Below are 52,802 nucleotides of genomic sequence, written 5' to 3'. Positions count from 1 at the left end.
TTCCGGGCGGCGTGCTCCGCGTTCACGTCCTTCACGAGCTTCCCGAGCTGTGCGTAATACGATCCGGGGCACGCGGTGCTCTTCCAGTCCTTGTGGCCGTAGTACTTCATGGAACCATGCTCTTCCTCAATGTCAGCGCAGAGCTGCACGAGAGTAGCCCAGTCCCCATCCGACATTTCCGGACGGCACTCAACGCCGATAGTCGAACCGTTGCCCGCCGTGGAACCGGCGTGCCACGCGGCGCGAGAATCGCCCACAAGCTGATTCACCCGGCCAGCCTCAACAACGTAGTGAGCAGACGAACCCCGGTTAGAGGTGCCACCCTTCGGTCCTCTCAGCCATGCCACCACGTTTTCGAACTTCTGACCCGTCGAACCCCAGTGATGAATGGTGATTCCGGTCGGCTTCGAGCCGTGACCGTAATGCGAGCGTGTGGAACTGTTGGAAGATTCCTTGAACGCGAAATCGTAGTTTCGTGCCATGATCTACCCCTTTCGGGCATCAAAAAAGGCACCCCCGAAGGGATGCCGTGAATTGGAAAGACCCGCCGTGAAGCGGGTCAGGTTTTACCGTTGTCCGCCTCATTGGGCGGGGGCGGCGGCGCGAAGGGGAACGCCTCTTTGTCAGGCGGGGGCAAGCGCGAATAAGCGAGCCAGAGCAGCGCATAATGCGTTTCGAACCACGCGAGCCGCGCCTTCAATTTGTGAATCTCGTCCAGTCTTGACCGGGCGATACCCTGCCACTGAGTGACAGCGGATTCTTCCTTCATCACCCGGCCATGAATCCAGTCATAGACAAGCTTTCCGACGCCGCCAGACAGCGCGATTCCGCCGAGACCGATAATGAGCTTCATGATGTCTGAATCCATGCTCACCCCTCGTCTACGACAGCGTTAATCGCTTGCTCGTCAGCCCCTAGCCTGTACCAGCGTTCGAACGAGAACAGAGTGAAAGCAACATAGACCAGCAGCCCACCGCCGCGTGTCCACGTGATCGGAACGTCGAACATGACGAACGCCTGCCCCACGGACAGGCACGCCCCGGCCACGACGATTGAGAAGATTCCGAACCGTTCAACGTGGACGTATCGCGTGAGTACGCCGAGCAGCGACACGGCCCCGCCGAACACAAACACTGACCCCCACGCCATAGCAGGGAATGGGGTGTCAAAGAATGACGTGGTTGTGCGTGGGGGTGCGAGAACGTAGAAAAGGCCAGCCGTCAGGAAAACGACCGACCCGAGCGCACGCAAGAATCTTGACACCCTGGTCACTCCTTCATCGAGACGCGGATGCCGTCAAGGCTGATCCATGACGCCTCAGACAGAAGCGGCAATGCGCGAACTTCCCCGTCACGGTAGACCGTGACCACGGCCAAAGACTGACCAGACAGTCCTGAAGTGGCTGTGATGAACCGCTGTTCTTGCTCAGGCCCCTCAGAGAGAGTCCAGAACAGGTAGCCGCGAGAACTGCCGCCACCGGGGATGAAATTCGTCCCATCTACCTTGCGAATCCGCCCACGGAACTCCATGGTGTTCCCGACCCGCCGCCGCGCACGGTGATATCCATGTCCCACCCACTCGTAAGTGGCCGTGTCCCCCGGTTCGTACCATTCAGGATCAGTCACCCTCACCCAGACCGTAGGCGTGCCGGTCTCGTCACCGCCGCCAGCGCGAACGATTTCAGGCGGCTGCTGAGAACCGCCGATCAGCACGATAGTTCCCCAAAGCACCGTGTCGAGCGGCGGTAACTGGTCTTCGCTATCGACTGCGAGCGTGGGGGCGATCTTCGGCCTTCGCTGTGTAACCACAGCATCCGACATGAGCTGATTCGGCTTTCTTACAACAGTCCACAAGATCAAATGTTGACGTCCGGACTCTGTATTCAGCTCGTTCGGATACACCTTGACCGAAATTGGCCCTGCGGGGCTTTTCGCTTTGAGCGGGTTAAGCTCCAAAACCACGTAGTAGGTTGTCGTTTGTGTCGGCATGGGGAAACTAAGAGTCATGTCCCGCAATAAGCGGTGGTAGAAGCCCCTCAGGACAGCCTGAGCGTTGCCCGTAGTCGGCGACACTTTCAGCTTCATGGTGTTGTTCGCATTGTCAGGCTCTTCCAGCCAATATGGATGACCTGGAAGGGCGAGAACACCGTTCCCGAGCGCGAGCGTGATGTACTGCCACATTTCGTCATCCACTGCCTGACCGACAGCGGGATAAGAGAACTCCGGCCCCTCGGGCATTTCGTATGTGTCTGCAGAAACGAGCGTCTGAAGCTCTTCAATGAGAGCCAGGTTGCTCTCAGGTGTTGGCCCAGCCATTAGCACCCCTTCATCGTGTTTGTAGCGCACGCACGGCACGCCAAAGCTTGTTGATTTCCTTCACGGGGCGAGGCTGGTTTTCGTCATCAGCCGTAGGCCCAACCTGAAGGGCCACCTTCCGCCCGTTCTCGTCCCACGTCAGCTCAGCCATCTGAACCGTGTCCGTGATGACAACGCCCGTGGACAGTTGCACCGTCACCGTGTCCCCGAGCCAGAAGTCACGCCCGAACCGAATGCGCGGGGTGTCGTTGACTTGCAGGTTCACGGTCGCCTTCTCTTGGCCCTCCGTGATCGTGTCGGTACCAGCAGCGTCCAATTCGGCTTCATCGTCTGTGTCTCGCCGGTCTTGGAACTGCAACGACCGGAACCCCCACGAATTCTCGTTCCCGTGAGTGAGCTTCAGAGTCCTCTCCGCGCCTTCGCCCTGACCGGCCACAAGCACTGACGTGACCGTGGGGGCTTCAAGAGTGAATTCGTGGGACTCGATGCCGCCGTTCTCGTGAGTCAGGCGGATACGGCGCGCGAAGTCCCGGCCCTCAGTGACCGTCAGGACGGACTTCTTCAACACGTCATCCTGCACAATGTCCACCGTGAGGCCGGCAGTTTCCGCCAACGTCTCAACCTCGTCCAAAACGGGTTTGAAACGGCTGTTGATCGACCCGTCAGGGCCAGTCACAACGTCACCGATGACAAGGGGGCGGCGATACTCGGACCGTGCCGAGGGGCCAACATTCACGTCCACAAGGTCACGGATCAGGGCACCCGCAGAACCCTTCCTATTCCAGTACGCATCCGCGCCCTGCTTATCGGCAGCGCGGGAAGGCGTCGGCAGGGTGATCATGTCCTTCAGCCAAGTCATGTCAGACTCACCCGTCAGTTCGGACTCAACGACCCCGCCTGACGCCTTCTCAACGATCTTGAGGGGCGCGCCCGAGAGCAGGCGTCGCCCTTCGTCATAGATGACCACGCGCCAGTCTTTATCGAACCGCTGCCATAGGGCCGAACCACCGTCCACGTTCAAAGTGAACGTGTGGACCCCGTTACGGCGAAGCTTGCATGATCCCCCGATAGTTGGGAGGGTGCCCCGCTTAACGAACTCAGGCGTGTACATGTAGGCAAGAATTTTGAATCACCACCCCGCCCAGAAGTTCTCTCGATAAAGGCACTGAACGCGGCTGTTCGGCTTCGCGCCGACCATTGACACCTTCAGCTTGTTCATTCCCGGCTCAAGGGCGAAGAACTTGGACGTTGTGGGCACGTACTCCCACAGCTCCCCATCAGGCATAGACGGGGAAGTAATGTCCTCACGTTGACTTCCGGTGGTGATCGTCACCTGTTCCTCAAACTCGGTAAGGACTTTCAACGAGTCGCCCTTATCGTTTTCAATGATCAGATCCGATCCCGGCCCGTCGATAATCCACGTCGGGTAGACGGGCGCGTCACCGCCGATATTCACGTCAATCTCGCCTTGAACAGTGGAGGACGCAAGCAATACAGGGAAGAACGGGGACTGATACTTAGAGCTTTCGTCGCCTTCCTTGGGCACTGCGCGCTCGGACAGGAACCGTTTTCGAATCCCTGACAGGCGGAATTCCGGGTCTTGCTGTTCGCCCTTCCACATGCCCTCAGGGCAAGTGAACTCAAGCACCAATTTCTGACCGTTCGGGGAATCCTCACCCGCCCCGTATTCGCCTTCCAGTCCAGCCTTATAGAAACCGAATCGGGAACGATACACACCGTTCGGGCGGGTCACGCGAATCTCCACCTCGTCACGCACAAGCCGTTCCAGCTTGCGCCGCAGATCCCAACGCTGCCGTTCAGAGCCGCCCAGAAGGACGGGAATCTGAACGTCCGCCTCAAGCCCTTTGCGGTGCTGAACCAACGAACCCCCGGAAGGGAGGGCCACGGTAGTTATCTCCCGTGGCCGCATCCCCAACCCAGAAGCCCCCTGCATGAGGGTGAAGTCAGCGTGAGAACCGTTCGACAGTTCCACAACCTCACCCGAACCATGTAGGGAAATCTTCGGCCTAAACCGCATTACCTCACCTCCAAAAGCTCACGACGGCGGCGAGTGGACTCATAGGACCGCATAGCCGCGTCAGGGTCAGGACCGTGGAAATGGAAGTGCTCTTCGCCGCGACCGCCAACGAGACCCCCGCCCATGAGCGCGTCAGTGACACGCGAAGGCAGAATGTACTCAGGGCGACCCGTCTTATTCGCCACAAGCGACGTACCAGGCTGAAGGACACCGCCCTTGTCATAAAGGGTCGGACGCACCAAACCACCCGTGTCGTAATAGTGGTGAGACTTCCAGTAGTCCCGCGCTTGCAGGACACCGCCGAAACGCTCAGTCACGTACTTCATGAACGCGTCAAGCTGTTTCCAAACCGACTGTTGGCGGATCGGATACACCCCGTAATGACGCTGATTCGCTGCAATGAACTGAGGCAGACCCGCAGCCGTCGAACTCGGATTCTGAGCCTTCGGGTTCCACGACGATTCACGGGAAATGATGTAGTCAACAGCCTTCCACTGCTCACCGGCAATCCCGTTCTTCAACGCCCACGCGCGGCCCTGAGCCTTAGCCGTCCCGTTGACAACCATTTCTTTCGCGCCGTCCCATGCGTCAGACACGAAACCGGCGACCTTCGAAATGTTGTCCTTCATCCACTGAAGAGGACGCTCAATCCCCCACGACGCGGCAGACTTCACGACTTGCCCAGCCGGACCCCACTTCTCGAACTGAGAACCGAGTTTGTCTTTCAGCTTGTTGAACGGACCAGCGAAGAAATCCCACGACAGGCCACTACCGCCGCCGTTGTCGGCACCGGACGCGCCAGCGGTGGGACCGCCGAACTTCGTGCGGTTCGCCCAGTGAACGTGGTTGTAGTGCTGCCGAGCCACAGCCCCGCTGTACTTGTAGTGACTGCCGTTCTTGATCTGACGGCCACCAGCGGGGGTATGGATCAGTTCGGACGATTGCCCATAGTTGTCATGGATGAAGTTGAATATCTTCATCATGTCGGGCATGTTCATCGAGCCACGCCCAGCAAGGTCCACGGCCTTGCCCTGAGAGTGGTAAGACGCATTGCCTGAGACGGTCCGCGAGCCACCACGATAGGCCGATGTGAGACGCGCCCAGGGGAACTTCTCTTTGATGATTCCCCAGAGGTTGTTCCACACCATGCCGCCCCCGGCGTAACCGGGGATCGTGCCGAAGCGGTTCATGTGGTCGAGCGTTCCGCGCCCATAGTTGCGGCTGAGCTTGCGCTGAGCCTCTTTCCTGAGCACGTACTCGTCAGCGTGGACGATTCCGGCAGGCTTATATTTCCGACCCGGCCCGGTGTAACCGCCCGTGTCGAATCCCTTCGGCAAAGACACATGCTTAGGCAGGTCTTTGTCCTTCATATTGAAGAACTTGCCCACGTCGCGGAACTTGTCGATGATGCCCTTGTTGATTACCGTTTCGATGACGAACTTGATCGGCTTCTTGGCGACAGCTTTAACCTTGTCCCACGCGTTACCGATTGCGTCTTTGCCCTTTTCAAAGGCTCCGGGCACGTCGGACTTGATGAAATTCATCATCGGACTGAAAATCTTGTCCTTAATGAAGTTCCACCCGTCGCGCAGCAGGTTGCGCACCTTCGCCCAAATGCTATTAATGCTGTTGCGCATTTTGTTGAAGGAATTGACAACCCGCGCCTGCACCCAATCCATGATTGGGCTAAACACATTGGTTTTCAGCCATGCCCAACCGGCGAATAGTAGTGCCTTCAGCAGGTTCCAGGTGGCATTAACCCGGACGCGCATTGTGTTGAACGGGGTGATGATCTTCGCGTAGATCCAGTTGAAGATCGGCTGGAAAACGTTAGCCTTCAGCCAGTTCCAGACGGCCCCAATTGCCGCCTTGATGCCGGTCCACACCAGCGAGACAACGGACTTCAGCAGGTTGAAACGAGCGACTAGCCGGTTGACGATGAATTGCACGATTGCGGTGAAAATCGGCTTAATCACCGAATTCCATGCCGTGGAAATTATCGTGCCGACAAGCTTGAAAACGAACGATGCTATATCCCAGATTTTTTGGAATGCCGGGACAAGCATGTTCATGATAATTGCCTGCACGGAACCGAAATAGGTCTTAACGCCGGTCCACCAAAGACCGATCACAAATCCGATTCCGTCGAACACAGGCTTGATGATGTTCTGATAAAGCCAGGTGAACACGGACCCGATGCCGCTTGTTGTCGCCTGAACGCCAGGCGCGACGGACGTACTGAACCAACCGACCACAACGTCAATTGCGGCCTTGATTCCGTCCCAGGCGGGCTTGATCGCGTTCTGATACAGCCAGGTGAAGCCCGAGCCGATGCCGTCAACAGTGGCCTTGATACCCGGCCACAGGGTGTCCATGAACCAATCGCCCACAGCCTGAGCTGCAACTTTGATTCCAGCCCACACGGCATCCACGAAGTCCCGGAACCAACCGAGCTTCTTGTAGGCCATGATCAGACCACCGACCAGCAGCACGAGACCGGCCACGATAAGGCCGATTGGGTTAGCGGACATGACCGCGTTCAAAGCCGCCTGCGCCGCCGCCATGCCATTCGTGAGAGCGATACGCGTTGCCCCGAGAATGAGGGACCGCTGTTCGATCAGATACCGCGCCCACGACAGAGCGTTGGTGATCCCGAGAACCGCGTTATAGGCGGCGAACGCGCCCACAATGCTGAAGATCAGCGGAGACCAGTCTTTAAGGACGTTCCACACCTTGCCGCCAGCGTCAGCAATGGTCTGGAAAATGGCCGGAATATCAGCGATCCCAGCGACCAGCGCGTCAGCCATAGGCTTAATGGCCGGGGCGATCTTCTTCAGCAGCGGCAACAGCACGTCACCAATGGCGTTAGAAATTTGATCCTTCGCCATAGTCCACTGATTGCCGAACGAATCAGACGCCGATTCACCGGCCTTAATCATGTCCTGGAAGGTCTGCCCGGTGCCCTTCTGAAGAACGCTCATAACGTCCTCAATGCTGATCTTCCCCTGAGAGGCCATTTTCTTAACCTCGTCAGTGGTCACACCGAACTTCTCGCCCAGGCCGGACAGAATAGGCACGCCCGATTCGGAAATCATGCTGAGCGAATCCATCATGGCGATACCGCCGTTATTGACGGCCTTCATGACGCCGCCCATAGCCTGATCGAGCTTCGTAGAGTCGCCGCCAGCAGCCACGATTGCCTTGCCGACGTTCTCAAGCACGCCTGTAGCGTCCTTGCCCTTGATCCCCGCGTAAGCGAGAGATTCAGCGGCCTTCGTGTAGGCCACATAGTCAATTGGGGAATCCCCGGCCACCTTGCGAAGGTCTTTCAAGGTCTGTGTTGCGAGCTTCGCGTTACCGTAGAGACCTTCCATGACGCGTTCAGAATTGTCGCGCGCTACAGCGGTTTTGAACCCGCTGACCACGGCGGCACCGACTGCCGCGCCAGCCGCGATACCCGCACCGACAGCGGTACGTTTCGCAGCCTTCCCAAGTCCGGCCATGAGCCGGGAACCGGCCCGTTGGCCGGTCGATTCGGCTTGTTTCTCAACCCCGCCGAATTGCTTAACAATGTCTTTGCCGAGTCCCTTAGAGGACACCGCCAACGACACGTAAGCATTTGCCAACTCGACAGCCGCCACGGGCCACCACTCCCCTTTCAAATCGAACTGTCAGAAAAGTGGTGGTTACCCCGTTTTCACGCGGCCCTTCAGCCATTCATCAATCTCGTCAACCGTGGAAGTCTCCGAAACCGTGTAGCTCTTCGTGTGCGTCTCAGTGACACCCGGACGCGGGATAGGCTTCGGCTTCGGCCCCCGCTTGCCCCCGTCAACCCAACGCCACAACACCTGAGCGTCGAGCATTTCCGCGAGCAGAAGATTCGTGAGGCTCCAAGACCAGTCAGGGTTGAGAATGCGATAAATCGCCATGCCCTCATGCGCGTGCTCAACGAAATCAAGCATGTCCCCGACCGTTAGGCCGGACTCGAAATCGTCAAGGTCACGGACCCGATAACCAATCGTCATCAGGTCCGCATTCAGCGCATGAGGGTGATCTTTGACAAGGGCGATCAGTTGGTAGATTTCCCCGTATCATCCCCGGACGCCTCACTCCAAGCCTTCATGAAGTCGCCCAGCTCGTCGCTGTCCATGTCCATGAACGCCTCAGATGTTCCCGGCGCGTACTCGTCAAGGAACTTGCGGAACTTCGCCATTTCGCCTTCGTCCAGCGCGGACAGAATGCCGATAGGCACTCCGCCGAGCTTCGGCATAGTGAACTCGCCTTCGAACCCTTCGAACTCGAACGTGACAAGGCTGTACTGCTTCTTGCCCTTGCGCTTCGGGGCCATGCTCTTCTTTGCGGTGGTCATGTGTGGTGTTTCCTTTCAAACAAAAATGGTGGTGGCCGGGGGCGAAATCACCCCCGGCCAGAAAAGAGAGAGTCAGCCTGCGACTGCACCCTCAAGAGCTTCAATGCGCGAAACAAGATCGTTGTACTGCTCTTCAGTACCGAAACCATCCGCGCCGGGGTCGCCCTTATCCCCCTTGGCTCCCTTCGCGCCGTCCTTGCCGTCAGCGCCAGGGTCGCCTTTGTCGCCCTTGTCGCCCTTAGCGGCTTTCGCCGCCCCAGCCGACTCGATGCGGTTCAGCTCAGCGGCGGTGATCGGTGTCCCGCCGTCCTCGCCGTCTATCCACTTGTCAGGCTCGAATGCCATTACTTATCCCCTTCTGGAAATAGGTTGTCGCCGGGAAACGTGGTGTCACCCGGCGTCAGGCTTCCCCCGAATCGTCGCCTTCGCTGCCGTCGTTGCCGCCCTGGAAATCAGGGTCAGTGACGTACTCGATCAGGGTGTCGCCGTTATCGTCCGGGTCGCAGGACATGGTGACCTCATAGGAAATGGCTTCACCGTCCACATAGGAAATGTCGCCAACCTCAGTGATCTGACCGTTGCCCACGTCGAGACGGCGTGCTCCACGGTCGCCGTCCTTCATGTCCACGACCCACTGAGCGGACTCAAGCGGCGTCTCATTGCGCCGAACCTTGATAAAGCCCTTCGGGTCAATGGTCACGTTGCTCTCACCGAACACGGACTTGAGCACCAGCGCACGGCGGGACTCAATGAATGTGAACGTGAGGGTAGTCCCGTATTCGGTCTGCACGGTGCGCACCTTGATGCCGCCCCATGCGCGAATATCCTCAGTGGACCGTTCCGACGCTTCGGTAACGCCGTCCTCGCCGACGTACCCCGCAGACTCGTAAGCCGAATCAAGGGCACCGTCAGGATCAGTCGGACGCTCCGAGCCTAGAGGGGCGCGAAGAATACCGCCCGAGACGCGCAGATTCGGCTTGCCAACCGAAACGTTTGCGCTTGCTGTAACACCAGCCATTTTGAAAACTCCTTACCGCCCGGTTTCGGGCAAGAAAAAAGCCCCACTGAGGGGGCTTGATTTGAGGCGAAATGAGACCGTCGCCGTATATCGGGGTTGACCCGATTCATCGGGTAGCTCGACAGGTGGACCCCAGTCGCGGGGGCGGTAGACCGTCACGCCGTCCAAAGCGTCCACGGACTCGAAATAGGCGAGGACAGCCGCCCCGATGCCATAGGCACGAGTGGTTGCCTTCGCCCAGAATTCGAGCGTGAACGACAGTTCTCGGATATGACGGTCCACGCGCTGCATTCCCGCGTCCTGAACCTTTATGAACTCGTCAGGACGCGTTCTGGGAACCGCAGAGGCGACAGTGAGGCCCGTTAGCTGTTTCAGCCACGCGATCAGCAGGGCTTTGCCGTCCGGGAACACGAGCGTTTCCATGTCACCTCCCGGCAGATAGGGCACGCTGGAGAACGTTGTCCTTCGACTGTTTCCGGCGCGCCTTCGCTGTACGCGTTCCGACTGTTGCGCGAGCGCGGTTAGAGCTAGGCGATTCGCGAGCTTCGAACCCATCCCCCGCAGCTTCAGCCACGCGCTGAGCGCGCTTCAGAAGGTCACGCTTCACGCCGGGAGACGTGCGCAGGGCACGGAAACCTTTGTTGTTGAGTTTGATTCGCTTGCTCACCCGTCCACCCGCTTCAAAGTGATGACAGACCCCTTCGCCTGACCCGTGAACGGGTTACGCCAGCGCGCAATCTCGCCGTCCACCTTGCAACGAATGCCGCGCACGGTCATTTCGTCACGGTCAGTCACCGGGGAATCGAACGTGTCATAGACGGTGAACCCGTACACGACCGCCGAGCGGCCTAGCTCGTTGTCCACCTCTTGCACACGCGGTTCAATCGCGCACCATTCGCGCTCAACCCCCGGCCCCCATTCCTCAACAGGGTTGCCGTGCGCGTCCTCAGCACCTTCAACGAGCGGGTGAAGAATAACCGTCTCGCCGCCACGGTGCCTCACGCTTCCCATAGCGGCCCCTCCAAAGTCAGGTCCGCCCCGCAAGAGCAGTAAGCCGCGCCGAACGCGAGCGAGCACCATGGACGATGATCGACACAGCCGGCATCAGCAATCTTCACGCCGAACGCCTTCTGCTGCCCTTCGCCCAGCGACCGACGTTCCGACTTCTTCAGGAAGAAATCACCGTCAGGATTCGCCGGGGTTACGGACTCCGCGAACGGCCCCGTAGTCGTTGACGCCGAGGCAAGCCCAGCAAGGTCCGACTGTTCGGCATCCATGCGCCGCTTCACGACCGCGCACAGTACCCTTCGCCGTGTCGCTTCAGACGCGTTCGCCGCCGAGGGGCACACGTCCAAAATGAACTGTGACCCGTCCTCTAGCAGCGTCTCCGCGTACTTTTCAGCTCCGACCGGGAAGTCCGGCCAGCGCGCTTTCAGCTCGTCCAGCGTGGCGAACGGGAAAGGCTGTACTTCAGCCATCAGAACCCCCTTCCTGTGACCGGCCCCGACCAGAAGGCCGGGGCACTCGATCAGTCAGCAGAAGGGAAAGTGCGTTCGCCGGGGAACGTACTATCCCCCGGCGTCAGGCTTCCCCCGACGCGTCACCCTCGCCTGCGTCGTTTCCGTCGCCAGCCGTGGTGACCAGCGCGAAGCGGTCAGTGAAGGCGTACCAGCCGTAAACGATTTCCAGGCGAAGCGCGATCTGGTTCTTGCGCTTCAGGTCGCCCTGTCCGTCCGGGTCACCGAAACGAATCAGTTCAACCGGCAGTTCGCGCTGAACGCCCCAGCGAAGTCCGTTACGGAAGTCGCCGAGGATTCCTCGGACTCCGGTGTCTTCGGCGGCTTCGGGCCGACCGGAAACGGTGTCGCCCTGTGCGGCGTTCAGGCCGAGGAAGTTCTGCACCTGTGCGCCCAGCCCGAGCTGTGGGTAACGCTGAATGCCCGAAGGGTCACCGTTTGCGAGCTTCGTCTGAAGCTCACCGAGTGCCCACGCGAGCTGAGGGTCAATCGCGAGACCGTTGACGGCCTTCGGGTTGCCGTTCGCGGGGTTGAGCAGAAGGCCAGCGGCCTTACGGATCGTCTGATCCGCGTCAACGTCGGCACTGAGGGCCACACGGTTCTTCGTGGCGGCAACATAGTTGTCCCAGTTGGAAATCGTGTTGCCGGTCAGGGGGTTGATTCGGTGGTACAGGCCGAGGTCAAGGGCACGCGCAAGCGCGACCTTTCCAGCCCCAGCGAGGTCCGACAGGATCGAAAGCTGGTGATCCTCAGAGGCCCACTGGACTTCCTGATTGAAGCGCATGGTGACCTGAGCCTTACGGGGCTTGGAAGTCACCGAATCGTAACCGCCAGTGGTCGAACCCTTGTCTGCGCCTTCCTCCACGAATTCCGCACGCGGGAAGTCGTTGAAGATGATGTAGTCGGTTTCACCAAACCGCTGAGGCTCACGGCCCGAAAGGGCTGCAACAGTCGATTCGGTGCGGGATTCAGTGATCATCCCGTCTGCAATGGTGCGAGGCATGAGCACCTTTGCCTCATTTGTGCCGAACACGGCCATAATTACTCCTTAGTCGTTGCCAAAAAGACCCCGGACGGCTTCACGTTCGGGGTCTGAGGGCTGTTCGCCCGGTGTGTTTGCCTGACCTTCGATGACAGGCGCGGACGGCTGGAAAACGGTCTTGAGCGTTTCCGCGTGAGATTCGAGCTCTTCCTTCGTCGCTCCGCGCAATGCGGACGCATCGACGCCCGATGCTTCAGCAACTTCCTTGACCAGTGCGGCGTGCGCCTTCTCCTGGTCGATCAGGTCGAGCTTCGAACTCAGTTCGCCATTCGTGCTCTCAAGCTCAGTGATTCGGGTTGTCGCATCCTTGACGGCCTGATCCCGTTCGGTGAGGGCTTCCTGAGCCTTCTGCAATTCGTCATAATTGCTCTTGCTCCGGTCTTCCCACTTCCGGGCTTCACCCTTGAGCGCGTCGAATTCCGTCTTGAGCTTGTTGTATTCCGCTTCATAGTCCATAACCAATCCGCCTTTCTGCCGTGCGGCATTAAAAAAGCCCCGTGCGGGGCTTGGAAATCTGTGGGGTTTTACGCGCCGAGTTTGTGGCGCATGTATTTGACGATCTCGTTCGTTTTGTCCTTGGCTGGACGGGATTCGCCTGAGGCGTCGATCCACTCATATTCGTTCTTGAGAGAGCCTCCGGCGCGGGACTGAATGACGTTCAGCTCAAGGCCGGAATTCACCTTGTCCCGAGCTTCCTCATACAGTTCGAAATGCCGGTCAGCTTCTTTCGAGAGCTGAACCGAGTTGTTCGCTGTCACCGTGACCACACGGCACCGACAATTGTCGTGATAGTCCTCGCCCATCCTTCGAGCACCACGGGGGCGAATGCCCTTCGCCTGCTTGTGCGAGCCAATCGGACGGCCACGGCCAACAACACCGCCAGCCGAACCGGGGGTGTAGACGGCCCCGCGAGACGCCAGCATGGAACAGAACGCGCAGCACCCGATTCGGGGCACTCGTTGGGCGGAAAGACCGCCCTGCAATTCGGCGTTGCCGATCATCGTGTCCGCTGACATTTCCGATAACCGCCGTGTGAGTCCCCCGGCGATCTTCGCCCAGTCTGCGAAACCGTCAGAAGTGCCCCAGCCGACAAGCGAATGCCAGTATGACGGGGGCATTTCCACGAACGATTCCGGGCTGATGGGCCGTTTGACCTCTTGAATCTGATTCAGTTCGTCAAAGAACTCTGCCGACACCTCGGAGGACGCAGCACCGTACTTGTTGCCAAGCTCCGGCATCAGGTCCATGAAGGCTTCGACCTTTTCGCGGTCTGAGAAGTCCGAGACGGCCCCGAATAGGCGATCAAGTTCAGCTAGGGCGTGCTTGCTTAGCTGATCCAGAAGAGTCGCGTAGCCGAGCGTTATCGTGTAGTCAATCATTCTTCGACCTGCCGAGCCGCACCAGCAGCGGCGGCTTCCTCAACGCGGGACGAATTCTCCGACCGTTCCTGAATCTGGCGCATGAACTCAGATACCGTGGAACGCCGCTGATCGGCGCGAATCCGCTCCACCTCGTCATCACTGAAAATGCGTTCCAATAGGACCGGATACTGTGCCAGGACCGGCATTTGCGAAGCGAGCTTCTGCACCGAATCCGATTGAGCCGACAGTGATTGAAACTCAGGGTCAGCGAACCGAGACGAAAGGCTCCACGCCTCAGCGGGAACTTCCTTCAGCCCGTCCCTGACCATGACCGCGAGAATTGCAATCTCGCGCACAGCGTCAGACAGAACGAACTTGTTCTGATAGGTCACGTCAACGAGCATGTCGTGCTCGTTCGCCCGGATAGCTTCAGCCGAAGAGGGCTGATCGTGAATGATGCCCAGAGACGAAGGCGGGATTCCCGTCTCACCGCTGAACGCCATGGCGACAGTGCGCAGCATGTCCGAATGAGGTGCCATGGATGCCTGCGAAAGCTGAGTCAGTTCGGGTTTTTCGCCGTCAGCGTCCTTCGTCAACGCAAGCAAACGGTCCATGGCGAGCTTGAACTTCATGGACTCCGACATTTGCCCATCGAACGATTCAGGATCGACGCCCAGAAGGGCAATCTGAGGTGTCGAGTAGAACTCTGCGTTAGCTTCCATGCGCACGTAAGCGCGGACAGCCATGTCGCACAGGGCCATGACGGAATTCGTGAGACGCGAGCGCCCGAACGGGCGGCGAAGCTGTGGGTCGTGAGCAATCGGCACGGCCAACACGCGGCCAATTGTGTTCGGGTGACGTCTTGCAACCCACCCCGTGCCTTTCGAGTAGGTGCACTCGAGCACTACGTCAGGCAGGTACACGACGAACTCTGTAGGCCGGTCATCCTTGATGTTGCCGACCGTCAACGCCGAACCAAGCCGCCGCTTGCGTCGATCCCACAACGCCGCCGACGATTCCGCCGAATGCGCTTGAATCTGCACGGGCGATTCGCCCGCTCCACCCTTGGCTACAGTCACAAGGGACATGCCGTGAGTGCAGGCGGAAACGTTCGCCTGCGAGAATTCCAGCGGGAAACGGTTCTGAATAAGAATCTCGTTCAGGTCGAAAGGATCGTCCGACCCCGGTAAGCGCAGCCCCTCGAACTGCGAGCGCATGGCCGGTTTCTTCACAGCCTGCGTCCCCCAGCCCAGAACGAACTTCGCCTTTTTCAACTGAGGCGGGAGAGCGATTCCAAGGTCTTTGAAAGCCTGCTCAGTGTCGTAATACAGCGACCGTCTAACGTTCTTCGGCCACTTGCTCCGCCACACTTCGAGCAAGGCGCGAATCGTGGAAAGTTCACGTTCGTAAGCGTTCAGAACTCTGAGGTTCGAAACATCATCGGCGGTCCACGCCATAAGGCACCCCCTCTAAAGGAAAGATTGCTTGCGGCCAGGACGCCGCTTGGAAGTTTTCGCGCCGCCGAATGCGAGCGTGCCCGAGTCCAAAAGGGTCACTGACCCGTCCTCAGTGGGGGCTTCCCACCCGAACCCGCCGTTGTTGCCGATCTTGCGTCGGACGGCGGACTTGGCTTGAGCGTCGAAATCGGGATCACCCGAATGAGTGGCCTCGCCCTGAGTGATAGCGCGGTCAAGCATTGAGTGATAGGTGATGACCTGATCGAGAGTCGGAACAAGAATGACCTTCGCGCCCACGCGCTCAGCGCGAAGAGCATTGACGAGATAGCCGACACCGCTCTTGCCGTCGATCACGATTTGCGCGGCCCGGTCTTTCCGTTCGACCAGGAAGTCCACAAGCCATTGGGTGCCGTCCGTCATCGGGGCTTGCCTGATGCCCTCAATGTGGATTCGCCCGTCATCGTCTTTAATCGCCCCGGCTAGGCCGACTTCAGCGCCGTCAGCGGAGAACTTCACACCGAACGACATAATCCCGTCAGTGATCGGCTCAGCAGCGCGAGAATCCCATGTGGCGGCAATGAAGGCTTTCCGGCCCTTGCTTTGCTTGTCCCAAATGCCCAGCCCCTCACGCATGAACGACTGAATCGAACCGAGCAGCTTGCGCATACGCAGAATCGCGGTCTCAGAAGTTCGGTGCGGGTAGGACGGGTTAGCTTTCGCCCACTGTTCCCGATCATTCGGGTTAGCGTCCTCGTCAGCCGACATTTCGACATAGAGAACGTCCTCGTCCTCACCCGATAGGGCGGCTTCACGACGATCGGTGAACACCTCGCCCGGATCGTTCGGTCGCGGCGGTGTGCCCATCATGAGCACGAGACCATTAGGGGCAGCGTTAGTCGCCGGGACCATATCTTCCATGGCCTTGAGCGTCAGGATTTGAGCTTCGTCCAGGACAAGAATGTCCACCTGTTTGAAGCCACGCCCGAAACCGTTCTCACGGGCACCGAAGAGGATTCGAGAACCGTTCTTGAACTCGATTTCTTGCTCACCGTTCGACCGGCGCACATTCTCAACGAACGGCTTCACCGAAGCGGATTCGGCTTTCGATGCCATGTCGCGGAACGTCTCGTTATGCGTCCTCGCCCGGTGCGCCGTCCACAGCACGAGCATTCCCGGCTTCGCCAGACACAGCGCGAACACGAGACCGCCGATTGTGTACGTCTTGCCGACCTGCCGAGGAATCGACAGCACGAGACCGCCGACCCCGCACGCATACATGCCGTCTGAGCGCAGGCCCGTTGCAACCGTGCAAAGATTCTCCTGCCACTTATCCACCGGCCAGTCCATGCGCTGCAACTGTCGAGCCACAGACGGCCATTCGGTTTTTTCGATCCCCGAAGGAATCACAAGGTGCTTAGCAACCTCAGACAGCTTCCGATCAAATGGCTTCGGGTCGGAAGGTGGATTCTGCGTCAACAACATTTTCGTTGCTCACCTCCACCTCTTCTGCCGCCGCTAATTCGGCCTCAAGCTCAGCGATTTCACGAGACACTTCGAGCTGACGGCGCGACACAGAAGCAATATCCCGAGCAAGTGTTTTATCGTCATCCATGACTTTTGCGAGCCGACGATGAATCGCTCTCAGCTCGTCCAGGCGATCACCATGCGCGATAGCTGCCGAAATGCTGGAATAGTCCACGCGCTTCTTCTTATCCGCCACAGCACCCCCTAACGGCCCTCACAAAGGCAGATCAGATGTGGAAAAACCTCCACAATGTGGAATTGAAGTCAGGGAGAGAGCGCAATGCCGGGGGGCCGAAGTCTGCGGTTGGGGGACCGGATACCCCCTGGGTCACCCCGGTTTTGTCACCCCGGATTACCCTGAGTCTGTACCCCGGTTTCTGTACCTCGGAAATACCCCGGATGATTACCCGGCCTGTACCTGTGTTTGATACCCCTGTGGAATCACCATGGGACGCGGGTTGTTGGTTCTACCCTTTTGCCTGTGCGTCTCTTGCGCTTTGTGCCTGCACCTTTGGTTTGGTTGCATAGGCGGCAGATGACTTGCACGTTGTCTAGGGTGTCGGTGCCCCCTCGTGCGTGAGGGATGATGTGGTCAGCTTCGGCGCTGTTGGGTCTCTTTGACCATTCGTAGTCGAGTGGTGTTCGGCATGAAGGGCAGCGGGTGAGTCCGTTGTCTCGTGCTCTCTTGATTGCTTCAGCTCGAACACGTTTCCATTTGCCTGTACCTGTGCGTGAGGTTGCCATGCCTCACCGCCTGTCCGCGTGTCAGTGATTTGGACTACAGTTGGGGCACCTTCTACAGATTGGTTTCACTATGACTGTGTGCCCTGTGTGTGGTGGCCGTATGCGAAAGGCATGGGCTGACAAGCCGCTGCATCTCACTTCGGAACAGTTCAGGGACAGTGGTTATCACTGGGTCTGCTCTAAGTGCGGCGCGGCTAGAACGAGAGAGGAAATGGATAAGGCATGAGCGAGGACAGTCAGAAGCTGCATTCGATTCACTACATTGCTCCCGGCGCGGGAACGTTAGTGCGATCCGGCATCGATACGGTACCAGCCAAGGGCAGCTATGTTCAGGTTGACGGAATCCCTTATGAGGTCGCTGAAGTGTGGCATTTGATTTATAAGGACGATCCAAACCGGTACACGGTATCCGTCTACCTTGAGACGGTAGATTTTGAGACCACGCACGCAGGTAGTCCGGTGCTCGACTAATTATCTGCACAACAGTTCGGCCCCCTGAGTGTTTCTCTCAGGAGGCCGATCTATTCCTCTATTACTTCACTTCGTGAGGCTTAGCGTCGGGGTCAGCCCCGAGCACATCCCATGCTTGATTGATCTTTCCCTTGTCCGCGGCATACACGGAATAGGTGTCTGTGATTGTGGCGAACACTGGGGATTCGATCTTGTCAGCAACGGACTGAGTGGTCACCTTCACTTCGGACTTATCCCCCGCGAGAATGAACAGCTCTTCACTCTCACATGAGTACATGATCGGGGTTGAGTCTGTGCCGTGGTCCTGCCAATCGCACGAGTCAAAGAACACATCGAGCTTCTTCTGCACATCGGCGGCAGTGGCTTCGGCTTCCTCTGTGCCTGAGGTGTCCGCCTCGGTGGTCTCAGGTGCGGTGTCAGCTTCGTTGCTGGTGTCATCTGATCCGCAGCCTGTGAGTGCGAGGGCGGCGGCAACGGCGGTGATAGTGAGTGTTTTCTTCATCTAATGAACCTATCATCTGTAGTGGTTTGGTCGCCCCGGCCCGTGAACCACCACAGACACGGGCCGGGGCATTCCCGGTTCGCGCCAGTGAAGGCAAGCGTCGCCGGGACAATCGAATGCTTAGAGGTTTCAAATACTCAGTGAACAGTGCGAAGCTAGGCATGTGGCGGGGGAGGCCGCCCTATATCCGCATCAAAGTGAAAGAGTGAGTCATGCTAGCCGTCGCAATCATCGCGCTAGGAGTTTCTGGAATTTCCGCTGCTTTCGCAATCTGGGCAGCCTGGTCCACGGCAAAACAAGCGAAAGAGTCGGCTGCTCAAACAGCAATCCAAAAGCAACAAACACGGATTCAGCGCAAACAAGTTGCTACGGCGGAACAACAGACCAGGCTGCAACGCCAGATAGCCCGTGACTCTATGCAACCGTATGTTTGGGCGGATTTACAGCCAGACATGCAACGCGGGTCAACTGTGGACCTCGTCGTTGGCAATTCCGGCCCTACGGTCGCTCACAACGTAAAAGTAAGCATCGACCCGCCGCTACCAGGGAACGCCCAGAACTCAGATAAGATTGCGAGCGTTCAGCAGCAATTGGCCGATGGACTCCGCTCAATATCTCCAGGCCGGGTGATTCGTTGGAACGTAGGACCGGGCCATGAGCTTATGTCAGAGGACGCCCCACAAGTGCGCCAAATTCGGATCGAAGGCGAAGGCCCAAGTGGCCCCCTTCCGCCGCTTGAGCTACAGATTGACCTCAATCAACTTCGGCAGTCAAAAGATGCTCCTGACGGTTCTCTGCACCACGTTCGAAGCTCGATCAAGGATCTAACAAAAGCCGTTGACAAGATCCAGAACACGATTCGGAAGAACCAGCGGGACGACTGAAAGCCAACTTCTGCGCCGCCCCGAGGATTCGAACCCCGAACCAATGGTTTTGGAGACCACTGCTCTACCGTTTGAGCTAGAACGACTAACCCCCGCAGGGGTGCGCGGTTTTGGTCTGGCCGGTTACCGCGAAACCGCCCCGAGGTTCATGGAGGACTCGAACCCCCGCCAGCGGTTTACAAGACCGCCGCTCTGCCTGTTGAGCTAATGAACCGTATGCCCTCCCACGCACGACCGCGAGAGGGCATAAAAATAATCCCGCGAGCCTGTACCCATAGGCTCCGGGATTGTGCTTTGCGAATGCTGTCAAACCAATTGTTTCGTTAAGAAATTCGCGTAGGGCTACAGCTTACAGGATCGGGGGAAAATTAGCGCCAGGGCGGGTTTTCTCCACGGTGCCGGCCCCTGTATTCCGCAGCTTCCAAATCGTCGGAATGGTAATGAACTCTGCCGTCTTTGACTCTTCGGCGCATTCCGTAATCTCTGACCCACCGGCGAAGCGTTTGTACCGTTACGCCGTGGAATCGCATTGCTTTCTCTTGGGTCATCCATTCCATTTGTTGAACTCCCGAATGAGCACCCCCAGCTTTGCCCACATGTCTTTCAGTTCATCCGCCGTCATGAAGTGCTCTCTGCCGTCGATCATCACAACGGCGGTGCCCCTGTCGTTGATCGTGGCAAGGTCCACGTTGTTGAGGACTGCTGTAGCTGAACGGGTGATCATTTGATTTCGTCCTCTCGTTTAAGCTTCTGCGCTGCCACCTCTTCGGCGGTGTGGATCAGGCCGCATGATCCGCATTTGAACCGTTCATCAGCCTTGTATCGTTTCGGCGCGTAGCGGTACAGGTTGAGCCGTTCACACTCCCGGCACCGCGCATTGAGCAGTTCCGGCTGTTCGTGTGTGGGGTATCGTTCCGTCAGTCGCGCCACCGTCTTGACGATTTCGCGGGCGATCTTGGCTTGCCAGTTGATCGGGACGAGGTGGGTTTGATGCTCCAGATACCGGGCGAGCTTCAGCGCGTGGTCATAAGCTGTGTCCGGCTCCACCCCGGCAGGCAGTCCGACAGGCTCCCAGTCCCCCACGATTGGCACTGTCGGCATGGTCCCGCCCAGCAGGTCCGCGACGTTCTCCGCGTGCCGATACAGCAGTGAGTAGATGCTGTCACAGTCGGCCATGGCGTGAATGTTGAGCGGGGCTGACGGCTTCTGTGAGGGTGCTGATCGTTCGGGCTTCTCGCCCTTTTCCGGCGTAATCCTCTTTCGTAGCTCCGCGACCAGCGAGGGGGCTTGTTTGAGGGCTTCGGGATAATCCATCAGTCTCCAATCTTGAGAGCGTCGATGAGGCGCTGCGGGTATCGGATCGCACGGGTGATTTTTCGGCGGGGAATGCCGTTCTCGATCCACGACACGGGCAAGGGTTTAGGCCACAAGGTGCCGGTCTGCCGTGAGTTGCGCGGCTCCGGTCGCCATGCGTCCCAGGTGAGGCATGCGCGGCGGCGGGTGCCGTGAATGGTTACCGGGTTGTCATCGGCGGGGGACATTCTGATCCGGCACCCCTGCCGTTCGGCTTCGTCGCAGAAGGCCATGATCTGCTCATGGGTTAACAGTTCGGTGCGAATGAACTTGCGCATTACTCGATCACCTCGAATTCGGCCTGACGGGTGAGTTGAGTCGTGCCGTCAATTCCGGCAACCTCGATTTCGACAAACAGCGCGGTCATGGTCTTGACCAGACGCCCGAATGCTTCCCGGATTTCCTCTGACTCTGACCACACGCGCAATGACGCGAGGGTGCCCTCAACGCTGAGGTGCTGGTCCACGATCCGTAGCTGTTTGCCGACGTGCGCGGCAGTAATTTCGATGATCGGTTTCATGGTGCCCCTTTCAGGCATAAGGTCGCCCCGGCCCTCACGGTGGAAGGCCGGGGCATAAGAAATGACCCCGAAGGGTCTGAATGTCATTTCATTGTGATCCGCTGATACAGGCTCAGAGTGTGCGCCCACACCCATGCCGGCCAGATCAGCAGCAGTCGTTCAATCCGGTTCATTCGTGAAGCTCAAATACACGGTGACTGTGTTCGTGTGCAGGTCGTGGAACCGGGTTATCTTCAACCGTCCTGTCTTGAGCAGGTGCCGGATGAATGCGGCGTCGCGTTTCTGTTCGCGCCGGACCGGCTTAGGCGTGCAGGCCATAACGTTTCCTTTCGTGTGGTGATAGGTGGTGGTGCCAGGGTTTGCCGTAGCGGAACCGACGAAATTTCGGTCTGTACCCGAGTCCGGCCAACTGCTCTACGGTCAGGTACATGACCGACGCCGCGCTGATCCTATTCGCGAGAGCATCAAACGCGTCCCAGCATTCCCGGCACATACCGAGCGGATCGTCTGCGTACCGTCGTTCGCAGTAGTCGCAAAATCGGACCGGCACGGGACGCCATTCGAAATAGAGACCATTGCGCGACAGTGCAGGGTAGGGCACTAGCTCGAATCTCACTCCCATTGTTCGACCTCTCGCTTCGCCCGTTCCACGGCTTCGACCGTGTACGGATTCGACGGCGGTAAGTCCACATCTCCAAGCGGGTCACCGTGCTCGTACCCCGCCGCATAGCCCTCATTCCAGGCGCGCTCCGAGACTTCCCTGATCGCTTCAGTCAGGCTCTCTTGCATGGCTTCGCGTTGCGCCATGAGCGCATCAACGGTTTCCTTCTTCATGATTCGTCGCCTCCCGGTGCTTTCACGCTTACGTCGAACTCAGCGACAATCGCGTCCGTGATGTTCTGAGCATCGTCGCGGTCACCCCACTTATCGAAGATCAGGGCTTCGAGACGCTGCCGGGGTGTCGGTTCCGGGTCCGGGACGACGGTGATGCCGATACGAGACAGGCACATACGCGCCCAGGCCATGTACTCTGGCCCGAACGCTTCGGTGATTCTGCTCTCTGTGATCGTGCGTCCGGGCGCCTCGCCTACTTCGAAATACTCAGTGAGCAGCTTCGCTGACGCGCTCTTGAAGGACTCGAAGACGATCCCACTGTTGTCCGCCTTCATCTTCGCCTCGATTGAGCATTTGCCGTCCCACCATGTCTCAGTGATTCGCTCCGGATTACGGAACAGCATTAGCCGTCCTTCGCTGTCCAAGATTGCAACCTTCATTGCTCTTCCTTTCCGTTGAAGTCGTGGAATGCGCGCCATGCAATCGGCCACAATTCCTCAATGAGTGCGTCCACCTGTTGCGCACCCTGCCGAATCTCAAACAGTGCGTTCGGCGCGTCCCTGAGCGTCAGGAACTTGAACCAATTCCCGAGGTTCGCCGTCGCCCAGAACTGTGTGTAGACCGACACCGGCAGGACGTTGCGCGCAACCTCATTCGCCACACCCTCAGAAAGCATGGATTCGTAGTTCTTCCACGCTTCCTCTTCGGTCCACTTATGCCGATGCTCGGTGACGACGACCTGCCGAATCGTGCCCTCTTCGCGGTGGTAGTCGAGAGCTTTGCCCGTCTGCACGATTGGGCGGTCCTCATTCGGCCTGTAGAACTTCGGCTGAAGCGTTGTGTAGCGTGCCGAAATCTCCGAATAAGACTGCGTGCGGTGCCGCATCCACTCACGGGCGACGAAAATCGGGGCTTCCACACTGACCGTCATCACGCAATGCTCGAACGGGCTAGTGTGCCCCTCACGCATAAGCGCACGCACCAGCCCCGCAACCTTCCCGCCGTCGCCGTCAAGCCCTTTCGTGGACACGCGCGCCGCCGAGGCGATCCGCGCATCATCCCCCATTGAGTCAATGTGCTTGACTGTGATTTCACTGCTGAAGTCAGGCATTCGGACCCCCGAACATGGCCGCCCGAATCTCAGGCTCAGGCGGGGTCCAGCCGTCCGGCTTCTGAATCTTCCCGTGCTCGTCCTTAACGACCTTGCCGTCAACGAGCTTGCGCATGTTCGCGTCATGAACAATGTCCAGCACGTTGTCTAGGTCGATCCCATACGCGGCAGCGGTCCCGTAGATGACATCAACCATGTCCGCGAGCGCGTCAGCCATGTTCACGAGCGCGGCCTGTTGCGCGGTGGTGCGGTCTGTGCCGAGGTTCAACCCGGCGTAGGTGCAAGCCGACTTCGCTTCTTTGTACTCGTTCAGTTCCGAAATCAGCATGTTCATGCGCAGCCACGCCGTGTTCGCGTCGGGAATCGTCGGCGTCAGTGGTGCGTCCTGGTCCCCGGCGAGCATGAACTGTTCAACTTTTTCCTGGTATCTCATGGTGGTCTCCAAAATCTGCGTTTCTAGGCGCTGAAAAGGGCGTGGATGCACGATTACGCATCCACGCCCTACAAACGCTGTTTTGCGGTGGTTTTGTGCGAATCAGACTAGAAAGGCGGTTCGTCCGAGAAGCCACCCTGCGCGGGGCCATTCGAGTTCGCCCACTGGTCGGGATTCTGGCCCCAACCGCCCTGTGGTGCGTGTTCCTGGCCGCTGTAGCCGCCCTGCGCGAACCCGCCGCCCTGATTGCCGCCCTGGCCCTGATTCCGGCGCAGGATGACGCGAGCGAAGTCAACGACAAGCTGAACCTTCGAACGCTTCTCGCCCGTGTTCTTGTCCGCCCACTGTTGAGTCTCAAGGTCACCGACAAGACGGACGGACGAACCGCTCCCCGCCTGCTCAGCGATCATTTCCCCGAGCTGCCCGAACGCAACACAATTCAGGTACAGCGTCTTATCGTTCACGGGGTAGCCGCGCTCGTCCTTCACGATCTGCCCGTTCTCACGCTTCGGCTTATTCGCGGCCACGTTGAACGAACACACCCCCTTGCCTGAAGGCGAGAACCGCATTTCAGGGTCACCCGTCAGCGTGAAAAAGTTGTCAATCGTCGGCAATGCCATGTTTCGTTTCTCCAATCTCGCCCGTTTCCGGGCATAAAAAATCCCGCCAAAGCGGGTTAGCTGTTCTGTTCTCGCACACGCCTAGCGTGCTCACGCAGTAAGTCCTCAGTGGTCGGGATGACCCCCTGAGCCTTGAACTCTCGATTGATCTGCTCATACTGAAACCGCAACTGCCGATAGTTCGACGGTCGGGGCACCGCATCCGGCACCCCCGAATCAATCGCCCTCACCTCAGTGCGCTTCGCATACGCACGCCGTGCGCCGTCGATCACGTCTCCCACCTTCATGTTCCGGTCACGGTGCTGAGAGTGATAAGCCACGATCCCTGCCTCATAGTCCTGAGGCTCGAACTGTGGATACTTCGACATAGCCATAGCCAAAAGGCGAATCTCGAACTTGTCAGATTGACGTCGTTCTGCAGAAACGAGAATCCTCATTGTGCTATTTGCCTGTTCCACGAATCGACGCTCCAAACCTCACCCCCTGCCGCGCTTTCTGCAATCTCCATGAACAGATCGTTGTTTGCCCGATTGCGCTGTTCATCGAACGTCATCGGCCCCGACCCTCGTTGCGGTCGCTGCATCTGAGCCTCAAGCGTTTCGAACTTCTCCCGAAACTTTGAGAACGATCTGATGTTCGTGCGCCAAAACTCGTCATTCAAAGCCCACGACGCCACAGCCTTAGCCCGTTCAGGTTCAACGCCGTCACGAGTGAGCAGCAGTCGAGCTGCATCACGATTCGCTTTCGTGTCAGCCGGTGCCTTGAAGCCGTTGTCCACCACCTGAGCATTCAGCCAGTCGATCAGTTGCGCGGCGTCCGGGTGAGCTTCAGCGAATCCCGACGATGTATTACTAGGGGACGGGACGGGACGGGACGGGACGGGGACGGCAGACTCCCGAGGGACATGAGGGGGACTCCCCAAGGTGTCCCCCTGTGCGTCCCCAGGGGACAACTCGGGGACATGCCCTTGACCTGCGAATTTGCCGTTTGGGCCGCGTCGCTGATTGCGCTTTTTCTCGCGTTCTTTGCGCCGCCGCTCTTCCGTTTCGGTCCTCGTCGGCTGGTATTCGTCCCAGTTGCGGAACTGATACCCAGCCTCTTGAGGCCCGTACTTTTCACCGTCCCCGGACCGTCCCACGCCTGTCCCCTCCGCGTCCCGATCTGTCCCTTCGGTGTCCCCAGGGGACAAGTCGGGGACAATCCGAAGCCATAGACCCGCCGAAACGAGCGCGTCCGCAAGCTCTTCGTCAGCCCCGAATTCATCGAGCATGTACCAAGGAATGAACCCGTCCGTCAGGTCATGGGCCGACCATGATCCGGCGAGAGTCCAAAGACCGACAGCGGCAACTCGGAACCTGCGCGGAATCCTCAGAACCTTGCGCGAAGAGTAGAACCGATCATCGACTTTGAACCAAGCCACTTTGCAACCTCCTTACTCTCAATCGCCCTTGCAGTTCACTATCTGTCTGAACTCATGAACGATGCTCACCAGGTCCGCAGCGTCAGCCATGACCTGATCTATGTCCTTGTACGCGCCGGGGATTTCGTCAACAAACGCGTCAGTGTCTCGATACTCAATGCCACTCATGGCCGCTCTGAGGTCATCATGAGTGAACGTTTCCCGAGCCTTCCGGCGTGAGAAGTTCCGCCCCGCGCCGTGCGGTGCCGAGTTGAACGACATTGCATTTCCGCGCCCCTTCACCACGTATGAGGCGGTGCCCATTGAGCCGGGGATAAGTCCGAACTGACCGTCACGGGCTTCAATCGCGCCCTTACGGGTGACGATCAGGTTCTTTCCGTGGTGGTGTTCACGCTGCATGAAATTGTGGTGGCAATTGACCTCTTCCGACTTCTCCACGGGCGCGGCCATAAAGCCCTCAAGCGCGCTGAGCGTCTGAATCATCATCTCTTCACGGTTCAAGTAGGCGAACCGTTGCGCCCACTCCACCGCGTTCATGTACTGGTCGAATTCCTGCGTGCCCTCCACCAGGTAGGCAAGGTCTCGATCAACGTCAATGAAGTTGCGGCGACAATATTCGTTCGCAAGGTTCATGAAGTGCGTGGCGATCTTGTTGCCGATCCCCCGCGACCCCGAATGCAGGAACGCCCACACACGATCATCTTCGTCAGCCACAATCTCAATGAAGTGGTTACCGCCGCCGAGCGTGCCGAGCTGATTACGCCAGGTGCGCGAAAAATCGGAAATCCCGCGCTCCTGTAGCTCGTAATCCCACTCGCCCTCAAGTTCTTGGACGAATGCCTCCGCCGAGTTGGTCAAGTCGGGTGTGTACTTCCCCGCGCTCATGGGCACACGCGCCTCAATGCCTTCACGCAATGCCCGAAGGTCACCCCGAGCGCGCACCTGATCCTCAGTCCACTGAGTCCGAACTGCGACCATGCCGCAGCCCAAATCGACACCCACGGCGGACGGGATGACCGCGCCGCGCGTCGGGATCACCGAACCCACAGCAGCGCCCTTCCCGAGGTGCGCGTCAGGCATCAGCGACACATGCGGTTCAACGAACGGCATCCACGAAATGCGCTCCACCTGATCGAGTGTTTCCTGATCGACCTGTGAGGCCCATGAATAGAAATTCTTACCAACGCGTTTCATCGTTCTCTCACTTTCAGTCGAACACCGGGGACACTGCCGTCCCCGGTGAAGTCGTGTGTCCAGTCCTTTTCCGGGTTGATCCACCGGACTATTCGGGCGTCATTCTTGAGGACGCCAGACTTCTCTAGAGCGTCACCCGCCGCACGTTGAAGCTTGTCCACGTCAAGGCCCGTAGCCGCGTGCTCTAGGCGGGGGTTCGCAGGGCGAGGAAGCCAGAAGCTAGCCGCAACCTCAACGGGTTCGTCCAGCGGTTCCCAGCCCCCGAAATGCGCCCTCACCCACGCTTGCAAGGATTCGATCATCCAATTACGCCACTCGACCAATTTGGGTTCGTGGATCATGCGGCCCCGGCCAACATGCTTCATTGAGCCTTGAGCGCGAGGAGTGCCAGGAATGAACAGATCAATCAGCCATTCACTCATGAGGCCACACCCCGGCATTCGCTGATGAACGCCCGACCTTCGGGCGAATCCACGTAGGCCATGACCACCTTCACGGGAACGCAGCCCACGGGCGCGTCCTGTTCCAGCCGCATTTCGTCAGCCGCCCTAAATACCGCCTCAGCGGTTCGTGGCTGAACAGTGTCATCGGGCTTGCCGCCCATGATCCGTTTGAACGTCCGGTGCCCCATGCCCACGGCCAGCAGAACTTCAGTCCTGTTCGCCGTGTTGCGGATCAGGTATTGAAGGTCGTCCATTACGTCAGAGACTTTGAAGCTCACCGCCGCCGCCTCTCAACCACGCCGGGTTCGCCAATGACGCTCACCTTGACTTCAAGGGCGTAGCTCCACACCTGTTCCGCCAGCGAAGCGACGTGAGCGGATTCGGCCAGAGCACGTTTCGCTTCATCGTCGCGCGACTGGATAAACCATGTCCCGGCCTTGCTTCCCTTCGACCAAATCACCCACAGGCCGCGCGGCGCATCCCAGAAGCGAACAGTCTGACCGGGGCGCGGTTTGAATCCTTTCCGCAGCATCTTCTCGTCAGCCATTACCTTTCCCCTTTCTGATCTGGCCGCTTCGTCTTTCGCCCGTCAGCCGTGAGGTAATACCAGCCGTCGAACGCGAAAAAGACGGGAACCTTCAGCGGGTCATCCCACGACCTGAGTTTGTGGCCGAGGTCCACACCCCGTTCAGCCACTTCGGGCACGGCCTCTAACCGCTGATTGCAGAGACCGCATAGCGTCATGAGATTCTCGAAACCGTCTAACAGCTTTGAGCCGCCCATGCCGCGATTGATCCTGTGCTGAATCGACAGACCGTAGGTCTCCCCGCAGTTCGCGCACATGCGCCCGTCACGATCGAAAACGGCTTGCCTATTCTTCGCACTCACAGCCATTGCGCACCGACCGCCGCCGCATACGAAATGACCGCGAACCCCAAAGCCGCGCACACCATGCCGGTGCTCTTCTCCGCGATAGCTCCGATCCACGAGACAAAGCCCAGCGTCAGAGCAAGCCAGAACAGAATGATGAACAACATTTCTTCCCCTTTCGGGCATCAAAAAAGCCGCCCCGAAGAGCGGCTAGAACATTCGTTATGTGGTGGTGTCAGCGTTCCCCGACACCTGCAACCTGGAATTGAGCCAGGATCGACTTATTGAGCGACTGATACGCCATAAGCTCAGACTGCAAAGCCTTCGACAGGCGATCCGCGTACCTGTGCGCGGCGTCCGCAACGTCCCGAGCCTCGCGCTCTGTTATGGTCGCTTTGTCGGCGGCGTAACGCTTTTCCGCCTGTGGTCCTTCGTGATCCAAATAGGCTTGAGCAAAAGCGCGATCGAACTCGCGGTCAGCAGCAAGGAACTCTGTGTAACGGTCGTTGCAGACCTTGGCGCTCTTCGCGATCCGGTTACTCAGGTTCAGCATGTGCTGTTCCAGCATGACCGGCGTTAGCTCGACAGCCGGTGTTTCATCGTCCATTGCCAAGACCTTCCACCAGTGCGAGCACGAACCGATCAAGCGGTGTCAGTGGGGGCTCTTCAGTCTTCTTTGCTTCACGAGTCGCGCGCCGCCACTCGCGCATAAACGACCGGGCTTCGTCGCCGGACATGTCCCACATGAAAGCCAAGATGTCACCCGGCGCATTCTTGATCAGTGTGTCGAAACCTCTGTCTCGGAAACACCGCAGCGGCAGATCACTTGTTCGGGGCAGCGTGTAGGTCTCGCCGTCGAACTCGAAATCAACAGTTCTCATGATCCAATCTCCCTCAACTCGTCAAGGAATTTGACCGGCGCACCGGCTTCCTTGGCCTGATTCCAGATTGCGTTCTTCTCGTCCGGGCTTGTGGCCGACTGCATCATGCCCCTGAAGTCAGGCAGATTGCTCGCTTCACCAGTCACGGGGCGCGGGGCTTGCCGCTCCATTACCTGCGCATCCGGGTCCGTCTCTGTGGTCGGCAGCGCGAACGTCTGCAACAGTGCCGTGCGGAACGTGACTGACATTGCTTTCGGCGTCGCCTTGTCGCCCGTGTCCGCAGACTCGCCAGCGGCAACACAATGGATCACGTCGCCCTCCGGCCCAGTGATCGTGTACTCAACCACGAGCCTGCACGCGGTGCCCTGTTTGTTCTTGTCCGTCGTGTAGTGCTCATAGTCGCGCGCAATGATCTGCGACGGGTGAACGGTTACGCCGTGCCTCTTCATCGCCGGTGACAATGCGTTCACAACTGCGTCAATGCCGCGAAAGTTGAAGTTGTGGAAGGTGTTATGGTCGCCCTTCCCGACCGCGCCCACGTCCTTCATGACCTCAATAATCGCTTCGTTGACCTTCATGCGTTCTCCTTCGCTGGTGTGATCCTGAGTGATGGTTTCGGAGCCTTCCCCGGTACGGTGAACTGCTCCAACAGCTCCGGGTGCGATTCCCCGAACTTCTTCTTGTCGAACGTCTCCCGAGCCTTCGGCTTCACCAACGTGACCGTGCCGAGGTCGGACACATACTTGAACTTGTCCTTATCCCCGATCAGCGCATGAAGCCGAGCGTCCACATCTGCAAGGTCTGCCTTCGCTTCATCAAGGGCGGCAGTAGCTTCGAGCCGTTCCGCGAGCAGCGCGTCAATCTCCGTGACCTCGCCCATTGCGTAGAACTGGTCCAACAGGTCATTCAGGTAGGCGATTTCGTCATCGTCGCGGTCAATAATGAACACGTGAAAGTCATTGAAATAGCGTGGGACAAGTGAGCCATCGTCGCGCTCGTCGTAGTATTCGACCGCGAGCACCACAGCAGACGCGCCAGTGACGCGCATGTTCCACTGGGCCTGTGTCACGTACCCGGCGGGCACGCGCTCCCAGCGCTCCTTCTTTGACGTTTTCGCCTCACCTAGCACGTCGCCCTTCGCATGCGTGCCGTCAGGCGTGCCCATGGCGCGGGGATCATCGTCATTCCGCAAAACGTGATCGTTCGGAACGATCCCGTACTCTTCGCCCAGGAAGGAAAGGATGACCGGCTCCCGGTCGTGTCCCCACTGCGTGTACTTGTTGCCCCTCCACCTCGGGGCAATACCTTGCTTTTCGGCTTTCAGCTTCGCCCACGCGGCCCGTGAGCCGTGCGCGAGAATCGACATTTCCGAGGCCGTCACGCCTGTAGAACGGTCAGCCTGCCAAGCTTCGTAGTCCTCAGCCTGAGACGATAGAACTGCATACATTGGTGCCCTCACTTCCAGTTGTTCAGCAGCATCACAAGGGCCAGCAGGATCAGCAGCGTTCCCACAGTGTTTAGCTCAGCCACGCCGCCCCCTCATGTCGTAGGTTTTCGCCATATGGTCGAACCACGGTTCATGCGAGGGGTTGATTCGGCCCTCTGCAAGCCCGATCCCCAACGAAGAGGTTCTGTCACCTCTATGCGCGGGTTGCGACGGCTTCTGATAGGCGGGTGCCCACGGGTTGTTCATGTCAGATTTCTTTCTCACTGGAATGTCCTTCTTCTTGTCGTTCACGCTTGTATTCCTTCGTCATCAAAAACACGCCCAACAACGAGACAGGTGCGCCCACGACAAAACCGCCGTTGACTGTCCCCGTTGACTGAGCGACCAACAGCACCCCCGCAACCGCGAGGATGAAACCTATTGCTCTCATTGCGTCCCCTTTTGGGTAGAGAAAAACCCCCGGTGCCCATGGCCGGGGGTGTTGTGGTGGTAGGCCAGATCAGACCGGGCTTATTGCGCTTGAAGCTCGATCTAAAGGCAAAATGGCGCATAGAAAAGGCCCCGCCGAACACGGCAGGGCCTTACATGATTGTTCTGTTTAGCTAGTTCCTCTTCCCCAGCCCCGGAAGTCCGCCCGACTTCACGGATTTAACAGCGGTGTTCGGACGGCCGGGTCGTTGTCCGCCGGACCCTTCAACGTACGGCCCGAACTCGATCAAAAATGAAGCAGTTGACTTGCATCTGTACAACGACCGCAGCAGTTCCTTCCTGTCATCGTTGTCTGTGAACCTTCGTGCCTTGCGAATGGTTGAGTTGATCACCGCTTGCACTTGTCGGCCCACGGAATAGAACTCTTCCGACCCTTGGCCGTGGAGTTTGAGCAGTAGCCTCACATATCGCTCAACCTCATTGACCGCCGCGCTAGCGAGGAAGAATGTAGCTTCGTCACCATTCGGCTCCGGGAACTCGATATCAGGAATCTGAGCACTCATGAGCTGATCCTAACCGTGTTGACAACGCTTGTCCTGCCGCACTTATCGCATTCCGGTCTCACGCAGGTTGCGCGGTGCTCAGCGTCTTGCGCCGTTGAGTCGGTATGGATGCCAAGGACGCGCAGCGATTCGTAGAAGTCGAATTGTGCTTGCATCTTGTTCGCGCGTCGCTTCATGCGAACGCCGAGACGATCAGCCTTGGACCCGGTGATTGCGATTCCGTGCTCAGTGCAGAACGCAACGATTTTCCAAGTGAAGCCTTTTGCGGATTCTCCCCCCGACGTCATGCCAGGCTGGGACTGTGTAACTGTTGTGGCGGTCATCGGACACCTGCAATCCATGCTTTGAGGTCCGATTCTTTGATCTGATGCCAGCCACCCGGCCCTGTCTGCTCAGACGGAAGATCGCCCGAGTAGATCGCTGCCCTGATCGTCTGGGGGTGCCGGTTCGCCATGTCAGCCGCTTCGGGTACTGTCATGAGCACATCATTTGTTGTTGGGCTGAGGCCGAGGAACCGGCGCGGGTCCATCCCGAGGATTCGGCCAAGCTTGATCAGGTGATCGAACTTGATTGCCGACTTACCGGAAAGGAGACGGGACATTTGCCCCTTCGATACGCCGATCTTTTCCGCGACTTGAACGGCTTTGTAGCCCTCCGCGTCGAGAGCTTCGCGGACTCGTGCCGCAACCTCAATGTTTCGTGTGGTGGTGGTGTTCATGGCAATCACTCTATCTGGATTCAGAACGTTTATTCATATCCAGAACGTTCGGACGATGGTGACTTACGCCTCAAAGTTGCATAAACATGCTGGTCAGAGCATCACGTATCTGAATCAGAAATTTTTACCTGCACTTGTAAAGTTGAGCGTGTCGTGCAACTATTGAGCTATGAGCGACCCAATCACCACGGCCCTAGCCGCTACCTTCAGGGCAGAAATGGCGCGTCAGCAGATCAAGCAAGCCCACCTTGCGAAGATGACCGGCCTATCCCAGTCCGTAGTGTCACGCCGCCTCAACGCCAAAGATTCAATGTCGATGGACGAAGTAACCGTGATCATTGAGGCACTGGGCCTAGACGGAGCCAAGGTCATAGCTAAAGCCTTCGATGAAGCTGCCATGACGCAAGACCAGTTCGGGCTAGTCGCTCACAACCCCGGCGTCGACATTGAAGCCGAGCAGGAAAGTACCGAAGAGAACCACCCGTAAGGAGAAAAGGCTTGAACCAACTGTTCGCCCTTGCAGAATCACAAGGAATCACCGTGCAGGAGGCAGAGCTTCGAACGTTCAGAGGGTTCTACGTCCCCGCGTACCGAACAGTTGTGTTATCGAGCCTTCTCAATGAAGTACAGAAACGGTCAACATTCGCCCATGAGCTAGGGCACGCCTACTACGACGATTCGACCGCCCCGAGCGATCAGGTGGCCGAGTTTCAGGAGCGGCGCGCGAATGAGTGGGCGGCAGAACTCTTGATTGATCCTTATGAATACGAGCGGGCAGAAACGCTTTACGGCCCCCATCCGGGCGGTTTAGCTCAGGCTCTAGGTGTCACCCGTGAGCTTGTAGAAGCCTTCAGAATGACTTTCGCGAGGTGCGCATAATGGCATGGGTCAGAAAGAATAAGAGCGGTTGGGTCGCCTGCTACCGCGACCGGAACGGCGTGCGCCGGACACTCAAGGGGCAAGTGTTCACCCACAAGAAACAGGCACAGAACGCCGCCGCTGAGGCTGAAACGAAAGCGCAGCGCAAGCGCACTTCATCCTCTATCCCGTGGAGTGAGTGGCGGGACACCTGGCAAGAGCAGAGGACCGTAGAGTCCTCCACTCAGACCGAGGACGAAAAACGGATCGACCGCTACCTATCCCCAAGGTGGGCGGACGTTGCCCTATGCGACATTGAGCGCGAGGATTTGAAAGCATGGCGCGCCGAACTGCTCAAGCCATATGAGGTCAAGGTGAAGGGCGAAACCGCCACCCGGCAGAGGTCAACAGCGACCGTGAACCGGATTATGTCGCTCATGTCGAAATCGCTCAGTGATGCCGTGGATTCTGAAGTGCTCGAATACAACCCCGCGAAGGGTCTCACGATCAGCGGGGGCGACGTTGAGCATGAGCGGTATCTGACGAAGGCGGAAGTGGAGAAGGTGACGGCTGAACTTTCCCCACGCTGGGCGCTGCTCATGAATTTCCTTGCCTACACGGGATTGCGCTGGGGTGAAGCGAAGATTCATTCGCTTGACGGCATCTATCAGAAGCGAATTGACGTCAAGCGTGGCGTGGTTCAGGTGTTTGAGGTTTGGGACGATAAGGCCGGGGACGTTAAGCAATACCCGAAGGGCAAATTGCGCCGGACGGTGCCTGTCCCAAAGTGGCTCATGGACTCACTGCCGACCACCGGGCCGCGTTTGCTTTCGCCGCGTGGTGCCATGCCTCAGAACAACAACTTTCGACGCGCCCTGAACGCCGCTGCCGACAAGGCGGGGGTGGAACGTTTCAGGGTTCACGACCTTCGCCACACCTATGCGTCTTGGCTAGTCCAGGCAGGGAGACCGTTAGAGCAAGTGCAATATCTGCTAGGCCACAAGAGCATCATCATGACTCAGCGTTATGCCCATCTAGGGGAACTTCCGCACGACGATATTCTGTCGGCCCTCGCGTGACAGATTTTTGACAGATTTTTGACAATCATTGACTAAACCGCACGCAACGAGATGCAACCCAGGGCGAGCAAGAAGGGGCGTATGCCCAGGTGAGAGGCCGAATGTTGCACGAATGACTCAACGGCGCTCAACCGCTCAAACGCTCTTTTAATCCGCGGGTCGTGGGTTCGATCCCCACGGGGCCCACCCAGCCTGAACAGGAGTGATGCACCCCCGAAGCTCACCGCTTCGGGGGTGTGTCATTTTCAGCAGATTTTCAACAGACGATTCAGTTCTCCCTGCGACCGCGGGTAGTCGAGTGAGGCTGTACCGGGACTGACACAGGATGTTGCCTGACGAACACCCCCTGCGGGCCGGCAACCGCATAGAGTCGGAGTCATCGACCGGTCAGCAGCGAGAAGGATACGCACAATGAGTTCGAACTACCGCGCCCAGGCTGGGCTCGCCATCCACGGCCCAGGGCCCTGGCGCAACCGCGGTCAGCTGACTCCGGCGCCGTCGGGCAGGCGCTGGTGGGCGAGGATCCTCGACGCGATCTTCGTCCTCTTCTGCACCGGCACGGTCGTCGGTGTCGCCATTGCCCTCGCCGGGATCAACATCATCTCGCTCGATGCTGCTACCGGAGCTGCTCTCGCCAGCTATCCGCTGATGGCGCTGGTGTTCGGAGCCCTCTACGGCTGCACGGTCTCCCCCGGCCAGGCACTGTGCGGAGTCGTCTCGCTCAAGCACAGCGGCAGACGCGTCGGATTCTGGAGGGGCATGTGGAGCTACCTCGGCGTCGCTTTCTTCCCAATCACGATCGTTCTCCTCATCTGGACGTTTTTCGACGCTCCGACGTTCGACCTGGATCCGGTCGACGTCTACTACCGCAGATCGCCGCAGGTCTGGTAGTTCCAGCTCCAGGGTGCGGAATTCGAGGACGCGTTTCGCACCGGCGATCTTCACCAGGAGCCCGAGGAACTCTCCGTGGTTGGCTGCGACCTCGGCATGGGCATAGACGTCGAAGCACCTGACCGGCGCGCTGCGATGAGTACGTCGTCTACACCGACGAGAGTGTCAGTGAAGTACCTGTCGACCGCCGACCCGCTGTCACTGAATTGACCGACCGCCGAAGGCCTGCTGCAGCGGGATCGAATTGTCCTGCCACGGAGTGAGGATCCACGCGACGAGGTAAGCGCCGATTCCGAGTACGGGGAGGAGGAACGAAGCGAGAACGATGAGCCGCATGATCCAGACGTTGATGCCGGTCACCTCGGCGAGGCCCCCGGCAATACCGCCGAGGATGCGGTCGGGACCGCGACGGAAACCGATTTTGCGGATGGAGTCGAATAGTGAGTTCATGTCTTCGACTCTACGGATCTGCCGTCACCGCGGCACTAGTGCTGACCGTCGAGGCCGATTGAGGAAAACCGGAATCCGCGCCGATCCAATAACGCCGCTTCGGCGGTCCGTCACTGTTTTCGCGTGCGTCTTCGAGGACTCCCCCGCACCGTTCGATCACGCTTGCCGAGGCGATGTTCGTCTCATCGCACGTGACGAGCACGCTCTCGACTCCGGCCGATCGCAGACGTTCGACCGAGCGGGACAGGATCTGCTGGGCGTATCCTCGGCGACGGAATTCCGGGGCGACTGCATATCCGACGTGCCCGCCGAAATCGAACAGGAAGTCGTTGAGTTCGTATCGGATGGAGGTGCGACCCACGGGTCGCCCGTCCACCTCGGCGACGAGGAATTCCGCGCGTACTCGGCCCGGCGGGAGATCGATTCCCCTAGCCTCGCGCTCGTGGGTGGTGATGATGTCGTCCCATGTGCCCTCGGCTTGGAGGAATGCGAAGTCGTCGGCCCGCAAGCTGCTCATGGAAGTCCCTCATCACCGTTTCATCGGCGGGAGCCAAGGGTCGCAGTTGGAGGATCTGGCTCATCATGCTCCTTCGAATGCCGGTTCCTCGCGTCGCGCGAAATCCGGGGCGTGTTCTGCGGTGATTCCCATGCCGAGGATACGCGCCGGCACCACGGTGAGCGCGGGGAAGGTCCTCAGCAGCCATTCCAACGGCGCCAGCGGGCGGATGTCGCCGCCGTGGTGGACGACGGGTTCGATCATCCGGTGGATGCCGCCCTGCAGCAGTTCGACTGCCTTCGTCGTCAGCAGGCGTCTGCGCTGGACCCGTCGCAGCTGCCGAATCGGCACTCCGCCGGTGCGCAGCGAGTCGGCGAGCAGTCTAGCCGTGGCCATGCCGTCCTGGACGGCGAGGTTGACGCCGACTCCGCCGAGTGGACTCATCGCGTGCACCGCGTCGCCGATGCACAGCAGACCGTCGACGAACCACCTTGGTGCCTCGTTTCGACGCACGTCGAGCAGCTTCACCTCGTCCATCTCGATTCCTGCGACATCCTCGGCGAGGGCGGGGAAGGTTCTGGCTACCGCTCTGCGCAGCGCCTCGACGCCCTCCGCCCGGAATCGTGCGTCCTCGCCCTTCGGAATGAGCCGGGCGATCTGCACGTGCCCGTCCCGCGGAATCGCAACGAAGACGCTGCCGTCGTGTGAGCGGGGTGCCACGGAGTCGGGGAGCTCCGCCTCGGTGTCGATCCGGAACCACCACACGTCGATCCCGGAACGCAGTTCGCGGACCGGAAGTCGCGCCTCCTCCCGCGCCTTCGACCAGCGGCCGTCGGCGGCCACGACGAGTGGCGCCCGGAACTCGGTCTCGCCGTCGACCCCGACCGCGCGAACGCCGATGACACGGTCGCCCTCCCAGATCAGGGACGACATCTCTGTGCCCATCCGCAGGTCGAATCCCGGTTCGTCCTCTCCCGCCTCGGCGAGCAGGTTGAGGAAGTCCCACTGCGGGGCGATAGTCATATAAGGGTGCGCGGTGTTCAGCCGCGACAGGTCGCCGAGGACGAAATCCTCGCCGTTCCGATCCTGGAGGCTGATATTGCTCACTCGACGGTGGGTGATGCGGGCGAACCGATGGTAGAGGCCCAACTCGTCGAGGAGGCGCAGAGTGGACGGGTGGATGGTGTCGCCGCGGAAGTCGCGGAAGAAGTCCTCGTGCTTCTCGAGAATGACGACTCTCACCCCGCCACGGGCCAGCAGCAGGCCGGCCACGATTCCGGCGGGGCCGCCTCCGCTGATGATGCAGTCGAAATGCTCAGTTTCGTGTCGGGCGGCGTGTGTGCTGTCGGTGTCGGCCATGACACTCTCCTCGGCTGGACGGCACTGCGGCTCCGGGAGCCGGCGGCACCGTTGACTCTGTGAACGCTGGGGCTCAGTTCCCAGCGTAGACCTCGCACCGGGCGACGGAAATGGGGATCGTGATCCGGCCAGCCGACCGACCGCCTCGGCGACGGAGGTGACAACTGGTTCAAAGTGCAGGAGAGGAGCCTGAAATCCGGGCACTCACACTTTGAACCAGTTGATGTGCCGGCACCTGGTCAGTTGGAGCGTCCGCCGGCCATCTTCTCGGTGACGTCGAAGCGTTCGCGGTAGCGGCCGGTGAGCAGGCACCACTGCGAGTACAGCGCGGTCGAGGAATTGAATACGAGCAGCGTGAGCGGATAGAGCAGCCACTGCAGCCACATCGTCACGCGGCGTTCGCGCGGGACGTGGATCGGCCGAGGAGGCAGCAGCGCATTGAACACGATGATGGAGACGATGAGTCCGATCATGCCGATCTGCTGAATGATGCCCACGGTCATCGGCATGCGCTCGACCAACGAGGATGCCTGCCCCGTCTGTGTGGCCACTACGAAGGGGATCCAGCCGCCGATGGCGATGATGATCGAGATCGAGCCGAGACTGACGTGCCCTTCGAGCAGGGAGAAGAAGCGGATGACTCCGGGCCAGAACGGCGCGCGGGCACCAGGGGCGAAGACGCGCACCCCGACATAGGGAACGTCGGAGGCGCCGTACGACCAGCGGCTGAGCTGTTTGAACTGAGCGATCATGGTCGTCCTGAACGTCCCCGCCTGCACCGCGTCCTGGAAGATCGGAACGTGGATGGGGACGACCCGGTAGTCCCCGTCGAAGTGGAACCAGCTGCGCCAGTACTGGTGACCGTCCTCGACAATGGTCCGCTTCGACCAGAAGCCCATCTCGACCAGAGCAGTCAGCGGCTGCGCGTGGGAGGCGAAGTTGCGCAGTGCGAGCCTGCGGACAGTGGTCGTGAGATTCCAGAAGCAGTTCGCACTGGCGACAACTCGCGATGGTGCGGGCACGTCCCAGATGTTCGTGATGTAGAGGCTGATCGGCTGAAACGACAGTCGTTCCCGGTCCGGTGCGACCGCATATTCGTAGGCGACGGCGTCGAAGTAGGACTCGTGCGGAATGTTGTCGCAGTCGAGGCTCGTGACGATCACCCGGCGTGGGTCGATGGCCTCGTCACGGACCCATTCGGCCAGACGGTGGCCGGCGTACGTGATGTTCGCGCCCTTGCCGGCGATCTCGTCCGGCAATCCGGCCGGATGTTCGACGAGGACGAAAGCCCCGAAGCGGTGGCCGTACTCGGCTTCGAGCCGCCGAGCGGTCTCTGCCATGGCCGGTCCTCCCCGTTCCTCATGGGCGAAGAAGACGAGGAGCTGTTCGGGTTTCGTCGACGTGTGCAGCAGGGTGCGGATGGTGTCAGCGATGACCGGGTAGGGCTCGTTGTACGCGGCCACGACGACCGCGTGGAGCAGGGTCGATGGCCGCACGATCGAGGTCGGATCGGCGCTGACTTGAGCGACGAGGGCGGCGTGGTCGGCGGCACGGAACCCACCCCGAGGATGCGCCAAGGAAGGGCGTCCGTCCAGGGCTCGCTCCAGGTCGGTCAGCCGTGCCGCCCAGTCGACGCGAGCGCTGCGGCGAAAGCGGACGAAGCCGCGGGCGACATCGATCGCCCCGAGCATTGCCCGCACGAACATCAGCCCGACGATCGAGAGCACATAGACCGCTCCGAGCATCACATCGACGAACGGCAGGATGAACACGAGCCCGACCGCGGTGAAGCTGATCGCCGCCGGCAGGGCTTCGAAGAAGCGGTACAGCCGGGTACGCGGGCCCATCGGCAGCTCGAGGTCGGTGGGCGGTGGTGCTGCCACCGACTCGAATGCGACGGCTCCTCCGCCGGTGTTCCGAGGACCGGGTGGTGACGGCCGGAGCGGTTGAGGAAGTGGGTGGCCCGAGGTTGGTGATTCGACGGCGGTGACTGGTTCGCGGTTCGCTCTCACTCTCTCGATCCTGGGTGCCCCGGCTGGACAGCTGTTTGTCGGCAGGTGCAGGTCAGGTGAATATTTCGTGCCGGAGAACGATCTTCCTGGCCGCGTCGGCCGGTAGCATCCAGTCATGACCCACGCAGTTCGCCCGCCCGTGCCCGCCGATGCTGCAGCCATGGCGCGCGTCCATGTCGACACCTGGCTCGAGACCTACCGCGGGATCATGCCCGACGAACTCCTCGATGCCCCCGACCTCATTGATCGACGCCGCCAGATGTGGACGCAGATCCTCGCCGAGGCGGATCGGTCGAAGTTCACCTGCGCCGTCGCCGAATCCGACGGGGAGATCGTCGGCATCGCCATGGCTGGCCCGCCCGAGAATACGGAATCTGCCGAGGACGAACGCCCCGAAGACCGCCACCTCTACGTGCTCTACGCCTATCGATCCATGCACGGCACGGGCGTCGGCCAGGACCTCCTCGACGCCGTCATCGATCCGTCCGTGACGACTGCACTGTGGGTGGCGGATCCGAATCCGCGTGCCCAAGCGTTCTACTCAAAGAACGGGTTCGTAGCCGACGGCACAGTGAAGACCGACGAGTACGACGGAGTGCGCGAAGTGCGGATGGTGCGGCAGGCCAGGGGCGACTGACGACCAGTCAGGTCCAGATGACCCGGTCCTGCGCGCCGAGTTTCCCACCGGCGCCGAGGTGGCCCAGCGTGATTGCCCCATCGAGCGGTCCGCCTGCGGGCTCGACGATGGTGATGGTCGGATCAAGCCGTGCGGCTTCGGTGCGGAACCCCTCGACGAGGTGGCTCCCCGCGGCCGCGACTCCCCCGGTGAGCGCGATGTATACGGGCCTATCCGCGTTCCGGCTATCCGCACGTGCGGCGGCAGATTGCGGTGCGCCGTCGGCAAGGGTCAATGTTGACGAAACGTCGACTCGGCAGGCTGCGCGCGTCGCGGCAAGCGCGCTGCGGGCAGCTTCCTCACCCGCGCTGCGGAGCAGGTCGGCCGATGCTGTGTCGCCGGCTCGAGCAGTCTCGGCGATGTCGACAGCGAATGCGGCGAGGATTCCGGCCCGGTCATTGCGGGTATAGAACTGACCCGGCCACGAGGCGGGTGGGCCGAATCGTCTGGCGGCCGCTTCGAGCAGTGCACGACCTCGTTCGTCGATACCGTCGTGAGTGCGCAGAGCGAGTTCGAGACCATGACGTCCCAGCCACGCTCCTCCCCCGCGATCGCCGAAGAGGTGTCCCCACCCATCGGCTCGTGACCATTCGGCTGACCAGTGGCCTGCCTCACCCGGACCCGGGTGGGCGATGGCGATCGCTCCGGTGCCGAGCACACTGATCGCCCCACCGGTTCCACCGAGGGCGCCGAGGTGGGCCGTCACGGCATCGATGGCGGCGACCGCCGGCACACCGTTCTCGGCCGAGATCTCGGCGAGGACTTCAACAGGATCCTCGGCGAGAGAGGCGATCCCGGTCGCACCGATGCCGATGCCGCTGACCTCCGAGAAGCCTTCGGACCATGTCTCTGCGGCCGTTCTCACGAGTTCCCGAATGACGGAAAGGACGTTGCTGCCACAAGGCCCGATCTCGATGCGCGGTCCGGCGATCTGGTCGACGATGTGTGGGACGGACTCCGTGTCATCAACGCCACCGAGCGCGGCACGACTGCCGGTGCCGCCGATATCGATGCCGAGGATCAGACTCATGCGCCCACGGTACCCGGCCCAGGGTTGTCCTGGCCGGAATCCTTCGGTCTGGAACCGGCTCCAGCATCGGACGATGCGCCCACCCGGACAAGCTCGGCGATCGCGGACCTGACCGATCCGTCATGGGACTCCAGGGTCGACACAGCCAGGGCGGGGGCCGCCTCGGTGAAGGAGACGACGATAGCGGTCTTGAGATCGCCATCGCAGCTCTCGAGCAGAGCTCGCGCGTCGGCGTCTCCCAGGTCGGCGGCCTCGCGGAGGATGCGCACAGTGCGCTCGCGCAGCTTCGCGTTCGTCGCGACGACGGAGACCATGAGGTTGTCCCAGGTCCGGCCGAGAGCGACCATGAGCGCGGTCGAGAACCCGTTGAGGGTGAGCTTCTGGGCGGTGCCGGCCTTGAGCCTGGTCGATCCGGTGATCACTTCGGGGCCGGTGTCGAGCACGATGTGGTCATCGGCTTTCTCCGCCAGAGAGGCGTACGGGTTGTTCGAGATGAGCACAGCGTGGGCGCCGTTGGCCCGCGCCGCGTCGAGCGCCCCGCCGACGTACGGGGTCGACCCGCTCGCGGCGATGCCGATGGCCACATCGTCGGGTCCGAGCTCGGCACCGGCCGCGGTTCCGTCGGCCCCGGAGTCCTCGGCGTTCTCCACCGCATTGACCAATGCCGCCTGACCACCGGCGATGTGCCCGATGACCCGGCCCGGTTCGAGGTTGAACGTCGGCAGGAGCTCGCTCGCATCGAGGACGCCCAACCGCCCCGAGGTGCCTGCTCCGAAGTAGTGGACACGGCCGCCTCGGCGCATGCGGTCTGCGGCGATGTCGACGAGTTCGGCCAGCTGCGGCAGGGCCGCGGCGACCGCATCGATGACACCGTGGTCTTCGGCGTTGAGGACCCGCAAGACTCCGAGGGTGTCGAGTTCGTCGAGTCCGGAGCTGGCCGGATTGCGCTGCTCGGTCGGGGACAGCGGCCGCTGGGAGGAGGTCATGGACGGGGGCTTCCTTCCGCCTCGGCGATGGTGGGCTCTTCGACTGTGGTCTTGTGGCGCAGACCGAGCAGGCCGCCGACGATGAAGGTGACGATGACGCCGAGCAGCGGGTACCACTGCCACGCCACCCACACCTCGCCGGTGACGTACTTCTCCATGACGAAGAAGAACGCGTTGACGGCCACGGCCAGGGCGAAGGCGATGTTCGCGTCGACGGCACGGGCTCGTTTGTTGACGATGCCGAAGACGAACGCGCCGAGCAGACCGCCGTACGTGATGCCGGCGATGCCGAGAGCCAGGATGACGATGTTGCCGGAGTCGGATTCGAAGATCGTGGCGGGCAGGATGAACGCGATGCCCCAGCCGATCGTCGCCCAGCGGCCGACCTTGAATCCCTGTTCGTCGGTCATCGGGGTGCGCTTGAGCTTCGCGTAGACGTCGTTGACCGTCGAGGACGACAGGGCCGACAGCGACGACGACAGCGTCGACATCGCGGCTGCGAGGATGCCGGCCAGCAGCAGTCCGGAGATTCCCGTGGGCAGGCCCTCGATGATGAACAGCGGGAAGATCTCGTCGTCGCGGGTCAGGCCGAGATCCGCGGGCAGCGCGTGATCGTAGTACGCCCAGAGAGCCAGACCGACGGCGAGGAAGATCGCGAACTGGACGACCACGACGAATCCGGAGGTGATGAGAGCCTTCTGCGCCTCGAGCTTCGACCGGCACGACAGCAGGCGCTGAACGATGAGCTGATCGGAACCGTGGGAGGCCATCGCGAACACGGCGCCGCCGAGAACCGACGGGATGAATGAGGTGTCCGCGGAGATCGGGTTGCCTTCGAAGACGAAGATGTTCGTCTTTCCGGCCTCGACCGCCTCGGCGAGCCATCCGCCGCCGATCGATGCGGAGATGATGATGATCGCGAGGATCCCGCCGAGGACGTAGAGGATCATCTGCGCGACATCGACCCAGATGACGGCCTTGATGCCGCCGATGAACGTGTACACGATCGTCACAAGCGAGAGGACGACGATGATGACGAAGTAGTTCGTGTGGATGCCGAGCCCGTCGAGGATGACCTTGAGCGGGATGGCCGCGGCGAGCACGCGGATGCCGTCGGCGAGCAGTCGGGTGAAGAGGAAGGTCACGCCGGCCGTGGTCTGAGTCGACTGGCCGAAACGTTTGCCCAGGTAGGCGTACGCGGTGATCATCTCACCGTCGTAGTAGCGCGGCAGCATGAAGTAGGCGACGATGACGCGGCCGAGGATGTAGCCGAGTCCGAGCTGCAGGTAGTTGAGGTCGCCGAGGTAGCTCATGACGGGGATGCCGATGACGGTGAGCGCGCTCGTCTCGGTGGCGACGACGGACAGACAGACGGCCCACCACGGCAGGTCGCGCCCGCCGAGGAAGTAGCCCTTGAGGCTGCTCTGTTTGCCGCTCAGTGCCAGTCCCAGCCACGCCGTTGCGACGAGATAGGCGATGATCACCAGGAGGTCGATGATCTGCATTGGTCTCTCCTTGTTGGGGGTGTGGAGTGTGTCGGTTGATCGGTGGTCAGGAGGTGCGTTCGTCTGTGCGGCCGAGCGGGTGGTGCCGGGTCCGGCCGCGGTTCAGTCGGTCAGTTTCAGTCGGGTGGGTCGTCGGTGGAGGGGTTCGGGCAGACGCAGCGGCCCGTCACCGGGAGTGAACCGGCCCGCGATGCGCGGTCCGATCGCCCCGGTCAGACTCGGTTGCGTGCCGTCGAGTCCGTGCCAGCTCAGCCACCCGAGAAGCGCCATGAGCAGCGCTTCCTTGCTGCCTTCGGGCAGCCCGAAGGCCTCATCGGTGCTCGTGAGAGCGATGCCCTCACCCAATTCCTCGCCGAGGCGGCGCATCAGCTCCGGGTTCCTCGTCCCACCTCCCGAGGCGATGACGGTGGTGACATCGTGCTCGCGGACCGCCTCGGCGATGGTGCGCGCGGTCAACGTCGTGACTGTGGCGATCTGATCATGCTCGCCGAGGTGGGGGTGGGAGTCGAGGTATGAGTCGAGGTAGGCGGCGTGGAAGAGTTCCTTGCCTGTCGATTTCGGGGCGGGGCACGCATAGAAGGGCTCGGTGAGGAGCTCGGTGAGCAGGGCCGCGTCGACGGTGCCGGCGGCAGCGAGCGCACCGTCGCGGTCATAGTTCTGCCGGCCGTCGGTGATGCGGCGGGCGAGGATGTCGATGAGGGCGTTGGCCGGGCCCGTGTCGAAGGCGATCGGGTCCTGGCCGGGAGTGATGACGGTGATGTTCGCAATTCCGCCGAGGTTGAGCACTGCGGTCGGAGCCTCGGCGTCGGAGAGCAGGAGGGAGTCGAGCAGCCCGACGAGCGGGGCACCCTGTCCCCCGGCGGCGACGTCACGGGAGCGGACGTCGGAGAGGACTGGCACACCGAGTCGTTCTGCGATGAACGCCGGCTGTCCCAGCTGGAGGGTCGAGGTGACTTGCCCGTCGGTGATGTCGTGGCGGACGGTCTGGCCGTGGCTGACGACGAGGTCAGGGGTCAGGTCGTGGTCGGTGCAGAGTTCGGACAGGGCGTCGGCGCAGAACCGGCCGAGCCGGGCGTCGACACTGCTGACCAGCGATAACGGCAGATCTGCTGGTTCGAGAAGGCGAAGGATGTCGGCGGAGAGCTGGTCGTCGAATGGGGTTTCGCGTTCGGCGAGGATCCGCACGGTCAGGGTGGTGGGGTCCGCGCCGACGAGGTCGAAGCTGGGTGTGGGTTCCGTATCGCTGATGGGGTCGGGCCGGAATTCGGCGACGACGAGATCGAGGCCGTCGGCGGAGGTTCCGGTCATGAGTCCGGCGATGATCATGGCTGCGCTCCTCCAGTGTGGTCGGGGACTGTGGCGGCGGTAGCGGAGGGGACGGCTCCGGCTGCTGCGGGGGCGGGGACGGTGAGTTCGGTGCGGACTTTGTAGCGGTCGCCTCGGTAGACGGAGCGAACGAATTCGAAGGGGCGGCCATCGGCACCGCGGGAGATGCGCTCGAACAGCAGGGCGGGTGAGAGTTCTTCGACGCCGAGGTGTTGAGCCTCGCCGACGTCGAGGAGGGTCGGTTCGATCGTCTGCACGCTGTGATTGAGGCGGATGCCGAAGTTTCGGCTCAGCAGATCGTAGAAGGACTGGTCCTCGAGGTCGCCTGGGCTCAGCCCCGGAACGAGAGCCGAGGGGACGTGGAGTTCTTCGAGTGCGATCGGTTCGTCGTCGGCCAGGCGCAGGCGCAGGATCGCGATGACGTCGTCGTCTTCGGCGATGTGGAGTCGACGAGCGATGTGCGCGCCCGCCTCGGCGACGTCGAAGCTGAGGATATGGGACCCGGGACGCATTCCGCGGGCGAGCATATCCTCGGTGAAGGAGCTCGCGGCCAGCGGTTGGTCGAGTTTCGGCCCGAGTGCGAAGACACCCGTGCCGTGCCGCCTGCGGACCATGCCCTTGGCGACGAGTTCGTCGATGGCGCGGCGCAGGGTCATCCGCGAGATGCCGAGCGTCTCGGCGAGCTGCCGTTCCGGAGGGAACTGCTCACCGGCGGCCATGTCCTCGAGACGGTCGAGGAGCTGGTCGCGGATGGCATGGAATTTCGTCACACCACCATTGAGGCACAGGACACACCGCTAAATCAAGACCACTGGTCTATTTTGTGTCGCGCATACCTTCGGTCAGCGTTGCGCTCGCGCCTTCGATCAAGCGCTCTCTCACTTTCAAGCGCTCCCTCCCCTCGATCAAGCGGGGCCGCGAATATGGCGTCGTAGACCATGACAATTCTGCGCCACCGCTTGATCGGCGCAGCACAGGCAGGCGGAGGCCGAGAGGACGGAAAACGAGCGGGCGGAAACCGGGCAGGCGGAAAACGAGCGAGCGGAAGCCCGTCAGACGAAGAACAGCGAGAGCAGGAAGGCGAAGATCAGCCCGAAGACGCTGACGAGAGTCTGGACCATCATGTGCGTCTTCGTCGCCTGACCGATCGTCATGCCGAAACTCTCCTTGACGAACCAGAATCCTGCATGGTTGACCCAGTTCAGGCCGATCGATCCCGAGCCGATCGCAATGACGACCAGAGACACATATGCCCCGGAGTGATCGCCGATGAGAGGGGCGACGATGCCGGTGGCCGAGGTGATTCCCACGGTCGCCGATCCGGTGGCGAACGAGAGCAGGATGCCGATGAACCAGCCGAGCAGGATGAGGTTCATCTCCAGATGAGAGGTCGCGCCGACGACGGCGTCGCCGATGCCCGAGTCCTTGAGCACCTCGTTGAAGGCACCACCGCCGCCGATGATGAGGATGACTCCGGCGATCGACTTCAGGCTGTCGCCGAAGGAGCTGCGGATCCGCTCGCCGCCCATTCCCGAAGTCCAACCGAGCGCGATAGCGGCGAAGATGACTCCCGCCAGCATCGCGATGACCGGATTGCCGATCACCTCGGCGATGGGTTCGAATGAGGACTCAGGCGCCACGAGTTGAACCACGGTGTGCACGAGCATGAGCACGACGGGGACGAGGACGGTGACGAAGGCGAGCCAGACCGGAATCGTTCGCAGTTCCTTCTGGTCCGCCTCGGCGCGGGCTCCGGTGTACTGGTCGATGAGGTCAGCGGTCGGTTCGAGCTTGACCCGTGGGGCGATCCAGCGGGCGTAGACCGGGCCGGCGAGGATGACGGTGGGAACCGCACAGACGAGCCCGAGGCCGATGGTCATTCCGACGTTCGCGTTGAGTCCGGACACGGCGATGAGTGGACCCGGATGGGGTGGAACCATGCCGTGGAGGCAGGCGAGCGCGGCGATCGCGGGGACGAGGATGCGCAGGTACCACAGCTTCTTCTGCCCGGTCTTCTTCTCCAGCTGCGAGGCAACCGCGTAGATGACCGGGATGAGGACGACGAGGCCGACCTCGAAGAACATCGGGATGCCGATGATGAAGGCAACACCCGTCATGATCCACGGAGCGGCCTTCGGCGAGGAGTGCTCGATGACGAGGTTCGCGATCCGCTGGATGGCACCGCTGTCGGCCAGAAGCCGTCCAAGCATCGCTCCGAGGGCGACGACGACACCGGTCTCGCCGAGGGTGTCGCCGGCTCCGGCGACGATCGTCTCTGGAATCTTGGCGATCTCCTCACCGGCGGCCAGGGCCGTCACAGCGGAGGTGATGAGGAGAGCGAGGAACGGATGCAGCTTCGTCTTCCAGTTGATGAGGAGGATGAGCAGCGCGATCGACGCGAAGAGAAGCGTTACGAGGTATGCGGTTGAGCCAATCACTGGGGCAACGTTACGCCCCTGCCCGCGGGAATCGGGAACGAGGGGTTCACGCGGGACGGCGAAATCCCTAGCATGAAGCCATGACTGCATATACCGGACAGAAGCTGCTCGACGCACTCGACTCCCAAGGGCTCGGCGACTGGCAGGGGCTGCCGGACTGCATCGGCGCCCGGTTCCTCACCGGCGACTTCGCCACCGGGCTTGATCTCGTGGCTGAGATCGGGTCCCTCGCCGAGGCGGCCGGCCACCATCCCGATGTCACGCTCACTTTCCCTCACGTCGACATCCGCCTGACCAGCCACGACACCGGTGCCGTGACCGAACGCGACCTCAACCTCGCCGGGCAGATCAGCGAGGCGGCCGCCTCGGCGGGGGTGAAGGCGGACCCGACCATCCCGGCACTTCTCGAACTCGGCCTCGACACCGCGAACCAGGACGCCATCGCCCCGTTCTGGGCGGCGCTCCTGACCGGGGATGCGAGCAACGTCTCCGGACCTGACGTCGTCGATCCTGCCGGACAGATGCCGCTGCTGTGGTTCCAGGATTGCGAGGAACACGAGGTTCCGCACCAGCGTCTGCACGTCGACGTCTCCGTACCTGCGGCGGTCGCGCCGGAGCGGATCAGAGCTGCGGTCGACGCCGGAGGCACGATCGTCGACGAGTCCCAGGCGCCGTCATTCACCGTCCTCGCCGACGCCGATGGCAATCGCGCCTGCGTGTGCACGCTGGCAGGACGCCCGTAAGCTGGGATACGAACTCATCCGCTCAGCCCAGGAGACAGCGTGTACCAAGCCGCCGAGAACCGCTATGACTCGATGACCTTCCGCCCGGTCGGCCGGTCCGGACTCGTCCTTCCCGCCCTGTCACTCGGGCTGTGGCACAACTTCGGCGACGATGTCGCCTTCCAGAACCAACGCGACATCGTCCGGCGCGCCTTCGACATGGGCATCACGCATTTCGACCTGGCGAACAACTACGGCCCTCCTCCGGGGTCGGCGGAGACGAACTTCGGCCGGCTGCTGCGCGAAGACCTCCACCCCTACCGCGATGAGCTCATCATCTCGACGAAGGCCGGCTGGAACATGCACCCCGGCCCTTATGGGGGCCCCGGCGGCAGCCGCAAATACCTTCTGGCCAGCCTCGATGCGTCCCTGCGCCGACTCGGCCTCGACTATGTCGACATCTTCTACTCCCATCGTCCCGATGCTTCGACGCCGCTCGAAGAGACCATCGGTGCGCTCGACACCGCCGTGCGCTCCGGTCGCGCGCTCTACGCCGGGATTTCCTCATACTCCGCCTCCGATACGGCCCGGGCCTGCCAGATCGCCCGCGATCTCGGTACTCCCCTGCTCATCCACCAGCCGTCGTACTCGATGTTCAACCGGTGGATCGAAGACGATGGACTCCTCGACACAACCGCTGACGAAGGGCTCGGCGTCATCTGCTTCTCCCCGCTTGCGCAGGGCCTGCTCACGGACAAGTATCTCGACGGAGTGCCCGAAGATTCGCGCGCGGGCAAGGCGAAGCCATCGTTCAAGGACGGGTTCCTCAGCGCCGACAACCTCACCCGGATTCGGTCGCTGAATGACATCGCCGCCGCACGCGGTCAGTCGTTGGCACAGCTCGCCCTGGCCTGGGCGCTGCGGGATGAGCGAGTGTCCTCGCTGGTCATCGGGGCCAGCCGTATCGAACAGCTCGAGCACAATGTCGCGTCTCTCGACGCGGCACCGTTGAGCGATGAAGAGCTCGGCGCAATCGACGAATTCGCCGTCGATTCCGGCGTCGATATCTGGGGAGACGCGCGCCGCAGCACCTCAGAGGGCGATGCCCGATGAGTGGCGATCACGTGGATCCTGACCGCACGGATACCGCTGAAGACGCGGATACTGCGGAGACCACAGAAGGTGAGAGCACGGCAGGGGAAAGCCCCTGGGCGACGATCAAACCCTGGCAGGGCAAGGCTCAAGGTCTCGACAAGCTGCTGCTGTTCATCATCATCGGCGTCCCGCTCATCTACCTCGGCCTCATGCCGCTGCGACCGTGGATGCTCGTCAATGCCCCGGTCGTGCAGGAGTTCATCAACGGCGCGAAGACCTCGATCGTCGCTGCCGCCGCCTATGCCCGGGTCGGTGAGATCCCGTTGTGGCTGGTCATCGTCGCCGGCTTCGTCGGCATGGCCAAACTCGATTGGGCGTTCTGGCTGGCCGGTCGCCGGTGGGGCGACGGTGTGCTGCGGCTCTTCGCGCAGAACGAACGTCAGCTCAAACGCATCAACCAGCTGAAGAAGATCCCGAATTGGGCCCTGTTCCTCATGACGCTGATCTCGCGCTGCCCGGGCATCCCGGGCACCCTCGTCTACCTCGTCGCCGGGTGGACGCGGATGCGGCTGTCGCTGTTCCTCGTCGCCGACCTTCTCGGCTGCCTCATCTTCACGCTCATCTGGACCTTCCTGGGCTATCAGCTCGGAGAGGCCGCGGTCGACATCCTCAAGGTCATCGACAAGTACGCCCTGTGGCTGACTCTGGCCCTGATCGTCGGCATCTTCGCCATCAGCTTCTTCAAGGAATACCGCAAGCAGAAGAAAACCGAAGCTGCGGGTGACACCTCCGAGAACTGACCATTCGCCCCTGACCGGGAGCCGCGTCGAATTCCGGTCAGGTGTCTCGGATCAGGAACCGAAGGACAGGAAGGTCTCACGCATGCGCTGCGGGTCGGCCTTCTGGCCGCTGAAGAGTTCGAACGCGTCGATGGCCTGATTGACCGCCATCCCCGATCCGTCGAGCGTGCGGCACCCCTTGGCCCTGGCTTCGGCGAGCAGCTGCGTCTCGAGCGGGAAGTACACGACGTCGGCTACCCAGGTCTCCGCCCCGAACACCGAGGTGTCGACAGGGGTACCCGGATACGCCTTCATCCCCACCGGGGTCGCGTTGACGATCCCCTGCGCCGAGGCGGCCGCCCCTTCCAGCTCATCGAGCCCGATCGCTCGCGCCCGGACCCGAGAGCCCGTGACGGTCCCGATATCCGTCGCCAGACCGGCGGCCCGGTCGATATCGGTATCAGCGATGATGAGTTCACCGACGCCGAGTTCGGCCAGGGCGAACCCGACGGCACGGCCGGCTCCGCCGGCACCGATCTGCACGACCGCCTCGGTGGCGGCACCGTCCAGTCCGGCACGGAACCCGGCGGCGAAGCCGGTGACGTCGGTGTTGTATCCCGTCGTCCGTCCGGCATCGTCGATGACGACGGTGTTGACCGAATTGATGCGCGCGGCCACAGGATCGACCTCGTCGAGGAGATCGATGACCTGCTGCTTGAACGGGTGGGTGATGTTGAGCCCGTCGAAGCCGAGCCGGATCGCTGCGGTGAGCAGCTCCGTCAGTGTCGCCTCGGCGAGGTGGGGGCTGCCGATGTCGATGGTGCGGTAGATCGTGGGGATGAAGTGCGCGGCACCTTCGTTCTCGTGCATCCGCGGGGTGCGAGAGGCGGAGATGCCGTCGCCGATGAGGCCGAGGAGGAGGGATGAGGTCATAGTCTCGCTTTCGCATTGTTGAGGTGGTCGATGAGGATCTCGACCGCGTGGACGTAGCCTTGTGCGCCGGCTCCGGCGATGACGGCCGCGGCCACGGGTGAGAGGTAGGAGTGGTGGCGCACGGCTTCCCGTGCATGGGGATTGCTCAGGTGTACCTCGATGATCGGGTGGTCGTAGGATTTCAGCGCATCGTGCAGAGCCAGGGAGGTGTGCGTGTACGCTCCGGCGTTGATGATCGCGCCGACAGTGGAGTGCCGGGTTTCATGGACGGCATCGATGAGCCCGCCCTCATGGTTGCTCTGGATGCAGCGGACGCTCAGCCCCGCCTCGGCGGCGGTATCGGCGCACATGGCCTCGATATCGGCCAGCGTGGTGCGGCCGTAGATCTCCGGTTCGCGCTCCCCGAGGAGGTTGAGGTTGGGGCCGTTGAGGACGAGGATCTCGGGCCGGGGACTCGTTGGGGCGGGGGCCGCCTCGGTAGTGGTTGCGGGCATGGTCACCTCGGGAATCGGGCGGCGATCAAGGCCGCGGTTTCGTTCAGTCGGGGCACGAATTCGATGAGCTCGCCGAGGCTGCGGCGGAAGACCGGAGCGGCGAGCGCGAGCGAGGCCAGCAGGGTGCCGTCGAGATCGAAGACGGGCACTGCCAGGGCGTTCATGCCGATGTCGTTCTCTTCGGACTGTCCCGCCCATCCGTCGGCGCGGATCTGTTCGAGGCGTGTGCGCATCTGTTTCGGATCGGTGATCGAGTTCGGGGTGCGAGCGACGAGATCGAGCGCGTCGACGGTGGCATCGGCCTGTGGATCATGGGCGAGCAGAGCCTGACCGATCGCCGAGGTGTGCAGCGGAGATTCGTCTCCGGGGTCGGTGGTCGTGCGGAACTGCGGGCCGTCGACGGTGAGCACGGTCAGTGCGGCATTGCCGCGACGGACGGCGAGGATGCTCGATTCGCCGGTGGAGGCCGTCAGTTCCTGCAGCAGATCCTTCGTCGCTCCGGACAGCCCCCGCCTGTGCGCGACCTTCTGAGCGAGGCGGAAGACCTCCATCCCGAGGGTATAGATCTTCGTGCGTGCATCGAAGCTGGCATACCCGGATTCGACGAGCCCGCCGAGGAGGCGGTACGCGGTCGAGAAGGGGTAGCCGGTTGTCTCGGCGGCCTGGGCGGCGCTGATCCCCTCGGGTGATTCGCCGAGGAGTTCGAGCATCTCGAAGGTCTTCGTCACCGAGTTCGAGCCCTTGGGCGGCATGCTTCGCCTCCTTGCGTTGCTGTGGCAGTTCGGTGGTGCTGGGGCAGTGTGTGCAGATAGTTCGTGAGTCCGGAAAGCAGAATTCCCGCGTTCCACGTTGACAGGCTATGTCATCTCAATCACACTGTAAACCACAATGTAACAATTACTGCCACACTATGGCAATGCAACGTCGGTCCGATGAACGCTCGACAGCGCCGAGGCCGTCGATAAGTCCTGAGAGTGAGAAATGCGAGGAAGCATGAGCAACGCGATCGAGGAAGCTCGCCCCACGAAGAAGACACCGCTGCGCGCGGCCCTGTCGAGTTGGACGGGTTCGGCCCTGGAATACTACGATTTCGCGGTCTACGGGACCGCGGCGGCACTGGTGCTCAACACTCTGTTCTTCCCCGAGACCACCGCACCGGGAATCGCCATTCTGCTGGCCATGGGCACGGTCGGAGTCGCGTATGTCGTGCGTCCGCTGGGCGCGCTCATCATGGGACCGCTCGGTGACCGCTTCGGTCGCAAGTTCGTCCTCATGCTCACTCTGTTCATGATGGGCGTGTCGACCTTCATCGTCGGCTGCCTGCCGACCTACGACCAGGTCGGAATGTTGGCTCCGATCCTGCTCGTGCTCTGCCGCATCGTCCAGGGCCTGTCGGCCTCGGGTGAGCAGGCGAGCGCGATCTCGGTCTCCCTCGAACATTCGGACGAAGAGAAGCGGTCGTGGACGACGAGCTGGACCTTGCACGGCACACAGGCCGGCACCCTGCTGGCCACTGCCGTGTTCATTCCCTTCACTGCCTTCCTGCCTGACGAAGCGCTGTTCAGCTGGGGCTGGCGCGTACCGTTCTGGCTGTC

At 60.9% G+C, this 52,802-nt stretch carries 69 protein-coding genes and 2 tRNA genes (2 of these 71 cut by a window edge); 11 read left to right on the top strand and 60 right to left on the bottom strand.

The features are described 5' to 3' along the window. The 21 genes from ACSBQT_RS10985 to ACSBQT_RS10885 form a co-directional block, all read right to left on the bottom strand. Nucleotides 1–482 carry the 5' portion of an N-acetylmuramoyl-L-alanine amidase gene (locus ACSBQT_RS10985; RefSeq protein ID WP_435001764.1) on the bottom strand. It extends 409 nt beyond the left edge of the window, so only the first 482 of its 891 coding nucleotides appear in the window; the start codon lies at nucleotides 480–482; its stop codon lies off the left edge, out of view. 77 nt (nucleotides 483–559) lie between these two features. Then, nucleotides 560–868 (bottom strand): hypothetical protein, encoded by a 309-nt coding sequence (locus ACSBQT_RS10980; RefSeq protein ID WP_435001763.1) that lies wholly within the window; start codon nucleotides 866–868, stop codon nucleotides 560–562. A 2-nt stretch (nucleotides 869–870) separates the two neighbouring features. Further along, nucleotides 871–1,263, bottom strand: a complete 393-nt coding sequence (locus tag ACSBQT_RS10975) for a hypothetical protein (protein WP_435001762.1) — start codon at nucleotides 1,261–1,263, stop codon at nucleotides 871–873. Between the two features lie 5 nt (nucleotides 1,264–1,268). Beyond that, on the bottom strand, nucleotides 1,269–2,345 hold the full coding sequence (locus ACSBQT_RS10970) for a hypothetical protein (protein ID WP_435001761.1): 1,077 nt from the start codon (nucleotides 2,343–2,345) through the stop codon (nucleotides 1,269–1,271). Next, complete coding sequence (locus ACSBQT_RS10965) at nucleotides 2,326–3,426, bottom strand: Gp37-like protein (RefSeq protein WP_435001760.1); 1,101 nt, start codon at nucleotides 3,424–3,426, stop codon at nucleotides 2,326–2,328. Before ACSBQT_RS10965 ends, ACSBQT_RS10970 begins: the two co-directional genes overlap by 20 nt. An 18-nt stretch (nucleotides 3,427–3,444) precedes the next feature. Continuing rightward, nucleotides 3,445–4,308, bottom strand: a complete 864-nt coding sequence (locus ACSBQT_RS10960; protein WP_435001759.1) for a phage distal tail protein — start codon at nucleotides 4,306–4,308, stop codon at nucleotides 3,445–3,447. 44 nt (nucleotides 4,309–4,352) lie between these two features. Continuing rightward, nucleotides 4,353–7,994, bottom strand: coding sequence for a tape measure protein (locus tag ACSBQT_RS10955; protein ID WP_435001758.1), 3,642 nt, complete (start codon nucleotides 7,992–7,994; stop codon nucleotides 4,353–4,355). Nucleotides 7,995–8,039: 45 nt separating this feature from the next. Further along, the gene (locus ACSBQT_RS10950; protein WP_435001757.1) at nucleotides 8,040–8,378 is read right to left on the bottom strand and encodes a hypothetical protein; all 339 of its coding nucleotides are present in this window, start codon (nucleotides 8,376–8,378) and stop codon (nucleotides 8,040–8,042) included. A gap of 44 nt (nucleotides 8,379–8,422) precedes the next feature. Continuing rightward, nucleotides 8,423–8,722, bottom strand: coding sequence for a hypothetical protein (locus tag ACSBQT_RS10945; protein ID WP_139468063.1), 300 nt, complete (start codon nucleotides 8,720–8,722; stop codon nucleotides 8,423–8,425). A gap of 72 nt (nucleotides 8,723–8,794) precedes the next feature. Continuing rightward, nucleotides 8,795–9,067 carry a hypothetical protein gene (locus ACSBQT_RS10940; RefSeq protein ID WP_435001756.1) on the bottom strand — a complete coding sequence of 91 codons (273 nt, stop codon included), beginning with the start codon at nucleotides 9,065–9,067 and terminating at the stop codon, nucleotides 8,795–8,797. A 55-nt stretch (nucleotides 9,068–9,122) separates the two neighbouring features. Beyond that, a complete protein-coding gene (locus ACSBQT_RS10935) occupies nucleotides 9,123–9,740 on the bottom strand; it encodes a phage tail protein (RefSeq protein ID WP_435001755.1) in 618 nt (205 codons plus the stop codon). Between the two features lie 12 nt (nucleotides 9,741–9,752). Then, nucleotides 9,753–10,163 (bottom strand): hypothetical protein, encoded by a 411-nt coding sequence (locus ACSBQT_RS10930; protein WP_435001754.1) that lies wholly within the window; start codon nucleotides 10,161–10,163, stop codon nucleotides 9,753–9,755. A 240-nt stretch (nucleotides 10,164–10,403) separates the two neighbouring features. Continuing rightward, nucleotides 10,404–10,751: a hypothetical protein gene (locus ACSBQT_RS10925; protein WP_435001753.1), complete on the bottom strand. Its 348-nt coding sequence runs from the start codon at nucleotides 10,749–10,751 to the stop codon at nucleotides 10,404–10,406. Then, nucleotides 10,739–11,218: a hypothetical protein gene (locus ACSBQT_RS10920; RefSeq protein ID WP_435001752.1), complete on the bottom strand. Its 480-nt coding sequence runs from the start codon at nucleotides 11,216–11,218 to the stop codon at nucleotides 10,739–10,741. Before ACSBQT_RS10920 ends, ACSBQT_RS10925 begins: the two co-directional genes overlap by 13 nt. 103 nt (nucleotides 11,219–11,321) lie before the next feature. After that, a complete protein-coding gene (locus ACSBQT_RS10915) occupies nucleotides 11,322–12,296 on the bottom strand; it encodes a hypothetical protein (protein ID WP_435001751.1) in 975 nt (324 codons plus the stop codon). Between the two features lie 9 nt (nucleotides 12,297–12,305). Further along, entirely contained in the window at nucleotides 12,306–12,755 is a 450-nt protein-coding gene (locus ACSBQT_RS10910) for a hypothetical protein (protein ID WP_435001750.1), read from the bottom strand. A gap of 68 nt (nucleotides 12,756–12,823) precedes the next feature. Beyond that, nucleotides 12,824–13,678 carry a hypothetical protein gene (locus tag ACSBQT_RS10905; RefSeq protein ID WP_435001749.1) on the bottom strand — a complete coding sequence of 285 codons (855 nt, stop codon included), beginning with the start codon at nucleotides 13,676–13,678 and terminating at the stop codon, nucleotides 12,824–12,826. After that, on the bottom strand, nucleotides 13,675–15,117 hold the full coding sequence (locus ACSBQT_RS10900; protein ID WP_435001748.1) for a phage portal protein: 1,443 nt from the start codon (nucleotides 15,115–15,117) through the stop codon (nucleotides 13,675–13,677). The genes ACSBQT_RS10905 and ACSBQT_RS10900 overlap by 4 nt, the downstream gene beginning before the upstream one ends. Before the next feature lie 12 nt (nucleotides 15,118–15,129). Beyond that, on the bottom strand, nucleotides 15,130–16,599 hold the full coding sequence (locus tag ACSBQT_RS10895; RefSeq protein WP_435001747.1) for a hypothetical protein: 1,470 nt from the start codon (nucleotides 16,597–16,599) through the stop codon (nucleotides 15,130–15,132). Further along, nucleotides 16,556–16,837 carry a hypothetical protein gene (locus tag ACSBQT_RS10890; protein WP_139468054.1) on the bottom strand — a complete coding sequence of 94 codons (282 nt, stop codon included), beginning with the start codon at nucleotides 16,835–16,837 and terminating at the stop codon, nucleotides 16,556–16,558. The genes ACSBQT_RS10895 and ACSBQT_RS10890 overlap by 44 nt, the downstream gene beginning before the upstream one ends. Nucleotides 16,838–17,082: 245 nt before the next feature. Further along, a complete protein-coding gene (locus ACSBQT_RS10885) occupies nucleotides 17,083–17,385 on the bottom strand; it encodes an HNH endonuclease (RefSeq protein WP_435001746.1) in 303 nt (100 codons plus the stop codon). Between the two features lie 222 nt (nucleotides 17,386–17,607). Here ACSBQT_RS10885 and ACSBQT_RS10880 point away from each other — a divergent pair, with 222 nt between their 5' ends. Beyond that, entirely contained in the window at nucleotides 17,608–17,856 is a 249-nt protein-coding gene (locus ACSBQT_RS10880) for a hypothetical protein (RefSeq protein ID WP_435001745.1), read from the top strand. Nucleotides 17,857–17,917: 61 nt separating this feature from the next. Here the strand turns inward: ACSBQT_RS10880 and ACSBQT_RS10875 are convergent, their stop codons facing one another. Next, nucleotides 17,918–18,358, bottom strand: a complete 441-nt coding sequence (locus ACSBQT_RS10875; RefSeq protein WP_435001744.1) for a hypothetical protein — start codon at nucleotides 18,356–18,358, stop codon at nucleotides 17,918–17,920. 212 nt (nucleotides 18,359–18,570) lie between these two features. Here ACSBQT_RS10875 and ACSBQT_RS10870 point away from each other — a divergent pair, with 212 nt between their 5' ends. Next, complete coding sequence (locus ACSBQT_RS10870) at nucleotides 18,571–19,242, top strand: hypothetical protein (RefSeq protein ID WP_435001743.1); 672 nt, start codon at nucleotides 18,571–18,573, stop codon at nucleotides 19,240–19,242. A 13-nt stretch (nucleotides 19,243–19,255) separates the two neighbouring features. On the opposite strand, the gene ACSBQT_RS10865 is transcribed toward ACSBQT_RS10870, so the two are convergent. From ACSBQT_RS10865 to ACSBQT_RS10745, 25 genes are all read right to left on the bottom strand, one after another. Beyond that, nucleotides 19,256–19,328: transfer RNA gene (locus ACSBQT_RS10865), tRNA-Trp, on the bottom strand. A 56-nt stretch (nucleotides 19,329–19,384) separates the two neighbouring features. Next, nucleotides 19,385–19,456: transfer RNA gene (locus ACSBQT_RS10860), tRNA-Thr, on the bottom strand. 330 nt (nucleotides 19,457–19,786) lie between these two features. Next, entirely contained in the window at nucleotides 19,787–19,966 is a 180-nt protein-coding gene (locus tag ACSBQT_RS10855; protein WP_139468050.1) for a hypothetical protein, read from the bottom strand. Then, complete coding sequence (locus ACSBQT_RS10850) at nucleotides 19,963–20,556, bottom strand: hypothetical protein (protein WP_435001742.1); 594 nt, start codon at nucleotides 20,554–20,556, stop codon at nucleotides 19,963–19,965. Before ACSBQT_RS10850 ends, ACSBQT_RS10855 begins: the two co-directional genes overlap by 4 nt. Then, entirely contained in the window at nucleotides 20,556–20,873 is a 318-nt protein-coding gene (locus ACSBQT_RS10845; RefSeq protein ID WP_435001741.1) for a hypothetical protein, read from the bottom strand. Before ACSBQT_RS10845 ends, ACSBQT_RS10850 begins: the two co-directional genes overlap by 1 nt. Further along, nucleotides 20,873–21,115, bottom strand: a complete 243-nt coding sequence (locus ACSBQT_RS10840) for a hypothetical protein (protein ID WP_435001740.1) — start codon at nucleotides 21,113–21,115, stop codon at nucleotides 20,873–20,875. The genes ACSBQT_RS10845 and ACSBQT_RS10840 overlap by 1 nt, the downstream gene beginning before the upstream one ends. A gap of 612 nt (nucleotides 21,116–21,727) precedes the next feature. After that, nucleotides 21,728–21,949 (bottom strand): hypothetical protein, encoded by a 222-nt coding sequence (locus tag ACSBQT_RS10835; RefSeq protein ID WP_435001739.1) that lies wholly within the window; start codon nucleotides 21,947–21,949, stop codon nucleotides 21,728–21,730. Further along, nucleotides 21,946–22,389, bottom strand: a complete 444-nt coding sequence (locus tag ACSBQT_RS10830; RefSeq protein WP_435001738.1) for a hypothetical protein — start codon at nucleotides 22,387–22,389, stop codon at nucleotides 21,946–21,948. The genes ACSBQT_RS10835 and ACSBQT_RS10830 overlap by 4 nt, the downstream gene beginning before the upstream one ends. Then, complete coding sequence (gene thyX, locus ACSBQT_RS10825) at nucleotides 22,386–23,060, bottom strand: FAD-dependent thymidylate synthase (RefSeq protein WP_435001737.1); 675 nt, start codon at nucleotides 23,058–23,060, stop codon at nucleotides 22,386–22,388. Before thyX ends, ACSBQT_RS10830 begins: the two co-directional genes overlap by 4 nt. Then, complete coding sequence (locus tag ACSBQT_RS10820) at nucleotides 23,053–23,493, bottom strand: hypothetical protein (protein ID WP_435001736.1); 441 nt, start codon at nucleotides 23,491–23,493, stop codon at nucleotides 23,053–23,055. Before ACSBQT_RS10820 ends, thyX begins: the two co-directional genes overlap by 8 nt. Nucleotides 23,494–23,600: 107 nt before the next feature. After that, on the bottom strand, nucleotides 23,601–24,113 hold the full coding sequence (locus ACSBQT_RS10815) for a single-stranded DNA-binding protein (protein WP_435001735.1): 513 nt from the start codon (nucleotides 24,111–24,113) through the stop codon (nucleotides 23,601–23,603). 56 nt (nucleotides 24,114–24,169) lie between these two features. Then, nucleotides 24,170–24,550, bottom strand: a complete 381-nt coding sequence (locus ACSBQT_RS10810) for a hypothetical protein (protein ID WP_435001734.1) — start codon at nucleotides 24,548–24,550, stop codon at nucleotides 24,170–24,172. Next, a complete protein-coding gene (locus ACSBQT_RS10805) occupies nucleotides 24,547–24,891 on the bottom strand; it encodes a hypothetical protein (protein WP_435001733.1) in 345 nt (114 codons plus the stop codon). The genes ACSBQT_RS10810 and ACSBQT_RS10805 overlap by 4 nt, the downstream gene beginning before the upstream one ends. 660 nt (nucleotides 24,892–25,551) lie before the next feature. After that, nucleotides 25,552–26,727: an RtcB family protein gene (locus ACSBQT_RS10800; RefSeq protein WP_435001732.1), complete on the bottom strand. Its 1,176-nt coding sequence runs from the start codon at nucleotides 26,725–26,727 to the stop codon at nucleotides 25,552–25,554. After that, on the bottom strand, nucleotides 26,724–27,149 hold the full coding sequence (locus ACSBQT_RS10795) for a RusA family crossover junction endodeoxyribonuclease (protein WP_435001731.1): 426 nt from the start codon (nucleotides 27,147–27,149) through the stop codon (nucleotides 26,724–26,726). Before ACSBQT_RS10795 ends, ACSBQT_RS10800 begins: the two co-directional genes overlap by 4 nt. Next, complete coding sequence (locus tag ACSBQT_RS10790) at nucleotides 27,146–27,448, bottom strand: hypothetical protein (RefSeq protein ID WP_435001730.1); 303 nt, start codon at nucleotides 27,446–27,448, stop codon at nucleotides 27,146–27,148. The genes ACSBQT_RS10795 and ACSBQT_RS10790 overlap by 4 nt, the downstream gene beginning before the upstream one ends. Then, on the bottom strand, nucleotides 27,445–27,717 hold the full coding sequence (locus ACSBQT_RS10785; protein ID WP_435001729.1) for a hypothetical protein: 273 nt from the start codon (nucleotides 27,715–27,717) through the stop codon (nucleotides 27,445–27,447). Before ACSBQT_RS10785 ends, ACSBQT_RS10790 begins: the two co-directional genes overlap by 4 nt. A gap of 337 nt (nucleotides 27,718–28,054) precedes the next feature. Continuing rightward, nucleotides 28,055–28,207: a hypothetical protein gene (locus ACSBQT_RS10780; RefSeq protein ID WP_180345565.1), complete on the bottom strand. Its 153-nt coding sequence runs from the start codon at nucleotides 28,205–28,207 to the stop codon at nucleotides 28,055–28,057. 68 nt (nucleotides 28,208–28,275) lie between these two features. Then, nucleotides 28,276–28,647, bottom strand: a complete 372-nt coding sequence (locus ACSBQT_RS10775) for a hypothetical protein (RefSeq protein WP_435001728.1) — start codon at nucleotides 28,645–28,647, stop codon at nucleotides 28,276–28,278. Further along, nucleotides 28,637–28,921, bottom strand: coding sequence for a hypothetical protein (locus ACSBQT_RS10770; RefSeq protein WP_435001727.1), 285 nt, complete (start codon nucleotides 28,919–28,921; stop codon nucleotides 28,637–28,639). The genes ACSBQT_RS10775 and ACSBQT_RS10770 overlap by 11 nt, the downstream gene beginning before the upstream one ends. After that, entirely contained in the window at nucleotides 28,918–29,499 is a 582-nt protein-coding gene (locus ACSBQT_RS10765) for an ERF family protein (RefSeq protein WP_435001726.1), read from the bottom strand. The genes ACSBQT_RS10770 and ACSBQT_RS10765 overlap by 4 nt, the downstream gene beginning before the upstream one ends. Beyond that, a complete protein-coding gene (locus ACSBQT_RS10760; RefSeq protein ID WP_435001725.1) occupies nucleotides 29,496–30,368 on the bottom strand; it encodes a YqaJ viral recombinase family protein in 873 nt (290 codons plus the stop codon). The genes ACSBQT_RS10765 and ACSBQT_RS10760 overlap by 4 nt, the downstream gene beginning before the upstream one ends. A 75-nt stretch (nucleotides 30,369–30,443) precedes the next feature. Further along, a complete protein-coding gene (locus ACSBQT_RS10755) occupies nucleotides 30,444–30,659 on the bottom strand; it encodes a hypothetical protein (protein WP_180345564.1) in 216 nt (71 codons plus the stop codon). A gap of 311 nt (nucleotides 30,660–30,970) precedes the next feature. Then, nucleotides 30,971–31,360 (bottom strand): hypothetical protein, encoded by a 390-nt coding sequence (locus ACSBQT_RS10750; RefSeq protein WP_435001724.1) that lies wholly within the window; start codon nucleotides 31,358–31,360, stop codon nucleotides 30,971–30,973. A gap of 319 nt (nucleotides 31,361–31,679) precedes the next feature. After that, entirely contained in the window at nucleotides 31,680–32,078 is a 399-nt protein-coding gene (locus tag ACSBQT_RS10745; RefSeq protein ID WP_435001723.1) for a helix-turn-helix domain-containing protein, read from the bottom strand. Between the two features lie 169 nt (nucleotides 32,079–32,247). Here ACSBQT_RS10745 and ACSBQT_RS10740 point away from each other — a divergent pair, with 169 nt between their 5' ends. The 4 genes from ACSBQT_RS10740 (at nucleotide 32,248) to ACSBQT_RS10725 (ending at nucleotide 34,906) form a co-directional block, all read left to right on the top strand. Continuing rightward, nucleotides 32,248–32,565, top strand: a complete 318-nt coding sequence (locus tag ACSBQT_RS10740) for a helix-turn-helix domain-containing protein (protein ID WP_435001722.1) — start codon at nucleotides 32,248–32,250, stop codon at nucleotides 32,563–32,565. 11 nt (nucleotides 32,566–32,576) lie between these two features. Next, nucleotides 32,577–32,957 carry an ImmA/IrrE family metallo-endopeptidase gene (locus ACSBQT_RS10735; RefSeq protein ID WP_435001721.1) on the top strand — a complete coding sequence of 127 codons (381 nt, stop codon included), beginning with the start codon at nucleotides 32,577–32,579 and terminating at the stop codon, nucleotides 32,955–32,957. Continuing rightward, a complete protein-coding gene (locus tag ACSBQT_RS10730; protein WP_435001720.1) occupies nucleotides 32,957–34,015 on the top strand; it encodes a tyrosine-type recombinase/integrase in 1,059 nt (352 codons plus the stop codon). Before ACSBQT_RS10735 ends, ACSBQT_RS10730 begins: the two co-directional genes overlap by 1 nt. Before the next feature lie 411 nt (nucleotides 34,016–34,426). Beyond that, nucleotides 34,427–34,906 (top strand): hypothetical protein, encoded by a 480-nt coding sequence (locus ACSBQT_RS10725; protein ID WP_410708820.1) that lies wholly within the window; start codon nucleotides 34,427–34,429, stop codon nucleotides 34,904–34,906. 198 nt (nucleotides 34,907–35,104) lie between these two features. On the opposite strand, the gene ACSBQT_RS10720 is transcribed toward ACSBQT_RS10725, so the two are convergent. The 4 genes from ACSBQT_RS10720 to ACSBQT_RS10705 all read right to left on the bottom strand — a co-directional run bounded on the left by ACSBQT_RS10720 (nucleotide 35,105) and on the right by ACSBQT_RS10705 (nucleotide 39,094). Next, nucleotides 35,105–35,356 carry a PspC domain-containing protein gene (locus tag ACSBQT_RS10720; protein ID WP_039209584.1) on the bottom strand — a complete coding sequence of 84 codons (252 nt, stop codon included), beginning with the start codon at nucleotides 35,354–35,356 and terminating at the stop codon, nucleotides 35,105–35,107. A 10-nt stretch (nucleotides 35,357–35,366) separates the two neighbouring features. After that, entirely contained in the window at nucleotides 35,367–35,873 is a 507-nt protein-coding gene (locus ACSBQT_RS10715) for a GNAT family N-acetyltransferase (RefSeq protein WP_435001719.1), read from the bottom strand. Nucleotides 35,874–35,936: 63 nt separating this feature from the next. Further along, nucleotides 35,937–37,211 (bottom strand): FAD-dependent oxidoreductase, encoded by a 1,275-nt coding sequence (locus ACSBQT_RS10710; protein ID WP_435001718.1) that lies wholly within the window; start codon nucleotides 37,209–37,211, stop codon nucleotides 35,937–35,939. Between the two features lie 239 nt (nucleotides 37,212–37,450). Further along, on the bottom strand, nucleotides 37,451–39,094 hold the full coding sequence (locus ACSBQT_RS10705; protein WP_435001717.1) for a hypothetical protein: 1,644 nt from the start codon (nucleotides 39,092–39,094) through the stop codon (nucleotides 37,451–37,453). Nucleotides 39,095–39,338: 244 nt separating this feature from the next. On the opposite strand from ACSBQT_RS10705, the gene ACSBQT_RS10700 reads away from it, so the two are divergent. After that, entirely contained in the window at nucleotides 39,339–39,860 is a 522-nt protein-coding gene (locus tag ACSBQT_RS10700; protein WP_435001716.1) for a GNAT family N-acetyltransferase, read from the top strand. A gap of 7 nt (nucleotides 39,861–39,867) precedes the next feature. Here ACSBQT_RS10700 and ACSBQT_RS10695 read toward each other — a convergent pair whose 3' ends face one another. The 6 genes from ACSBQT_RS10695 to ACSBQT_RS10670 form a co-directional block, all read right to left on the bottom strand. After that, nucleotides 39,868–40,929, bottom strand: coding sequence for a BadF/BadG/BcrA/BcrD ATPase family protein (locus tag ACSBQT_RS10695; RefSeq protein WP_435001715.1), 1,062 nt, complete (start codon nucleotides 40,927–40,929; stop codon nucleotides 39,868–39,870). Then, nucleotides 40,926–41,915 (bottom strand): N-acetylmuramic acid 6-phosphate etherase, encoded by a 990-nt coding sequence (murQ, locus tag ACSBQT_RS10690; protein WP_435001714.1) that lies wholly within the window; start codon nucleotides 41,913–41,915, stop codon nucleotides 40,926–40,928. Before murQ ends, ACSBQT_RS10695 begins: the two co-directional genes overlap by 4 nt. Next, nucleotides 41,912–43,420 carry a sodium:solute symporter gene (locus ACSBQT_RS10685; RefSeq protein WP_410708831.1) on the bottom strand — a complete coding sequence of 503 codons (1,509 nt, stop codon included), beginning with the start codon at nucleotides 43,418–43,420 and terminating at the stop codon, nucleotides 41,912–41,914. Before ACSBQT_RS10685 ends, murQ begins: the two co-directional genes overlap by 4 nt. A 102-nt stretch (nucleotides 43,421–43,522) precedes the next feature. Next, nucleotides 43,523–44,746, bottom strand: coding sequence for an anhydro-N-acetylmuramic acid kinase (locus ACSBQT_RS10680; RefSeq protein ID WP_435001713.1), 1,224 nt, complete (start codon nucleotides 44,744–44,746; stop codon nucleotides 43,523–43,525). Beyond that, the gene (locus ACSBQT_RS10675) at nucleotides 44,743–45,516 is read right to left on the bottom strand and encodes a GntR family transcriptional regulator (RefSeq protein ID WP_435001712.1); all 774 of its coding nucleotides are present in this window, start codon (nucleotides 45,514–45,516) and stop codon (nucleotides 44,743–44,745) included. Before ACSBQT_RS10675 ends, ACSBQT_RS10680 begins: the two co-directional genes overlap by 4 nt. Nucleotides 45,517–45,798: 282 nt before the next feature. Next, nucleotides 45,799–47,184 carry a GntP family permease gene (locus tag ACSBQT_RS10670; RefSeq protein WP_435001711.1) on the bottom strand — a complete coding sequence of 462 codons (1,386 nt, stop codon included), beginning with the start codon at nucleotides 47,182–47,184 and terminating at the stop codon, nucleotides 45,799–45,801. An 80-nt stretch (nucleotides 47,185–47,264) separates the two neighbouring features. Between ACSBQT_RS10670 and ACSBQT_RS10665 the strand changes: the two genes are divergently transcribed. From ACSBQT_RS10665 to ACSBQT_RS10655, 3 genes are read left to right on the top strand one after another with little or no spacing between them, the layout of a single operon-like run. Continuing rightward, entirely contained in the window at nucleotides 47,265–47,927 is a 663-nt protein-coding gene (locus ACSBQT_RS10665) for a VOC family protein (RefSeq protein ID WP_435001710.1), read from the top strand. A 39-nt stretch (nucleotides 47,928–47,966) separates the two neighbouring features. Further along, nucleotides 47,967–49,019, top strand: a complete 1,053-nt coding sequence (gene mgrA, locus ACSBQT_RS10660) for an L-glyceraldehyde 3-phosphate reductase (protein WP_435001709.1) — start codon at nucleotides 47,967–47,969, stop codon at nucleotides 49,017–49,019. An 11-nt stretch (nucleotides 49,020–49,030) separates the two neighbouring features. Beyond that, entirely contained in the window at nucleotides 49,031–49,801 is a 771-nt protein-coding gene (locus ACSBQT_RS10655) for a DedA family protein (RefSeq protein ID WP_410708838.1), read from the top strand. A gap of 51 nt (nucleotides 49,802–49,852) precedes the next feature. Here the strand turns inward: ACSBQT_RS10655 and ACSBQT_RS10650 are convergent, their stop codons facing one another. Genes ACSBQT_RS10650 through ACSBQT_RS10640 form a run of 3 tightly spaced genes read right to left on the bottom strand, consistent with a single transcriptional unit; the run spans nucleotide 49,853 to nucleotide 51,959 of the window. Beyond that, on the bottom strand, nucleotides 49,853–50,713 hold the full coding sequence (locus ACSBQT_RS10650) for a shikimate dehydrogenase (RefSeq protein ID WP_435001708.1): 861 nt from the start codon (nucleotides 50,711–50,713) through the stop codon (nucleotides 49,853–49,855). Then, the gene (gene aroQ / locus ACSBQT_RS10645) at nucleotides 50,710–51,207 is read right to left on the bottom strand and encodes a type II 3-dehydroquinate dehydratase (protein ID WP_435001707.1); all 498 of its coding nucleotides are present in this window, start codon (nucleotides 51,205–51,207) and stop codon (nucleotides 50,710–50,712) included. Before aroQ ends, ACSBQT_RS10650 begins: the two co-directional genes overlap by 4 nt. Nucleotides 51,208–51,209: 2 nt before the next feature. Beyond that, nucleotides 51,210–51,959 carry an IclR family transcriptional regulator gene (locus ACSBQT_RS10640; protein WP_435001706.1) on the bottom strand — a complete coding sequence of 250 codons (750 nt, stop codon included), beginning with the start codon at nucleotides 51,957–51,959 and terminating at the stop codon, nucleotides 51,210–51,212. Nucleotides 51,960–52,200: 241 nt separating this feature from the next. Here ACSBQT_RS10640 and ACSBQT_RS10635 point away from each other — a divergent pair, with 241 nt between their 5' ends. Then, nucleotides 52,201–52,802, top strand: the 5' portion of a protein-coding gene (locus ACSBQT_RS10635) for an MFS transporter (RefSeq protein ID WP_435001705.1). Its footprint extends 724 nt past the window's final position; only the first 602 of its 1,326 coding nucleotides appear in the window; its start codon is at nucleotides 52,201–52,203; its stop codon lies beyond the right edge, outside the window.

Source organism: Brevibacterium sp. H602, from assembly GCF_051172395.1.
Lineage (GTDB): Bacteria > Actinomycetota > Actinomycetes > Actinomycetales > Brevibacteriaceae > Brevibacterium.
This window is presented reverse-complemented; position numbering and strand designations above follow the sequence as displayed.

Coding starts and splice junctions, on each gene's coding strand:
- ACSBQT_RS10980 (WP_435001763.1), bottom strand. CDS start 868: ATGGATTCAGACATCATGAAGCTCATTATCGGTCTCGGCGGAATCGCG.
- ACSBQT_RS10965 (WP_435001760.1), bottom strand. CDS start 3,426: ATGTACACGCCTGAGTTCGTTAAGCGGGGCACCCTCCCAACTATCGGG.
- ACSBQT_RS10950 (WP_435001757.1), bottom strand. CDS start 8,378: ATGACGATTGGTTATCGGGTCCGTGACCTTGACGATTTCGAGTCCGGC.
- ACSBQT_RS10945 (WP_139468063.1), bottom strand. CDS start 8,722: ATGACCACCGCAAAGAAGAGCATGGCCCCGAAGCGCAAGGGCAAGAAG.
- ACSBQT_RS10940 (WP_435001756.1), bottom strand. CDS start 9,067: ATGGCATTCGAGCCTGACAAGTGGATAGACGGCGAGGACGGCGGGACA.
- ACSBQT_RS10935 (WP_435001755.1), bottom strand. CDS start 9,740: ATGGCTGGTGTTACAGCAAGCGCAAACGTTTCGGTTGGCAAGCCGAAT.
- ACSBQT_RS10930 (WP_435001754.1), bottom strand. CDS start 10,163: ATGGAAACGCTCGTGTTCCCGGACGGCAAAGCCCTGCTGATCGCGTGG.
- ACSBQT_RS10925 (WP_435001753.1), bottom strand. CDS start 10,751: ATGGGAAGCGTGAGGCACCGTGGCGGCGAGACGGTTATTCTTCACCCG.
- ACSBQT_RS10920 (WP_435001752.1), bottom strand. CDS start 11,218: ATGGCTGAAGTACAGCCTTTCCCGTTCGCCACGCTGGACGAGCTGAAA.
- ACSBQT_RS10915 (WP_435001751.1), bottom strand. CDS start 12,296: ATGGCCGTGTTCGGCACAAATGAGGCAAAGGTGCTCATGCCTCGCACC.
- ACSBQT_RS10910 (WP_435001750.1), bottom strand. CDS start 12,755: ATGGACTATGAAGCGGAATACAACAAGCTCAAGACGGAATTCGACGCG.
- ACSBQT_RS10905 (WP_435001749.1), bottom strand. CDS start 13,678: ATGATTGACTACACGATAACGCTCGGCTACGCGACTCTTCTGGATCAG.
- ACSBQT_RS10900 (WP_435001748.1), bottom strand. CDS start 15,117: ATGGCGTGGACCGCCGATGATGTTTCGAACCTCAGAGTTCTGAACGCT.
- ACSBQT_RS10895 (WP_435001747.1), bottom strand. CDS start 16,599: ATGTTGTTGACGCAGAATCCACCTTCCGACCCGAAGCCATTTGATCGG.
- ACSBQT_RS10885 (WP_435001746.1), bottom strand. CDS start 17,385: ATGGCAACCTCACGCACAGGTACAGGCAAATGGAAACGTGTTCGAGCT.
- ACSBQT_RS10880 (WP_435001745.1), top strand. CDS start 17,608: ATGAGCGAGGACAGTCAGAAGCTGCATTCGATTCACTACATTGCTCCC.
- ACSBQT_RS10875 (WP_435001744.1), bottom strand. CDS start 18,358: ATGAAGAAAACACTCACTATCACCGCCGTTGCCGCCGCCCTCGCACTC.
- ACSBQT_RS10870 (WP_435001743.1), top strand. CDS start 18,571: ATGCTAGCCGTCGCAATCATCGCGCTAGGAGTTTCTGGAATTTCCGCT.
- ACSBQT_RS10855 (WP_139468050.1), bottom strand. CDS start 19,966: ATGATCACCCGTTCAGCTACAGCAGTCCTCAACAACGTGGACCTTGCC.
- ACSBQT_RS10850 (WP_435001742.1), bottom strand. CDS start 20,556: ATGGATTATCCCGAAGCCCTCAAACAAGCCCCCTCGCTGGTCGCGGAG.
- ACSBQT_RS10845 (WP_435001741.1), bottom strand. CDS start 20,873: ATGCGCAAGTTCATTCGCACCGAACTGTTAACCCATGAGCAGATCATG.
- ACSBQT_RS10840 (WP_435001740.1), bottom strand. CDS start 21,115: ATGAAACCGATCATCGAAATTACTGCCGCGCACGTCGGCAAACAGCTA.
- ACSBQT_RS10835 (WP_435001739.1), bottom strand. CDS start 21,949: ATGAAGAAGGAAACCGTTGATGCGCTCATGGCGCAACGCGAAGCCATG.
- ACSBQT_RS10830 (WP_435001738.1), bottom strand. CDS start 22,389: ATGAAGGTTGCAATCTTGGACAGCGAAGGACGGCTAATGCTGTTCCGT.
- thyX (WP_435001737.1), bottom strand. CDS start 23,060: ATGCCTGACTTCAGCAGTGAAATCACAGTCAAGCACATTGACTCAATG.
- ACSBQT_RS10820 (WP_435001736.1), bottom strand. CDS start 23,493: ATGAGATACCAGGAAAAAGTTGAACAGTTCATGCTCGCCGGGGACCAG.
- ACSBQT_RS10815 (WP_435001735.1), bottom strand. CDS start 24,113: ATGGCATTGCCGACGATTGACAACTTTTTCACGCTGACGGGTGACCCT.
- ACSBQT_RS10810 (WP_435001734.1), bottom strand. CDS start 24,550: ATGAGGATTCTCGTTTCTGCAGAACGACGTCAATCTGACAAGTTCGAG.
- ACSBQT_RS10800 (WP_435001732.1), bottom strand. CDS start 26,727: ATGAAACGCGTTGGTAAGAATTTCTATTCATGGGCCTCACAGGTCGAT.
- ACSBQT_RS10795 (WP_435001731.1), bottom strand. CDS start 27,149: ATGAGTGAATGGCTGATTGATCTGTTCATTCCTGGCACTCCTCGCGCT.
- ACSBQT_RS10785 (WP_435001729.1), bottom strand. CDS start 27,717: ATGGCTGACGAGAAGATGCTGCGGAAAGGATTCAAACCGCGCCCCGGT.
- ACSBQT_RS10780 (WP_180345565.1), bottom strand. CDS start 28,207: ATGTTGTTCATCATTCTGTTCTGGCTTGCTCTGACGCTGGGCTTTGTC.
- ACSBQT_RS10775 (WP_435001728.1), bottom strand. CDS start 28,647: ATGGACGATGAAACACCGGCTGTCGAGCTAACGCCGGTCATGCTGGAA.
- ACSBQT_RS10770 (WP_435001727.1), bottom strand. CDS start 28,921: ATGAGAACTGTTGATTTCGAGTTCGACGGCGAGACCTACACGCTGCCC.
- ACSBQT_RS10765 (WP_435001726.1), bottom strand. CDS start 29,499: ATGAAGGTCAACGAAGCGATTATTGAGGTCATGAAGGACGTGGGCGCG.
- ACSBQT_RS10760 (WP_435001725.1), bottom strand. CDS start 30,368: ATGTATGCAGTTCTATCGTCTCAGGCTGAGGACTACGAAGCTTGGCAG.
- ACSBQT_RS10750 (WP_435001724.1), bottom strand. CDS start 31,360: ATGAGTGCTCAGATTCCTGATATCGAGTTCCCGGAGCCGAATGGTGAC.
- ACSBQT_RS10745 (WP_435001723.1), bottom strand. CDS start 32,078: ATGAACACCACCACCACACGAAACATTGAGGTTGCGGCACGAGTCCGC.
- ACSBQT_RS10740 (WP_435001722.1), top strand. CDS start 32,248: ATGAGCGACCCAATCACCACGGCCCTAGCCGCTACCTTCAGGGCAGAA.
- ACSBQT_RS10730 (WP_435001720.1), top strand. CDS start 32,957: ATGGCATGGGTCAGAAAGAATAAGAGCGGTTGGGTCGCCTGCTACCGC.
- ACSBQT_RS10725 (WP_410708820.1), top strand. CDS start 34,427: ATGAGTTCGAACTACCGCGCCCAGGCTGGGCTCGCCATCCACGGCCCA.
- ACSBQT_RS10720 (WP_039209584.1), bottom strand. CDS start 35,356: ATGAACTCACTATTCGACTCCATCCGCAAAATCGGTTTCCGTCGCGGT.
- ACSBQT_RS10715 (WP_435001719.1), bottom strand. CDS start 35,873: ATGAGCAGCTTGCGGGCCGACGACTTCGCATTCCTCCAAGCCGAGGGC.
- ACSBQT_RS10710 (WP_435001718.1), bottom strand. CDS start 37,211: ATGGCCGACACCGACAGCACACACGCCGCCCGACACGAAACTGAGCAT.
- ACSBQT_RS10700 (WP_435001716.1), top strand. CDS start 39,339: ATGACCCACGCAGTTCGCCCGCCCGTGCCCGCCGATGCTGCAGCCATG.
- ACSBQT_RS10695 (WP_435001715.1), bottom strand. CDS start 40,929: ATGAGTCTGATCCTCGGCATCGATATCGGCGGCACCGGCAGTCGTGCC.
- murQ (WP_435001714.1), bottom strand. CDS start 41,915: ATGACCTCCTCCCAGCGGCCGCTGTCCCCGACCGAGCAGCGCAATCCG.
- ACSBQT_RS10685 (WP_410708831.1), bottom strand. CDS start 43,420: ATGCAGATCATCGACCTCCTGGTGATCATCGCCTATCTCGTCGCAACG.
- ACSBQT_RS10680 (WP_435001713.1), bottom strand. CDS start 44,746: ATGATCATCGCCGGACTCATGACCGGAACCTCCGCCGACGGCCTCGAT.
- ACSBQT_RS10665 (WP_435001710.1), top strand. CDS start 47,265: ATGACTGCATATACCGGACAGAAGCTGCTCGACGCACTCGACTCCCAA.
- ACSBQT_RS10650 (WP_435001708.1), bottom strand. CDS start 50,713: ATGACCTCATCCCTCCTCCTCGGCCTCATCGGCGACGGCATCTCCGCC.
- aroQ (WP_435001707.1), bottom strand. CDS start 51,207: ATGCCCGCAACCACTACCGAGGCGGCCCCCGCCCCAACGAGTCCCCGG.
- ACSBQT_RS10640 (WP_435001706.1), bottom strand. CDS start 51,959: ATGCCGCCCAAGGGCTCGAACTCGGTGACGAAGACCTTCGAGATGCTC.